The sequence below is a fragment of the Lactococcus sp. dk101 genome, from assembly GCF_009601055.1.
Classification (GTDB): domain Bacteria; phylum Bacillota; class Bacilli; order Lactobacillales; family Streptococcaceae; genus Lactococcus.
On sequence record NZ_WITI01000016.1, the window covers coordinates 1 to 47,882 of the forward strand.

Here is a 47,882-nt window from a genome sequence, read left to right on the forward strand (position 1 = left end):
AACAAAAACTTTGGGAAGTGTGCTATAATCGTTCATATCAGTCATGCCCTTTCTAAACTTAGTTGGTTAAGAATAGAATAGCATGGCTGGTTTTATTTTGCATTAAAATCAACTAGCAATTCGGGTATACAATTTAATATGTTATGATTTACGATGGTATTAAATATATTATTTACACTAAAAAAGAATAATTAGTCACTTAATTTACATTTTTTAGTATCTTTAAAAATTATACATTAAATAGGAGAACCATGTTTAAAAAAACAACAAAGAGATTTTCAATCTCACTGCTCGTCTTGATCTTATTCTTATCCCCTCTGGGATACTTTAAATCTGTCAAAGCCGACACTTTCAAACCGCAAACCGCAACAAGCGTTTATGATGACCTGACTGGAAATTACGGACTGCTTGGAATTGCATCACAGTTTCATATTTTTGCAAAAGGCAATACAACATTGAACACCCACACCAATGGGAACATTGCGACAGCAAACCTAATCGGAAATACCAACTTCGGTACCAATATCAAATCCGAAGAAACAGAACACGTTGCCGTTGAATATAGTTATATTCAAAACATCACTTCCATTAATGGCTCATCTGAAATCTCTGACCAAGCTGGTCGTAGCACAAAATTTGTCCTTGGGAATGCTGTAAAAACTGAACTTGTAGATAATGGGAACGCCGTTTCTGTAAATGGCACGAAACTGGACCACATTAAAGCCGCATCAATCTATCAAGACAGTGCAACGTCAACTTATATTGACTTCGCTTCTGAATTCAGTAAATTGAACGCTGCTTCTACAACTCTTGCATCACAAGTTGCATCACAAGTTGCATCACAAGTCGTTGAAAGTTCTGATTTCTCAGATATGAACAATCGTGTCATTGATTTTTCAAATGCAGCAGCTACAGATCAAATTTTTATCTCTATCGACGCTGATGTTCTTTCTGCATCAACGCCACTTAAAATTTCAAATCCGAACGGTGCCATGCTCGTCTTCAACGTTGTTGGTGCAAGTGATTCACTTAATATCAATTCTAAAATTGAATACGGAACTCGTGTCAATCACGAAACTGAAACATTTTCAGATGCAAAAATCATGTGGAATTTCGGCAATAGCTTAAAAACATTGAATGTTAATGCGCCATTCCAGGGAACTGTACTGGCGCCTGAAGCTGCCGTTACTGCATATCAAAACTTAGACGGAAGCATTATTGCTACTGATGTAACTATTAATGCAGAGTCTCACCGTTGGGACTTAGCACCTGTTTCAATTACAGCAGCATCAATCGTTGATCCATCAACTTCTGAATCAACTTCAAGTAGCTCATCACTCAGTACGAGTCAAGAATCATCTACTCCACAATCTTCTTCGTCTAGTTCTACTCAAGAATCTTCTACTCCACAATCTTCTTCATCTAGCTCAACCCAAGAATCATCTACTCCACAATCTTCTTCATCTAGCTCTACTCAAGAATCTTCAACTCCACAATCTTCTTCATCTAGCTCTACTCAAGAATCATCTACTCCATAATCTTCTTCATCTAGTTCTACTCAAGAATCTTCTACAACAGGATCTTCTTCAACAACAAGCCAAGATCCTGCAACTTCAACCTCTTCATCTAGCTCTAGTCAAGAATTAACAACAACTTCCTCTTCTACTAGCGAAGAACCAACTTCTACAACAGCTTCTTCTACTGAAACTTCAACAACAGTTTCAAGCGAAGACAATAAAAATGATAAACAAGATACAACTACAGAAACAAGTGATGCCGATAGTCTTCCTCAAACAGGTGACTCAGCAAATATCCTTCTTCCAATCGGCATTATTCTATTGAGTCTTGCAAGCCTTGCAGTTGTATTTAGAAAAAGAGCCTAATAAAAAAGCGGAATGATTTCCGCTTTTTTTAATACCCTGTATAAACTTTTCCAGCTTCAATTCCGCCTTCTTTAGCTTTGAGCAATTCAGAGACCGTTACAAAAGTGTATCCTTTTGCCTTGAGTTGTTGAATGATTTGTGGAACTGCATCGACAGACCAACTGTGAATATCATGCATTAAAATGATGGCACCGTCGTGTGCACTATTGACAGCATTTTGGACAACAATCGGTGTATTATTAACATATTTCCAGTCATTGGTATCAATTGACCAATCTACTGCAGCCAAATTAGTTTGGGCAAGAGTGGTTTGATTATATGACCCATACGGTGGTCTGAAGAAATTGGTGTTTTGTCCTGTTAAGCTATTGATATAGTCATGAGCAGATAGGATTTCTTCTTTTTGTTGAGCCGCTGTAAGTGTGACCAAATTTTTATGATCCCAGGTATGTGACGCAACTTCATTGCCATTTGCAGCTTCTGATTTGATAATGTCAGGATAAGCTTGTGCTTGTGAGCCTAATGCAAAGAAAGTTGCTTTTACGTCGTTGTCTGCTAAAATTTTAAGTAATTTTGGTGTCGTTACTGGACCAGGCCCGTCATCAAAACTGAGCGCAATCAATTTTTTATTGGCATATTTTGCTTTTTCAGCAGCCGCAGCAGCGGCCGCTTTTTCTTTATCAATTTCTTTTTTAGATGCTGCAAGTTGAGTCGTTAAGGTTGTTTTTTCATTTTTCTCATAACTCGAAGTCAACGCTTTGATTTTTTCATTTGCTAGCTTATAATCCGCATCTGTCGTAGATTTTTTATAGGCTGCGAGAGCTGCTTTAGCCTGCGTCATGTTATCAACATATTTTTTTAGCGTTTTAATCTTTTCAGTGATTTGTGCCTTGTCTTCTGGATTAAGATGATCCGCTAACTTCAACGTGCTGTCGATGTTAGCTGTTGTTGGACTTTCGTAGGCTAGGGCTTGAGCTTTCAGCGCGGTATCTTTTTCTTTCTGATAAGCAGCAACTTTCGCTTCCTCAACTTGCTTGTCGTGATAGAGCTTTGCTCCAACTCCTACACCAATCAATACAAGCCCAATTGTAACAATACTGAGAACAAATGTTGATTTTTTGTGTTTCTTACTTCGACTTTGTCTTGATCTACTCCCTTGTCCCATTTTTCTTCCTCTATCCTAATCCTCAAAACAAGTGATTTGAAGCCTTTGTTGGCGTTCTCATTTTTCACTCATTATTTAATTCTATTTTAGCATATTCAATTTAAAAAATCACGAAATAAGAAATGATTTTTTAATCTTTTTGGAATTTATGTCATTAAAAAGAAAAGATACCGCTACCGGTATCTTATGCTTTATTTTCTTCTTTTATTTCTTTTTCTTCTGCTTCTTTGTCAATTTTTTCCAATTTATTGATCCGATTTAAAAGTTGGCGTTCTCCAAGCAGGATAACCAAGAGCAAGATGCCCCAGCCTCCCATAATACTTGCTGTATGGATTAAGCCGTCACCATTTGGCGTCAAGAAAACGCGACTAGGATATCTATCAACGACGTAAACACTCACTTTGTCCCCACTATCTCCCAACTTACTAAAATAGACATCGAGCGGTCGACGTTCGATGGTTTTTCCATCCCACTCAAACTCAACTTCGTGAATAAAACGGAAATCGTCCCCTTGAATAATGGTGGCTGTCATTTTCGTCTTTTCTAAATTTTTATTGGCCATATGAACGCCAATTTGTGAAATTGCTGAAGCAATCAATGCAGCAGCAACAATGAGCATGATGAGTCTTACGATGCGTTCAATCAATGGAATAATTTTTTTCATTCAAATATCCTATAAAAGTCTTCTAGTTTCATTTGTGATTTAGTTGCCGAATTTATATCTTTAACTATTTTACCACTTTTCATGACTAAAAGTCGATTACCAAACCTTAAAGCATCTTCCATTTGATGCGTAATCATTAGACTGGTGAGTTGTTCGCTTTTAATGACATTATCTGTAAGTTCCATAATGGCTTTTGAGGTTTTCGGATCAAGTGCAGCTGTATGTTCATCTAATAGAAGTAACTCAGGTTTTTGCAAGGTAGCCATCAGTAATGACAGCACTTGTCGTTGGCCACCTGACAGGTTTCCTGTTGGACTCGTCAAGTGATTTTCTAAGCCATTGCCTATTTGCTCTGCCTTTTTTAGGAAGGTCTCTTGAATATTTTTTGTATTCGTGATTTTTAAGCCACGCTTCTTGCCTCGGAGCTGAGCAACTACCAAATTTTCAAGAACCGTCATCCGAGGTGCTGTTCCCATTTTCGGATCTTGAAAGACACGCGCCAGATATTTTGAACGTGCCTGCGGCGTTTTCTTGGTCATATCATGACCGAGTATAAAAATTTGCCCTTCTGTCAGCATGAGATTACCAGAGATAACATTAAAGAGGGTTGACTTTCCTGCCCCGTTCCCCCCAACAATCGTAATAAAGTCTTGCGGGAAGATACTTAATGAGACATTATCTAAAATAATTTTCTTTTCCGTACCGTTGTCAACGATGACAGTGGCATTTTTTAACTCAATGATGGCTTGCATTTAGTTTTACCCCCTTGAAAAATTTATCTCTAAAGGTCGGTATCATTAAACAAATGGCTAAAATAATGGCACTAAAGAGTTTTAGATAGCTGGTATCAAGTCCAATCGTAATCACACCTAAAATCAAGAATTGATAGAAGATTGACCCAATGACAATCGTAATCAAGCGTTCAAGCATTGAGACATTGGCAAAGAAAACTTCTCCAATGATAATTGCTGCAAGCCCAATAACAATGATGCCAATACCCTTTGAAACATCTGCGTAACCGTCATTTTGACAGACCAAAGCACCAGAGAGTGCGATAATCCCGTTTGATACAATCAATCCTAAAAGTTCCATTCGATTGGTATTGATGCCAAAGCTGGTGGCCATTTCAGGATTGTCTCCGGTTGCGATAAATGCTTGACCCAAGTCGGTTGTCAGAAAGAAAATCATTGCCCCAATGACCAAAATTACAGCAATCAAGCTGACCCAGATGGATTGTAATCTGGGATAGCCCAACATACCTAGATTTGCTTGCCCCATCACCATAAGCATGATTGAATTACTGGAGGTCATCACCAAAATTCCAGCAAGCAGGGTCGGAATTTTTCCATTGACATAGAGTAAGCCCGTCGCAAGACCAGCTAAACAACCCGCTAAAAATGCACACAGGGTAGCCAAAATCGGATTGACGCCGTGGACAATCAAGGTCACTGCCACTGCGCCACCGAGCGGAAAACTTCCCTCTGTCGTCATATCTGGGAAATTCAGAATGCGGAAAGTCATGAAAATTCCTAATCCTAAAATAGCCCACAACAAGCCTTGATTGATTGTTGAAATAATGGTCATTTGATGTCCTTTCTATTGAAGTAATTATTTAGTCGTTGCAACACTCAAAACGCTTTGAGGAATGGTAATGCCAAGTGCTTTGGCTGTTTTTGTATTGACAACTGGTGTTGTATGGTCGTAAAAATCAACAGGAATGCTACTTACTTTTTTACCTTTGAGAATTTCTGCAGCGATTTTACCTGTTTGAATGCCTAATTCACGTTGATTGATACTAACTGCGGCAAGTCCACCTTGTTCAACCATGGTATCAACGGATGGGAATACAGGAATTTTAGCTGCATTGGTAATTTGAAGCACGTTGTTAAAGGCTGAAGCAATGGTATTGTCATTACCGACATAGAATGCTTGAACTTCTTTGCTGGCAACTGTTACAGTATTTGTGATGTCGTTTGATGATGAAATCGCATAAGCTTTGACAGTCAAGCCGTTTTCTTTAGCGACTTTGGTAAATCCTTCAACTTGTGATTTTGAATTGGCTTCAGATGAAGTATAAAGGACACCTACCGTTTTCAAATTAGGCATGATTTCTTTCATCAATTTGATTTCTTTAGCAAATGGGAAGCGGTCAGAAACGCCTGTGATATTGCCTTCTGGTGTGTTGACATTCTTGATTAGATTAGCACCGACAGGATCGGTTACTGCACCCATGACAATCGGTGTCTTGCTTGTCGCATTGGCCAGCGCTTGAACTGCTGGAGTTGCTACACCAATCAAGACATCATTGTTTTCGGAGTTCAATTGTCCAGCCATGGTTTGAAGTTTTGACTGGTCTGCTTCACCATTGTAAAAATTGATTTGGGCATTTGAGAAGCCTTCTTTTTTCAATTCATCTTCGGCGCCTTTGGTAATGGCATCAAGAGCAGGATGCGTTACGAATTGTAAAATTCCGATTTTAACTTGTTTATTCTTTGTTGCACTTTGGCTGGTCTTTGGTATAAAGACGGCAACAAGGGCTACGACGACGATAAGAGCAATGACGATTAACATTTTTTTATTTTTCATAAGTGTGTTTTCCTTTTCAATTTCCAATAAAGGTATTCTTTAGATGGTTTATTTTCAAAAAGAAAGACCGAATAGTCTTTTTATCCTATCCGGTCCACTATTTTTAGAATCACCGGCATAGATACTTTTTGAAAGTACTTCAAAATTGTATCCATGCCTACTGCACAAATACAACTTCACAAACGCCAGCTTTGCCATGATTTGAAGTTCGATTTAAACATAATGATTCTCCTTTTGTAATTTTTTTATTTAGTATAAACCAATATTTGATAAAATGCAAGAGAAAAGTTGACAAATTTATGATAAAATTAAGATTAATGACTTTTGTCAGTACTGACAAATATGAAAAGAGGCAAATCCATGTCCTTTGATGGCATATTTTTACACCACATGACCAGCGAATTGGTTCAGTCCCTCGAAGGTGGCCGAATTCAAAAGGTCAATCAGGCTTTTGAGCAAGAACTCGTCTTGTCTGTCCGCAGTGAGCGTAAAACACAAAAACTTTTATTATCGGCACACCCGACTTTCGGCCGTGTCCAACGTACTCAAACGGAATTCCAAAATCCACAAAATCCGAGCAATTTTGTCATGATTTTAAGAAAATACTTGGCTGGTGCCTTGATTGAAAAAATTGAACAGGTCGGCAATGACCGTCAATTATGGTTCCATATTTCAAGTAAAGATGAAATCGGCGACACCATGAATATTGCATTGGTAGTTGAAATCATGGGCAAGCACAGCAATATTATTTTGCTTGATAAAACCAGCATGCGCATTATTGAGTCCATTAAACACGTTGGATTTTCACAAAACCAATATCGGACAATTTTACCAGGTTCTACTTATATTGCACCGCCATTATCAACCGAAAATAATCCCTTCACAGCTTCTGACGAAATGATTTTTGAAGCCTTACAACTTTCAAACTTACAAAAAACCTTTCAAGGGATTGGACGAGACAGTCTTAAAACTCTGTCAGAGCTGACAGTTCCTGAATTTAAAGCAGTTTTAAATACTTCTTTCCCATCCATCTATGCCAATGACAGCTTTTCAAGCTTGCATTTGAAAGACGAACTGAGTAAAAGCTTTGATAGCCTTTCAGAAATGCTTGATTTTTATTATGGTGACAAGGCTGAACGCGACCGGGTCAAACAAATTGGCTCTGAAGTGATCAAAAAAGTTCAGAATGAATTGAAGAAAAACCGTGATAAATTAAAGAAACAAGAAAAAGAATTAGCCGCCACAGAAAATGCTGAAATTTTCCGACAAAAAGGCGAGTTACTCAATACATTTTTGCACCTTGTCCCTAATGACAAGCCCACAGTGACACTGGATAATTATTATACCAATGAACCACTTGAAATAGCGCTTGATTTATCAAAAACACCCGCTCAAAATGCGCAACGTTACTTCCACCGCTACCAAAAATTAAAACAGGCAGTTAAATTTTTAGGTGACCAAATCAACAATACCAAGCAAACCATTCTTTATTTGGAATCTGTTGAGTCCAATTTGGAAAATGCTGATGTGCCAGAGATTGCCGATATTCGTGAAGAATTGATTCAAACGGGTTATATTAAACAAAAACATCGCAATAAAAAACAAAAATTGGCTGCTCCTGAAAAATACGAGGCGGAAGATGGCACCATTATTATTGTCGGTAAAAACAATTTGCAAAATGAACAAGTCAGTTTCAAACTAAGTAAAAAAGGCGATACCTGGTTCCACGTTAAAGATATTCCCGGTTCTCATGTTTTGATAACTGGAAATCCAAATCCTTCTGACGAGACCGTTACTTTCGCGGGTGAGTTGGCTGCTTATTTTTCAAAGGCAAGAAATTCAAATTTGATTCAAGTCGATGTTTTAGATGCGAAAAAGCTGCACAAACCAACTGGAACTCCTCCAGGATTTGTAACCTACAATCGTGAAAAAACCATTCGTGTGACGCCAGATGAAGAAAAGATTAAAAGTAGGAAAATCAAATGAGTGAAATGTTAAAATGTCCCGTTTGCCAGTTACCACTAGCGCAAGATGAGCGAACTTTTGTTTGTCAGCAAGGCCATTCCTTTGATTTGGCAAAAGAAGGCTACCTCAATCTCTTGTTGAACGCCAAGCCTACGGCTGGTGATTCGAAAGAAATGATGGCAGCCAGACGCAACTTTTTAGCGACAGGTTATTATCAACCTTTGTCAGATGCCGTTAATCAGGTACTTTTTGAAGCAAATCAGAAAAAACAGGCACAAAGTATCCTTGATATTGGCTGCGGAGAAGGCTATTATTTGTCCCGTTTTCAAAACTTAAATGCGGAAGCAATGGCTTATTTTGGCATGGACATCAGTAAACTTGGCATTCGGATGGCGGCTAAAAAGAATAAAAACATTCAATGGCTGGTTGGCAATTTTGCACATCTTCCTTTCCAAAATCGATCAATCGATTTGATTTTATCCATGTTTGCTGAATACTCCGTCGCTGAAATGACGCGTATTTTGGCTGATGACGGAAGTATCGTCATTGTCAGAGCTGGCAATCAGCATTTGATGGAATTAAAGCAAATCATCTATCCTGAAATTCATGAAAAAGCGAAAGCCGAAGTGATTAAACCCTTCCCAGATTTTAATGTTGATCGCAGACAAGTTACTTTTACAACTAAAATCAGGTCCAATGAAGACCTGATGAGCTTGCTCTTGATGACGCCACATTACTGGAAAATTAAGCCTGAAGGACTTGAAAATCTCAAGAACTATCAAACACTTACCGTGACAGTAAATATTGAAATTGATCTCTTAACAAGACAAAATGATTAATTCTCGTCCATTCTGACAAGAATTTTTCACATGATTGTAACAAAAAAAAGTGCTTTCATATTGGCTGGATTTTTGATATAATGAAGTGTATTTATTTCCGCTACAGCTTCGCAATAAAAGCCTTGACAACTTCTATTGCATTATGTTTTGTAGTCGGTACAACTCGATAAAATTCAAAATATTTTTTAAATTTTGTCATATTATTTTAGTAAGGAGCCAAAATGGCCAACGAAAATGTAATCGAAATGATTAACGTAACCAAAAGATTTGGTGATTTTGTTGCAAATGACAAAATCAATCTTGAGCTACGTAAGGGCGAAATTCATGCCCTGCTTGGTGAAAATGGTGCTGGAAAATCCACACTGATGAATATTTTATCAGGTTTGTTGGAACCAACTGAAGGTGAAGTGCATGTCAAAGGGAAACTCGAAAAAATCGATTCTCCTTCTAAAGCTGCTAGCCTAGGTATTGGGATGGTTCACCAGCACTTTATGCTGGTTGATGCCTTTAGTGTAACAGAAAACATCATCTTAGGGACAGAAACAACTAAAGGGATTGCACTTGATTTAAAAACTGCAAGACAAAAAATTGTTGATTTGTCTGAAAAATATGGTTTGTCTGTTGAACCAGACGCACTTGTCAGAGATATTTCAGTCGGACAACAACAGCGTGTTGAAATCCTCAAAACCCTCTATCGAGGGGCTGATATTCTTATTTTCGATGAGCCAACAGCTGTCCTTACTCCAGCTGAAATCCTCGAATTGATGGACATTATGCGCAATCTGATTAAAGAAGGAAAATCAATTCTTCTGATCACACATAAATTGGACGAAATCCGTGCGGTTGCTGACCGTATCACAGTCATTCGTCGAGGAAAATCAATCGAAACGGTTGATTTGGGCGATAAGACCAATAAAGAATTGGCTGAAATGATGGTCGGACGTTCCGTATCATTTATCACGCCAAAAGACCCTGCACAACCTAAAGATGTTGTCCTTGATGTCAAAGATCTTAAAATCAAAGACGCAAGCGGCCCATACGCAGTTAAAGGACTTTCTTTGCAAGTGCGTGCTGGTGAAATCGTCGGGATTGCTGGAATTGATGGCAATGGTCAAACAGAATTGATTAAAGGTTTGACTGGCTTGATGAAGATTGACGAAGGTGAAGTTATCCTTAAAGGTAAAAACATCACCAACCAACGCCCACGTAAAATTACAGAACAATCTGTCGGACACGTTCCAGAAGACCGTCATCGTGATGGTCTCGTCCTTCAAATGTCTGTGGCTGAGAATATGGCCTTGCAAACTTATTACAAAGCGCCTCTCAGCAAATATGGTTTCCTTGATTACAACAAAATCAACACCAAGGCCCGCGAATTGATGGAAGAATTCGACGTTCGTGGTGCAGGTGAATTGATTCCAGCCGCTTCTTTATCTGGTGGGAATCAACAAAAAGCAATTATTGCCCGTGAAATTGACCGTGATCCAGATTTATTGATCGTCAGTCAACCCACACGTGGTCTTGACGTCGGCGCCATTGAATACATTCACAAACGTTTGATTCAAGCGCGTGATGAAGGAAAAGCTGTCCTTGTCGTTTCATTCGAATTGGATGAAATTCTCAATGTTTCCGACCGTATTCTTGTTATTCACGATGGAAAAATCCAAGGTGAAGTAACACCTGAAACAACAAATAAACAAGAACTAGGAATTTTGATGGTTGGAGGTAATATTGATGAGCAGTAAAACGAAAAAGATTCTCGTTCCTATCATTGCAATCCTAGCAGGATTTGTTCTGGGTGCGATTATCATGTTAATTTTCGGATTTAATCCGATTTGGGGATATGAAGACCTCTTTATCTCAGCACTTGGTAATTCTCGTGCCATTGGTGAAACCATTCAGACTGCAGGGCCACTGATTTTAACTGCCCTAGCCTTTGCCGTGGCAATGAAAGCTGGTCTCTTTAATATCGGTATGTCTGGCCAAGCTTTATCTGGTTGGCTCTTCTCTATGTGGTTTGCCCTTTCATTCCCAGACATTCCACGAGTCTTGATGATTCCACTTGTTATCATCATTGGTATGGTATTTGGTGCCTTGATGGGCTTGATTCCTGGGGTTCTTCGAGCTTTACTCGGGACTTCTGAGGTTATCACGACCATCATGCTCAACTACGTCATCCTGTACTTCTCGACCTATGTGGTTCATAACATGATGGCTAAGAAAATCATCATGTCAACATCAATTGACCAAACCAATCCAGTTAGCGCAAATGCAACATTCAGAGCCTCTTGGTTGTCAAATTTGACAGATAATTCAACTTTAAATATTGGAATTTTCATTGCTTTGATTGCACTCGTAATTATGGCTGTTGTCTTCTCAAAAACAACTTTAGGATATGAAATCAATGCGGTTGGTCTCAATCCTGACGCTTCTGAGTATGCAGGGATTTCATCAAAACGTACCATTATCTTATCAATGGTTGTCGCTGGTGCCCTTGCTGGTCTTGGTGGTGTTGTTTACGGTTTTGGTTACATGCAAAACTTCGTTGTTCAATCAAGTTCTCTTGATATTGGTTTCAACGGGATGGCTGTTGCTTTGCTTGGCGGAAACAATCCAATCGGAATTCTCTTTGCCGGTCTTCTCTTCTCTGTCCTTCAAACAGGGGCACCTGGTATGATGACTGACCAAATTCCACCACAAATCATTCAAGTCGTTACTGCATCAATCATCTTCTTCATTGCCATCAAATTTGTCATTGAAGTTATTCTTCCTAAAACTAAGAAGAAAGGAGAAAAAGCATAATGAATATCGTTGATACCTTGCAAATCATTGTTGCAAATATGCTTATCTATTCAACACCTCTGATCTTCACTTCAATCGGTGGCGTATTTTCCGAACGTGGCGGTGTCGTCAACGTTGGTCTTGAAGGAATTATGACAATGGGAGCTTTTGGTTCTGTTGTCTTCAACTTGACCTTTGCCAATACTTTTGGCACAATGACGCCTTGGCTGGCCATCTTATTTGGTGCATTCATTGGCGCTCTCTTCTCATCTTTACACGCGGTTGCTACGGTTAACCTTCGTGCTGACCATATCATCTCAGGGACTGTATTAAACTTGATGGCTCCTTCACTTGGCGTTTTCTTGATTACTGTTATTTACAATCAAGGACAAGTCAATATCAATCAACAGATTGGTTACTGGAACTTCCCACTCTTAAACAAAATTCCAATCATTGGACAAATCTTCTTTACGCAAACCTCATTGCCAGCTTTCCTAGCAATCATCGTTGCATTCATTTCATGGTATGTCCTCTTCAAAACACGCTTTGGACTTCGCCTTCGCTCTGTTGGTGAAAATCCTCAAGCCGCTGATACATTAGGCATCAATGTCTATGCTTATCGTTGGGCTGGTGTCTTGATTTCTGGTGCTTTAGGTGGTGTTGGTGGTGCAATCTATGCTCAAGCCATTTCAGGTAACTTCTCTGTTTCAACCATTGTTGGTCAAGGGTTCATCGCGCTTGCCGCTATGATCTTTGGTAAATGGAATCCAATTGGTGCCATGTTGGCATCACTCCTCTTTGGACTTTCAACATCTCTTGCAGTTGTTGGTGGCCAAATTCCTGGAATTAAGGAAATCCCTTCTACCTTCCTTCAAATGTTACCATACGTTGTTACGATTGTTGTCTTGGCCCTCTTCCTTGGAAAAGCAGTTGCTCCAAAAGCAGACGGTACAAACTATATCAAATCTAAATAAGCAAACACAAAAGCTGTCAGTACTGACAGCTTTTTTTTAATACTCAAGCATGAAAAATCTTAAAAATGGGACTATAATAAGGGAGTGATTATTCTAAAGGAGAAAAATTATGTGGTTTATTTATGCCCTCTTATCTGCTGTTTTCGCAGCCATGACAGCCATTCTCGTCAAAATTGGGATCAATGGTGTCAGTTCAAATTTGGCAACCGCAATTCGAACGGTTGTCGTCTTAGCCATGTCTTGGTTAGTCGTTTTCATGGCAGGAAAGCCTGATTTTACAAGTCTGAACAAACGTAACATTATCTTCTTATGCCTGTCAGGGCTCGCTACAGGCGCTTCTTGGCTCACTTACAACAGGGCCTTACAACTTGGCCCAGCATCAAAAGTCATCCCAGTAGATAACTTATCTGTGGTCTTTGGTATGTTGCTTGCCTTTATCGTTTTACGTGAACGCGTGACCTTTCCAGTTGTCATTGGAGGCATATTGATTGCTGCAGGTGTTCTCTTAATTTCATTTAACAAATAATGTCAGAGCTGACAAAAAAACCAGATTCTATCTGGTTTTTATTATTCTCATTTAGTTTTTGACAGCTGAAGCAAATTCTTCTTTTGCGAATGCTTCATCGATGATATTTTTCAATTGTTCACCAGATGCTTGCATTTTTTGTTTTTCAGCATCGTTCAATGGGATGTGAATTGGATTGATAACCCCTTCAGCACCAACGACTGCAGGTTGTCCCAAATAGCAATCTGAAACGCCATAATAGCCATCTTGGAAAGTAGAAACTGGCAAGATTGCACGTTCATCATCAAGAATTGCTTTTGTAATACGCGCAAGCGCTACGGCAACACCATAGAAAGTGGCACCTTTTTTAGCAATAATTTCATATGCTGCATCACGAACACCTTCGAACAAACCAACGATTTCTTCTTCGTTCAAATATTTGTTTTCTTGGAACCATTGTTCCAATTTAACACCTGCCACATTGGCATGTGACCAAACTGCGAATTCTGAATCCCCATGTTCACCCATGATATAAGCATGGACCGAACGAGCATCAACATCAATTTTTTCTGCCAAAGCTTGACGGAAACGTGCAGTATCAAGTGATGTACCTGAACCAACGACACGATTTTTTGGAAGTCCTGAGAATTTCCATGTGGCGTAAGTCAAAATATCAACCGGATTTGCTGCAACGAGGAAAATACCATTAAAGCCGGATTTCATAATTTCAGTAACGACGCTCTTCGTGATACGAAGATTTTTTTCAACTAAATCAAGACGTGTTTCGCCTGGTTTTTGTGGAGCTCCTGAAGTCAGAACAACCAAGTCTGCGTCTTTTGCATCTGAATAATCTGCGGAATATATTTTCTTAGGTGAAGTAAATGCTAAGGCGTGTGATAAATCCATTGCATCCCCCTCAGTCTTGTCTTTAACAATATCAACAATTCCAAGTTCTTGTGCGATTCCTTGGTTAACAAGTGCGAACGCATAAGAGGAACCAACAGCTCCATCACCAACAAGAATTACTTTTTTACGTTGTTTCTCTGCCATAGTTTAAACTATCCTTTCATCTTTGTAAATTTATTTACAAGATATATTATAGCATGAATTGATTGGTTTGTCATGTATGTGATATGATGAACAAGTCTTTATACAATCTTTGTCAAAATTGTCTGAAGATAAAAAAACTCTCCGAAAAGAGTTCCTTTTTTCCGTTTAACGAACGGTACGGATACGACAAGTGTTGGTACGACCAGACCCGATAGGGACACCAGCAACGATAACAATATTATCGCCTGAAGCCACGAGACCAGAGCGTACAGCAGCGCGTTCAGCAACGTCAAACATATCATCAGTAGATGCAGGACGGTCTGTCAGCAAAGGAATAACGCCCCAGTTGATGAGCAAGGCACGTTCTACCTTTTCGTCAAAAGTGACAGCTAAAATATCCGTATTTGGACGGTACTTAGAAATCAAGCGCGCCGTATTTCCTGTTTCTGTCAAGGCAACGACAAGTTTAATGTCCATTGAACGCGTCGTATTCAAAACATTTGATGCCACAACTTCTGTCACACCATGACGAGTATAATTGTCAGGATTAAGACGTCCATATTCTTTGAGCATGTTTTGAGCTTCCATGTCAACTTCAGCCATTGTCTTAACGGCTTGTGCAGGGTAGCGTCCGTTTGCGGATTCACCAGACAACATGGTTGCATCTGTTCCATCAATAACGGCATTGAAGACATCTGAAATTTCAGAACGTGTGGCACGAGGATTGTAAGTCATTGATTCCAACATGTTTGTGGCAGTAATGACAGGTTTTCCTGCATGAGCACATTTTCTGATGATTGATTTTTGATAAACAGGAACACGTGTAAATGGTACTTCAATTCCCATATCCCCACGAGCAACCATGATACCATCAGCTGCTTTGATGATTTCATCAATGTTATCAATTCCTTCTTGATTTTCAATTTTAGGGAACAAGAGCACATGTTCATTTCCTGTTTCAATCAAAATATCACGAATGACTTGAACGTCTTTTGCAGTACGAACAAAGGAAATCGAAATGTAGTTGATGCCTTCAGTTAAACCGAAACGAATATCATCTTCATCACGTTCAGCAAGGGCTGGGAAAGGAATTTTAGTGTTTGGAATGTTGACACCTTTTTGTTTTGCAATGATGCCATCATTTTCAACTTCAACCACAAATTCGCGCGTTTCAGCATCTTTAGCTGTGATTGTCAGGCCAAGTTTTCCATCGTCAATCAAAATACGTTTGCCGACTTCAACTTCATCAAAAATATCAATTCCACCCGCAACATTGAGCGCAATTGTATTTCTATCTGATTGCAAGCCTTGTTTTGTCGCAATACGAAGGCTGTCACCAGTGACATAGCTGAAATAATTTCCTTCAGCGTCATAGCTAGGATCCGCTTTCGCTGCTGCAGAGAAAAGTTCCGTACGGATTTCTGGCCCTTTAGTATCCAAGAGGAAGCCAACTTTTTTTCCTGCAATTTCTTCGGAACGACGTACAGCAGTCATCAATTCACCTTGACTTTGGTGATCGCCATGAGAGAAATTAAAACGAAAGACATTAGCTCCATTTTTTATAAGTTCTGCAATGACCTTAGCAGATGCTTCAATATCAAGCGTTTCGTCCCAATATCCTTCTTCAAGGAAGGTTTTTCCGCCACGGATTTCGACCGCTGGCCCTAATGTTGAGACAATTTTTACACGTTTATTCATATGATTCACCCCATTGAAAACAGACCATCAGGATCTGTTTTTCATTATTTTTGACAGATTTACATTACAAAAGATAAACAGAAAGAGTCCTTGCACTCATGCAAAGACTCCTTCAAGTTCTTTATTTAACAGTGCGGATACGCATTGTGTTAGTGCGACCAGAACCAACTGGTACACCAGCAACGATAATGATGTTATCGCCTGATTCAACAAGGCCTGATTTAAGTGCTGCTTTTTCTGCAACTTCAAACATATCATCAGTTGATGATGGTTTAGAAGCCAACATTGGGATAACACCCCAAACAACAGTCAAGCTACGTTCGATTTTTTCGTCAAATGTAACAGCCAAGATGTCAGCATCTGGACGGTATTTAGAAATCAAACGTGCAGTTGCACCTGATTCAGTCAAAGCAACAATCAATTTAATATCCATTGCATTTGCGGCATCTTTAACAGCTGCTGCAACAACTTCTGTTACAGAAGTACGGTCGTAACGGTCTGGACGAAGACGGCCATATTCTGAAAGCATTGTTTGTGCATTCATTGCAGTCTTAGCCATTGTGTTAACTGATTCAGCTGGGTAGTGACCATTTGCTGATTCACCTGAAAGCATTGTTGCATCAGTTCCGTCGATAACAGCGTTGAAAACGTCAGAGATTTCAGCACGTGTCGCACGTGGGTTGTAAGTCATTGATTCAAGCATGTTAGTTGCAGTGATAACTGTCTTACCTGCTTTGTTAACTTTAGAGATAATCATTTTTTGGTAAACTGGAACCATTTCGAATGGTACTTCGATACCCATGTCACCACGGGCAATCATGATACCGTCAGCAACTTCGATGATTTCGTCAAGGTTATCAATCCCTTGTTGGTTTTCGATTTTTGGATAAAGTTTAACACCAGTGTGTCCAGTTTCTTCCAAGATACGACGTACAGCAAGAACGTCAGCTGCTTTACGAACGAATGAGATAGCGATAAAGTTGATGCCTTGTGAAAGACCAAAACGGATATCTGCATCATCACGGTCAGCAAGTGCTGGGAAGTTGATTTTAGTTCCAGGAATGTTAACACCCTTTTGTTTAGCGATAACGCCGTCATTTTCAACTTCAACTTCGAATTCACGAGTTGCTGTGTTTTTGCCGACAATCAAAAGACCCAATTTACCATCGTCAATAAGGATACGTTTTCCAACTTCAACATCATCAAAGATATCAAGACCACCAGCAACGTTCAATGCAAGCATGTCTTTTTCAGATTGGAGTCCTTGTTTTGTAGCAACACGGAGTTTGTCTCCCACTTTGTAATTAAACAAGTTGCCTTCGCCATCAAATTCTGAATCAGCTTTAGCTGTATCTGAGAAAACTTCAGTACGGATTTCAGGGCCTTTTGTATCAAGCAAGAATCCAACTTTACGTCCAGCAATTTCTTCTGCACGGTGAACAGCAGCCATACGGTTACCTTGTTCTTCGTGGTCACCATGTGAGAAGTTAAAGCGGAAAACGTTAGCTCCGTTTTCAATCAATTCAGCGATTTTTTTAGCTGTTGATTCAACATCAAGATCTCCAGCCCAAAAACCTTTATCAAAGAAAGTTTTTCCTTCGCGAACTTCAATTGCTGGTCCAAGTGTTGAGACGATTTTAACACGTTTATTCATTAGTGTTTTTCTCCTATGTAATATTTTTAATTCCTTCGCCGTCAAGGCTCAGGGTTGATTAACTGGGTTAATTAGTTAAGGTTAAGATTGTTCAAAGCAGAGTTAAGTTTATAAAGTTCTTCTCCTGCTTTATGTGGATTGTTAACTTTGATGCCACCATCTTCAGTCAAGCTGAACAAGGCGCCTTCTTCAGCTGTTCCAAGAATTGGACTTTCAACAAGTTCTTCGTTGTGAAGACCTACAGCAACACCACCGATACCATCGCGGAGTAATTCAACAGCGCGGGCACCCATACGTGAAGCGATAACACGGTCACGAACTGTTGGTGAACCACCACGTTGAATATGTCCAAGAACAGAAACACGGAGGTCAGAGTCATCACCTGCAGCTTTAAGCTTCATTGCAAATTCTTCACCTGACATGACACCTTCAGCAACGACGATGATGTGGTGGTTTTTACCTTTTTCATAGCCTTTTTTGATGTTGTTAACGATGTTTTCAAATTTGAATTCTTTTTCTGGGATACAGATATCATCTGCACCTGAGGCAATTCCTGCCCAAAGCGCGATATCACCTGCATTACGTCCCATTACTTCAACGATGAAAGTACGGTGGTGTGAAGATGATGTATCACGGATTTTGTCAATGGCATCAACAGCTGTTGTAACGGCTGTATCAAAACCAATGGTGTAGTCTGTTCCAACGATATCATTATCGATTGTTCCAGGCAATCCAACTGCTGGGAAGCCGTGTTCAGTCAAACGCATTGCGCCGTGATAAGAACCGTCCCCACCAATAACAACGACACCTTCGATGCCGAATTTTTTAAGTTGTTCGATACCTGCAAGTTGACCTTCAAGTTGCGCAAATTCAGGGAAACGAGCTGAGTAGAGGAAAGTTCCCCCACGTCCAACTTTGTCACCAACTGATGCTGAGTCAAGTTTGTGGATATCGCCGGCAACCATCCCTGCATAACCGTAGTTAATGCCGTAGACTTCCATGCCTTCAGAAATTGCTTTACGAACAACAGCACGGATAGCTGCGTTCATACCTGGTGCATCACCACCAGAAGTTAAAACTGCAATGCGTTTCATTAGAGAATTGTCCTCCGAAATATTTATCTTGTGTGAATTTCACTTCACTAAATGACCTCACTGCGTGAAATCATTCTTTATCTCTTATATTATAGCATGGATTTGAAAAAAAATCTCATGCAAAAGTGCTTTAAACGTTTACATTTTCACAAAAATTTATTTTCCTAGAATTTGTCTTATTATTTCAAACGTTTTATTAAAATATCTGAAAATTTTAATAAAAAAACTTGTCCTTTCGAACAAGTTTCACTTTTGTTATTTTAGGCCTGATAGCGTTTTTTACCATCAAGATAAGTTGCTGCAAGAGACATGTCCTGATTGAGAACAATAAAATCAGCTGCATAGTCTGTTTTAATTTGACCGCAGACATCATCCAATCCTACTGATTTAGCTGGTGTCAAAGAACCCATCATGACCGCTTCTGCAGGTGTTGCAATTCCCCAGTCAACTACGTTCTTGACTGCTGTACTAAGCGTTAAGATTGAGGCTGCAGGACGGCCAGTTGGTAACCAAGCAGCGCCATCACGCACTTCAACTTCAAATTCACCAAGCATATATGGGCCGTCTGGCAAACCAGCCGCACGCATCGAATCTGTAATCAAAACAACATGGTCTGCACCCTTCATTTTCATGACGATTTCCGCTGCTTCTGGACGAACGTGGTGCCCATCACAAATCAATTCAGCGTAGGTGTTTGGTGTGTTCAAAATAGCTCCAACCATTCCTGGTTCCTTATGTGTCAGCCCTGACATACCATTAAAGGTGTGAATCCAAATGGAAGCACCCGCTTCAATACCAGCAACAGCTTCTTTATAAGTTGCATTTGAGTGACCAAGCGCAATTTTAACGCCAGCTTGTGTCGCTTTGCGAATGAAATCTTCTGAACCGTCACGCTCTGGTGCAAGGCCAACTTTCTTAAGCATGCCATGCGCTGCCTTTTGCCAGTCATCGATTTCCCACATTTTAGCGTCACGCATGTATTTAGGATTTTGAGCGCCCTTATGTTCTTCGGTAAAGAATGGCCCTTCAAAGAAAATCCCTCGCACTTTTGCCCCACGTGCTTCAGCATAATGTTCTCCAATGACTTCACAGCACTTTAATAATCCTTCATGTGAATCCGTCAAAGGAGTTGGGAAAAAGCTGGTTACACCTGCTGAAAGCAAGCCTTCTGACATGGTTCCCATGATGCCTTCAACTTCTGCATCTTGCGAATCTGCCCCACCAAAGCCATGAATGTGTGTGTCCACAAGCCCCGGTGCAATCCATTGCCCTGAATAATCTACAACCTCTGCATTTTCAGGCACTTGAGCCATCCACTCGCCAAATTTGCCATCTTTGATTTCTAGATAGCCCCCTTTTTTAACATCATAGGGATAGAAAAATTGATCTGCTTTGATATAATACAACATTTAGTCCTTGCCTCCTTATATTTGTTTAAATTTTAGCAAAAATTGACGCTTTTGTCAATGAATTGGTATAAACCAATTTGCTTTTTTCTGTCAGCTCTGACAACAAAAAAAATCAACTTGATCAGCTGATTTTTTATTACTTATTATTTTTTATCTGAAAGCTGGAGCAGTTTTTGTTTGATCTCTTCTTCCATCTTGGCCAATTCTAATTCGCCTTGCTGACGTTTCTCACGTCCTTCAGATTGAATACGTAAGGTTTCTTGAATGGTATCCACCAGATTTTGTTGTGTTAATTTGAGTGTATCGACATCAATCAAGCCACGTTCGTTTTCGATAGCCGCTTCAATCGTTGAATTTTTAAGCATTTCTGAATTCTTCTTCAATAAATCATTGGTTGTTTCAGATACAATGCGTTGACTTGTCAAAGCGTCTTTTTGTTTCAACAAGGTCAGTGCAATAGCAACTTGGTTTTTCCAAAGCGGAATCGCCGTATTAATCGACGTTTGAATTTTTTCAGCCAATTCCTGATTTGTATTTTGAATCAAGCGGATTTGTGGTGCCTGTTGAATGGTCAACTGACGCGCCAAACGTAAATCGTGGGTACGTTTTTCCAAGCGGTTTTTATAGGCTTCCAAATCATTTACTTTTTGGACAGCCAATGAATTTTCTGCTGTTTCTTTGGCTTCTTGACGGGCTTGTGGAAGCACTTCTTGTTCCATTTGGTCAATTTTCAGCTCTGCCCCAGCAATGTAAACATTCAAGGCCTTGAAATAGTTCAAATTTTCATCATAAAGTTGATCAAGCGTTTCATTATCTTGGAGTAAGCCAGCTTGTTCATTGTTTAATTTGGCAGATATTTTATCAATCCCGGCACCAATTTTTTGGTATTTTTGCGTTACTTCAAAAATTGATTTTTTGACTTTTCCAAACATTTTACTGAAAACACCCTTGTTTTCAGAAACCAGTTCATTCGGATTGGCCTGTTGCAAATTGTACATCAAATCAGTCAAAGAGCCACCAACTTCGCCCAAATCTTGTGCTTGGACTTTGTTGAGGACGCTTTGAGAAAAGGCCGAAATCTTATCTTGCGCGTTAGCACCGTAAGCAATGACAGATTGTGATGTATTCTCATCAAGTTGCTCCGACAAGGCTTTTGCTTTTTCTAACTCTTCTTCTGATAAGGTGTCCACGGCACGTAAACTTGCATTCTTCTTCATTTTTACAAGTTCGGTTTGCTGATTTTCACTGAGTAGATCGACCGACTTTGTTCCTGTGTCTTGGTTAATTAAATCATCTAATACTGGATTTCCCATGTTTTTTTCCTTCTTCTTTTAAAAATAATTCTGTCAACCGTTATGACAGAATTATACACATTTTTGTCAGTGCTGACAAGTTTTAATGGCAAGCATTAGTCAAATTTGACTTCATGTTTGATGATGTTGACATCGTCCATCAAAATTTCGTGATAATTTTTTGAAATCTGAGTGGACAAGGTTTTAACCAAAAGTAAGGTTTCGTCAATATCACGCGAAATTTCTTCTGATTGAACGGATTGTTTCTTCATTGCCAAATATTTATCAGTAAGTTTGACCATATTTGGCAAGTTTTTATAGAGGAAATCATTTTGTTTAGTCAATTCTTGTGGGTTTTGAACAATGTATTTGAAGGTCAATTTGCTGGCTTCAAGTCCACCTGTTACGGACTCAACCACTTGCAAATCGTCGCTACGTTTCATGTTCTTTTCCCAAGTTTCAATGTTTGTTTTCGCTTCTGCCAAATTTTCACGGAAAATCTTAATATCGCTGTCTGATAAGCCAGCGTCATGGTAACGTTCCATGTTAACTTTTAAATTCATGGCTTTATCACGCGTTGGCCGTTCGCCTTTTCTTGAGAGGCTCACGCCGATGATTATTTTCACCATTAGAAAAATGATAATGATGAAAAGGATTGTGAAGAAAAGACTCATTCGTCCTCCACGCATTCCGTCCAACATGATTAAATTCTCTGCCATAGTACATTCTCCTCGTCTGTTATCTTATTTGCTTGCTTTTGCAAGTTTCATTTTCCTTTTCAATAACCCTTGGGCTATGATTCTATTTTACCATATTTTCTTAAACCAAAATCATACTTTGGTATGATTTTTAAATCAGAATGTGATAAAATAGGACTGGATAAATACTTATGAAATCGCTTATCAACTCGTGAGCGTTCTTCAAAATTTGATTTACATAGAATTTCGTGGAGGAACTCATCTAATGAATCACCAAAAAATTGCTGTCCTTGGCCCTGGCTCATGGGGAACAGCCCTTTCTCAAGTCCTAAATGACAACGGTCATGACGTTCGGATTTGGGGAAATAATATTGAACAAATGTCAGAAATCAATAGTAAGCATACAAATCAACGTTATTTTAAAGATGTCGTTTTAGATGAAAATATTAAAGCATATTCTGATTTGGAAGCGGCACTTGATGGCGTTGATGGCATTCTTTTCGTTGTTCCTACTAAAGTAACCCGCTTGGTTGCCAAGCAAGTGGCACAAGTACTCAAGCATAAGGTTCACATTTTCCATGCGTCAAAAGGACTTGAACAAGGGACGCACGAACGGATTTCGACTGTTCTTGAAGAAGAAATTCCTGAACAATATCGTGGTGAAATCGTTGTAGTCTCCGGTCCTTCTCATGCAGAAGAAACCATTGTCCGTGACATTACATTAATTTCTGCTGCTTCTTCAGATCTTAATGAAGCAAAATATGCTCAAGATATTTTCAGCAATGATTATTTCCGTCTCTATACGAATACAGACGTCATCGGTGTTGAAACTGCAGGGGCATTGAAAAATATCATCGCCGTTGGTGCTGGAGCACTTCATGGGCTTGGTTTTGGTGACAATGCGAAAGCAGCTATCATCACACGTGGACTTGCTGAAATCACACGTCTGGGTGTCGCAATGGGTGCTGAACCCCTCACTTATATCGGACTTTCTGGTGTCGGTGATTTAATTGTTACAGGAACGTCAATCCACTCAAGAAACTGGCGTGCAGGTGATGCAATTGGCCGTGGTGAAAAATTAGCGGATATTGAAAGCAACATGGGCATGGTTATTGAAGGTGTTTCAACAACGAAAGTGGCTTATGAATTGGCTCAAACGATGGGCATTGATATGCCGATTACCGAAACCATTTATCAAGTTCTATATGAAAATTTGGATCCCAAGACTGGAATTCTTGAAATCATGCGTCGCGAAACCCGCGCGGAAAATGAATTTTAAGTCATTTTTATTTGATATTCAAAATAAATTGATTTATTATTATAAAAACATTATAATTTAATTAAATAAATCGAATTTTCTTTTGTTTTCTCGAAAAAATTCATTTGTTTATGCTTCTGTATCATTAAATTAAATAAAATTAAGAAAACATAGAGGAGTTGCAATGACTGAACTAAAAAATCAAAATTACAAAGTGCGTAAAGCCGTAATCCCTGCCGCTGGCTTAGGAACTCGTTTTTTACCTGCCACGAAAGCCATCGCTAAAGAAATGCTTCCAATCGTTGATAAACCAACCATTCAGTTTATCGTTGAAGAAGCATTGAAATCTGGGATTGAAGATATTTTGATCGTAACAGGTAAAGCAAAGCGTCCAATCGAAGATCACTTTGATTCAAATGTTGAACTTGAAGAAAACCTCCGTGAAAAAGGAAAAACTGAATTACTCAAACTTGTTGAAGAAACAACAGACATCAACTTACACTTCATCCGCCAAAGTCATCCTAATGGCTTAGGTCATGCAGTCTTGCAAGCCAAGGCATTTGTTGGAGATGAACCATTTGTTGTCATGCTCGGTGATGATTTGATGAATATCATGGGTGAAGGAACTCCTTTGACCAAAGATTTGATTGATGATTATGGTAAAACTCACGCCTCAACAATCGCTGTTATGAAAGTGCCTCACGAAGAAGTTGATAAATACGGTGTTATTGCCCCTAGTGGAAAAGTTGCTAAAGACTTGTACAATGTTGACAAATTCGTTGAAAAGCCTTCCGTTGACCAAGCGCCATCAGACCTTGCTATCATCGGTCGCTACCTCTTGACACCAGAAATTTTCAATGTTTTGGAAAATCAAAAACCTGGTGCGGGTGGTGAAATTCAACTGACAGATGCCATTGAAACATTGAACAAAACACAACGCGTTTTCGCTCATGAATTTACAGGTAAACGCTATGACGTAGGGGACAAATTCGGTTTTGTTGAAACTTCTATCGAATATGGTCTGCAACACCCACAAATCAAAGATGCCTTGAAGGCTTATATCATCCAAAAAGGAATTGAACTTTCAGCACCTAAAAAATAAAGCAATCAAAACTAAGAAATCTTATTGATTTTCTTAGTTTTTTTCTAGTAAAAGCCGTCATTCTTTTTAACTTTTCGATGAAAATTTTGCAGTTTTGTGCTATGATTAAGAGTAATGAAATTTCTAAAAGAGATAAAAATTAAACCCCTTGATTTAGTCATCATTGTTTTTTTATTCTTGTCAAGTTTTTCTGTGCTTGCCTTTTTACCAAAAGCTGAGGCTGGTGCTACTGCTGAAGTCCGTGTCAATGGCTCAGTGGTTAAAACATTTGATTTGACGCAAAACACAACTTGGACTTATCGTGCTAAAAATGGGAATTGGAATATCATTGAGGTCAAAGACGGAAAAATTCGGGACAAGGCTGATAATTCACCTGACCAAATTGCCGTCCATAAGGGCTGGATATCCCAAGTCGGACAAACTGCCGTTTGTTTGCCCCATAGTCTCGTAATTGAAGTCATGAGTGGGTCTAAAAATGACGGGGTTGATTATACAACATGAACATTAAAGAATATGTCTACGTGTCATTGCTGACAGCTGTTGCCGTTGTCATGGGGATCGTCGAGTCTTGGTTTCCACCATTCTTCGCATTTGCACCTGGCTCAAAAATCGGCCTTGCCAACTTAGTCATGATGATTGCTATTTTCACACTCAACTGGCGAAAAGTATGGGCAATGGAAGTTTTACGCTTATTGATAACCGCTTTATTTACTGGTTTTTCTGTCTTTATTTATTCGGCAGCGGGGGGCGTTTTGTCATTGCTGATGATGTATGCCATGAAGCAATTTGGCCCTCGATTAGTCTCAAAAATTGGGATTTCCGTCGTGGGTGGTTTTTTCCATAATCTTGGACAAATAACCGTTGCCTCCTTACTGGCGCAAACTACTTCTGTCATGCTTTATTTGCCCTGGCTGGCTTTTTTTGGCATGCTAGCAGGCTTTGCAATCGGCATTGGTGGCAATCAACTGATGTCACGAATTAAACCCATACATGATTTATTAGCAAAAGAAAGTAAACAATGGACCTAAAAAATAACTATTGGAATGATTACCCCTTTATTGAACGTCAACTGGATCAAGTGACAGATTTGATGAAAAAGCAAATTAAAGTCAAAAATAAAGACATTCGTTCAGCTATTTTTGATTTGATTGATGCAGGCGGAAAAAGACTCCGTCCTGCTTATTTGCTCTTATTTGCTGGATTTACAAAGATGGAATTAGACAATCAACTGGCACTTGCAGCAAGTATTGAATTGCTCCACACGGCAACCCTCATTCATGATGATGTTATTGACCAGGCTGATGTCCGTCGTGGTGTTGCCACCTTATCTGCCAAGTATAATCCAGAAATTGCGGTTTATGCTGGTGATTATTTGTTTGTGGCAGTTTTCAAATTACTTGCGACACATACCTTTGAAACCGATCATCTGGTGCGACACATTGACTCAATGGATCGCCTTCTAGGTGGCGAACTTGGCCAACTCAAAAATCATTTTGATTTGACGCAAACGATTGACGATTATTTGGTCAATATTTCAGGTAAAACGGGCGAACTTTTTGCTTTGTCAGCTTGTGCTGCTCCTCTGGTCGAAAAGGACAATCGCCTCGCCAGTTTAGCCAATAAAATCGGCATGAACATTGGCATTGCCTTTCAAATCATGGACGATTATTTAGACTATGCTTCTGATGCCTCAACTTTGGGAAAACCAGTCCTTGAGGACATCAAGCAAGGGATTTATTCAGCACCTGTATTGTTTGCATTGGCTGAAAACCGAGCGCATGTGGAAATGCTCATCAAAAATCAAGCATATGAAGAACTTTATGCTTATATTCAAACATCTTCTGCCCTTGAAAAAACAAAAGCTTTGGCAAGTAATTACACCACTCTTGCCTTAAATTTAATCAAAAAATTGCCCAATCATGAAAATAAAGGCATCATTGCTAAAATCACAACCAAATTACTAGAAAGAGCCCTATGACACCTGACGAATTTTATGCTTTACTTGCCACTTTTGACATTGACCTGTCAGACCAACAAAAGACTCAATTTGAACACTATTTTGAACGCCTTGTTGAATGGAATGAAAAAATCAATTTGACTGCCATTACTGAGAAATCAGAAGTTTATTTAAAACATTTCTATGACTCAGTCGCACCCATTTTGTACGGATTGATTGAAAATCAACCTGTTAAAATTCTTGATATTGGTGCTGGTGCTGGTTTTCCTAGCTTACCCATGAAAATTATTTTCCCGCAACTTCAAGTTACGATTATTGACTCGCTCAACAAACGGATTAAGTTTTTAGAACTTCTCAGTCAAGAACTGGGACTTGAACAGGTTGAACTGCTTCACGGTCGTGCAGAAGATTTTGGACAAAATCCTGCTTATCGTGGCCAGTTTGATATTGTAACAGCCCGCGCGGTTGCCCGCTTATCTGTCCTGTCAGAGCTGACCATTCCATTTTTAAAGAAAAACGGGCATTTGCTTTCTTTGAAAGCTGCTCAATTTGAAGATGAATTGACGGAAGCCAAACACGCCATTGCCATTTTAGGAAGCAAATTTGAAAAAGAGATTGCTTACGAATTGCCAAACGGTGACGAACGCCACATCGCTATCATTGAAAAGAAAAAGGAAACGCCAAAGAAATACCCACGTAAAGCAGGAACACCAAATAAGAGTCCCATCAAATGAAAGTCATTTACAATAAAAAAAGAGCCTCGGCTCTTTTTTTTGTCAGCTCTGACAGCTTATACTGGCAGACGTTTTAGGACTTCATCACGAAAATCCCTAGTACTTATAGAGTTTGGAATAAAATCCAACTCATTTAATAATGCATTCAATTCTTTGTCAAAGGTACGGCCAAATTCAATTTGACTCTTGGTCTTGGTAAACAAGAGGCGCTCCATTTCAGTGATACGCGTGTCCAAAATCACACGATACATGATGTGAAGCAATTCTTGTTGATTTTTTGTTAATTTCATTTGAAGCCCTCACATTCTTTTGGAATACATTATTTATACACTATTTTGAATAGTTTTACAATTACTTCGACTTAGAAAAACTGATAAAGCTTAAAAAGCAGACAACTAGAGCAAAAAGTGTAATTCCAATCGGATTTGAGATGACTAAATTGTAAGCTATGACAAGTAAAATGACCAAGGTGATAAGACTGACAATCTTTTTCCAAACTGCCATTCCTTCACGGAAATAAAAGACGATTGAGGCCAAAAGGAGCATCATCCAAGTAATTAAAACCGTGTATGAAATTGAACCAGCCATAATGTCAAACAAAGCATTGCCAAAAATGTAAGATAAGACAACGCCAGCAAAGAGAACACCTGTACAAAAGGCAATGGCACGCACAGGTGCCTGACGTGTAGATAGCTGGCTCAAGTAGCGACCAAACCCATGCTTGCTGCCTTGAACACGTGCATAAAGTGAACGTGATGTCGCGTAAATCATAGAGTTGATGACCGAGAACAAAGCCAAGATAATGACTAAATTGATCAAATCTCCAGCAAATGGAATTCCGAATTTATCAAAAATCAAGACAAATGGACTTGCTTTTGTAGTACTCAAAAATTGCCATGAGAACAATTCAAGAAATAAGAACATAGGAATCACATAAAAGGCAACAATTCGACTCATCACGCCACGAATGGCCTTGGGAATAGCTTCTTTTGGATTTTCAACTTCAGAAACGGTGATGGCAATCAACTCAGAACCGCCATATGAGTAGATGACCATTAACATGGCATTGAAAATTCCTTTGTAACCATTTGGCATAAATCCACCATGTTGGTTCATCTGTGATAAGCCCGATTGGAAGCCGAGATGAAAGACTTGAACCATCAAAAACCAAAAGCCAATGACGATTAAAAGGATAACGACCAGCACCTTCAATAAAGCCAGCCAGTATTCTGTCTCCGCAAAGACACGAACGGAATAAAGATTGATTCCAAGCGTCAAGATTGCAACGCCCAAGACAAAGGCCCAGTTTGGCACTTGTGGCCACCAGACATGTAAAAATTGAGCAATTGCTGCCGCTTCTGCTACCATAACTGCCATCGAATCTGCCCAGTAAACCCAGTCAGTAAAATGACCAAAGCGTTCACCCAAATAAGGACTAACAATACCTGACATGCCAAGCGACTTGGTCTTTTGATGAAGGACAATCTGCCCCACACCGTAAATGACGACAAATAAAATCAGTCCCGCTAATAAATACGCTAATATAACCGATGGGCCGGCAGCCTGAATGGCACTCGATGAACCTGCGAATAGGCCCGCACCAATGGCACCACCTAAAGATAACATGACAACATGCCGTGTTTTCATTGAAGATTTCAATGTTTGTTGATTGTTTTCCAAAATTTTTTCCTTTTTATTTTTTTACTAAAGTAACAAAGTCTTGCAGAGAATTATGATGAATCAGTTCTCCGACTTTTGAGTAGCCTAACTTTTCATACAAATGAATATTGCGTTCCTCTTGCAAAATGGTCACCAGCTCAAAGCCGTCTTTCGGATGATGATTGCGTTCGATGTACTGAAACATTTCCTGCGCACGCCCTTGATTTTGGTAATCTGGATGAATACCGACAAGGCTAATATGATATTTATCTTGGCCAGCAAAGTCCCATGTAACATGAACGAGTCGTACCAATCCGATAATTATTTGATTCTCTTTTAGGACATAAAAATCTGAAAACTCATCATTCATTTTTTCAAACAATCTGTCTTTCGTCATTTTAGCAGGATTCACATCATCATCGCGATATTTTTCTAAGAATGGTGTAAACACCAGATTAATGAGCTGATAAATCTCGTCAATTTCTTCATTTTTTGCAATTAAAAAATCCATTGTATTCCTCCTTTTTTAAAATTTCCCAAAAAGAAAAACCGAATCGCAAGCGACTCGGTTTTAAGAGAATCACTGGCGTAGATACTTTTTGAGAAATCTCAAAAGTTGTATCTAGCCAACGCTACACACAACTATCTGCACCAGTAATAATATGATTGGTTAAATTGTAGTGTCGCCATTTGTGTTCTCCTCCTGTGTTTTGATAAGTTATATTATAGCACGCGCAAAAATAATTGCAAGTATTTGAACATTTTCTGAAAAACTAAACTTCCCTATTCCACGCCTCAAAGATTTCTCGATAGGCCTGCAAAGGATTTTCTGCCTGTGTAATGGGGCGTCCAACCACGATGAAGTCTGAGCCGATTGCTCGAGCTTCCTCTGGCGTCATGACGCGTTTTTGATCTGCTTGTTCTTTATTTTTGAGCCGGATACCTGGTGTCAAACAGACAAAGTTAGCGTTTGTGGCTTGTTTGATAAGGCCTACTTCTTGTGCCGAACAGACGACACCGTCAAGACCAGAAAATGCCACCCGCTCGGCATAGTGAACTACAGAGGCTTGAATACTGGTCTGGATATTTTGGTCTTTTTTCATGCCAGCTTCCGATGTTGACGTGAGTTGCGTCACAGCAATCAACTTAGGAACAGGTTGACCCATTGGCGTTCCTTCAATCAATCCATTCTTGGCTGCTTTCATCATTTCAGAACCGCCTGCCGCATGAACGTTGGTCATATCGACACCAAGCCCTGCTAACACTTTCATGGCTGATTCGACTGTATGGGGAATGTCATGCAATTTCAAATCCAGAAAAATTTGATGTCCTTGTACTTTTAGCTGTTTGACAATTTGTGGGCCTTCTGCGTAAAATAATTCCATCCCAATTTTAAGATAAAGTTTTTCTTCTCTAGGAAATTGAGCTAAAAACTCAGCAACTGCCTCGTGTGTTGGAAAATCAAGTGCGATGATTGGTCTTTTTTCTCTCATTGTTTTACCCTTTGTCACTTTCAATGACGTTCAATAAATCCGTTACCTTACTTGCAATTTTTGTTGCGCCTGCTGCCAGTAATTCAGCTTGGTTGCCGTAGCCATACAAGACACCGATACTGTCCAACTTCTGAGCATTGGCGCCCAAAATATCAAACTTGGTATCGCCAATCATCAGACAATCCGCCCGATTTTCAGCCGCTAAAATTGCCCCAATCACATCTGCCTTCGTCTTGTGTAAAGGACTTGAACCTACGATTTCTGTAAAATAGGGGGCAATGTCAAGCCTTTTGGCAATCTCTGTGGCAGCCAATGTTGGTTTTGAAGTGGCCACGTAAAGCCGATAGTCAAGCGCTTTTAAGTTCTTTAAGAGTGTTGGAATGCCCTCATAAAGATGATTTTGATAAATTCCGACTTCACGGTAATGGCTCCGGAACAAAGCTACTGCATTTTCTAATGCCTGCCCTCTCATCTGATAACCTTCTTCTAGACTTTGTTCAAGCGGTGGGCCTACAAAACGCATTAACTCAAAGTCAGGCGGTACCGGAAGTTTTAGTTGCTCAAACATATATTTGAGACTGTTCAAAATGCCAACATGGGACTCAATCAAGGTTCCGTCCATGTCGAATAAAAGTGTTTTTTTCATAAATCTTTCCTAAATACTAAACTACTTTGGGTCATGCCCATTTTTTCAAGGTAAAAACGATGTGCTTCTTTCCTTGCCAAACCTGAGGTCAAAACGAGCATTTGACAGCCCCTTGCTTTTCCCTCTTGTTCGATGGTCTCTACTAATAGTTTACCATATCCCAGATCGCGGTGCGCTTCATTTGTCAACAATTCGTAGATAAAAAGATGTTTTCCCTCATACATGTTGATTTGCTCAGCAAAACCGGCATAACTGATGATTTTACCTTGGTTGACGATAACAAGGGCACGATAGCCAGGAATTTTTTGAACAAAATCGAGATATACCGCTTGGCTAAGCGTCTGTCTTAACTGACGAACGAGCGGATAGGCTGCTTTAAATTCTGTCAGCTCTGACAGCTCTTGTATGACAAGCTTATCACTGATTTGCTTGATTATTTTCATTGTTTGCCTTCTTTTACCTCTTTAATGAGTTGCTCAAGGCTTTCAATCCCATACTCGTCCATCAAGCTTGGCAAGCGGTCAATTATTTTTGGACACACAAAGGGGTCTGTAAAATTAGCTGTTCCAACTGCGACTGCTGAAGCACCTGCAAGATACATCTCAAGGACATCTTGGGCATTCGTAACGCCTCCCATGCCAATGATAGGCAGGTCAACTGCTTGAGAAACTTGATGAATCAACTTTAATGCCACTGGTTTAATGGCTGCACCCGACAAGCCACCTGTCCCATTTGCCAAAACGGGCTTTCTTGTTTTAAGGTCAAAACGCATGCCCATCAAGGTATTAATCATGGTAATCCCATCTGCACCCGCTTTTTCTACCGCTTGAGCGATTGGCACGATGTCCGTCACATTTGGCGATAATTTGGGATAAATCGGCAAATCCGTAACGGCCTTGCAGGCTTTGACGAGGTCATAGGCTACTTTTGGATCTGTCCCAAAGGTCTGTCCGCCTTGTTTGACATTGGGACAAGAAATATTAAGTTCTATGGCTTTGACATTTTCTGCTTCATGAATTCTGGCACAGACCGCAACATAATCCTCTACCGTCGAGCCAGCTACGTTGGCAATAATAGGCAAATTTGGAAAATTGGTATTGAGAAAGGGTAATTTTTCTTCCAAAATGACTTCGAGACCGGGATTTTGAAGCCCAATCGCATTGAGCATGCCTGATGTTGTTTCGGCAACACGAGGCGTCGGATTTCCAAAACGGGGGCCAATCGTTGTGGCCTTGACCATGATTGATCCTAGCTTGTCGAGGTCGTAATATTTGGCATATTCTTCGCCAAAGCCGAAGCAACCAGACGCAGGAATGATTGGATTTTTCAGGTCTAAACCAGGCAATTTTACAGCTAAACGATTACTCATAAGACAATTTCTCCTCCTTTGAAAACTGGCCCATCTTCACAGACCTTCAATGTGTGACCAGACTTTCCATCTGGGTCATCTTTGGTGTGAATGACACAGGCGTAGCAAGCACCAACGCCACAAGCCATGCGCGCTTCTGTCGAAATGTACAGGCGGTCAAGCCCTTCGTATTTATGATAAACTGCCTTAAGCATGGCCGGCGCACCGCAAGAATAAACCGCATCAGGTTCAAAATCAAGCTGATTCATCAAAAGGCCGACATGACCTTTTTGACCATAAGTGCCGTCATCAGTGACAACTTTCACTTTGACATGTTGAAGTTTTGCAAATGCTTCTTCCAATATCTTGACATTTTCAGAAGCGAAACCTAGCAATACGGTAATGTCGTAAGCCTGCTGATTGAGCTGTTTAGCCAATTCATACAAAGGTGGGACGCCGATTCCGCCGCCGACCAACACGATTTTTTCGCCAGACTTAATCTCAGATACTGGAAAACCGTGTCCCAGAGGGCCTAAGACATCCAGCTTTTGCCCCGCTGTCAGCGTTGACAAAGCGTAAGTTCCTGTTGTTTCATCTCCTGCGCGATATAAAATGGTGCAGCTCGCTTTTTCTTTATCCCAAGAAGAAATCGAGATTGGTCGGCGGAGTAACATGCCTTCAACAGGGACTTTGAGGTGTAAAAATTGCCCAGCATCTCCAAGCTCATCGACCATTTTACCGGTCAAAACCATTTCAAAAATTGACTTTGCGACTTCTTTTTGGCTGACTATTGTCATCATTTCTTGCATCACGGACATTTTCTCTCCTTTTTCAAACAAAAATGCACTCACAAAGTAACTTGCAAGTGCACAAAAAATTTCTGTTTGCAGGATAGAGTTTCCCCGCAATGCCATTTTATTTTCCGGTTCCTTACAAGCCTCTCTGGACTCATTTAAAGGTTTTAAACATTATAACTTATTTTTTGAAATTCGTCAAAAAAAGAGTGGAAAATGGAGCTTTATTTTTTTACATTTCTATTAAATTTTCATTTTGTAATGAAATAAGTTTGACTTTTCTAACGACGGTATTTTTGCTATAATAGTAGCAATAAAACTTTATAAGGAGATGCAACAATGGGGATTATTAAAGCGGCTACAAGTGCTATGGGTGGCTCAATGGCGGACCAATGGCTTGAAGTCATTGAACCAAATGAAATGAGTGATCAAACTGTTTTTACAAAAGGGGTCAAAGTTCGCAAAAATGACAAACGTGGCTCAAACCGCAAGGGGACTGAGGATGTCATCACTGACGGCTCTGTTGTTCACGTCTATCCAAACATGATGATGCTTTTGGTTGACGGTGGTAAAATTATTGATTATACCGCTGAAGAAGGTTACTATACGGTCAAAAATGATACCTCGCCAAGCATGTTCAATGGAAATTTACGTGAGTCCATTCAAGAGAGCTTCTTCCGTTTCAAGTTTGGCGGAGTAACGCCGCAGAAACAACAGGTTTTCTACATCAATTTGCAGGAAATCAAAGGCATCAAATTTGGAACTGCGACACCATTACAGTATTTTGACAATTTCTATAATGCTGAACTTTTTGTCAGAACTTACGGAACTTATTCGATTAAAATTACGGATCCATTGGCTTTTTATGCCAATGCCATTCCTAAAAATAAAGACCGTGTCGAAATTCAGGACATCAACGAACAGTACGTTTCTGAATTCTTGACAGCATTAAATACAGCAATCAATCAGTATTCGGCACAAGGTGAACGGGTTTCCTTCTTGACTTCTAAGAGTATGGAATTGGCAAAATATATGTCAACCGTTCTTGATGAGGACTGGAAAAATCTTCGTGGCATGGAAATTGTCGCCGTTGCCCTTGCCAGCATCAGTTATACAGAAGACAGCCAAAAGCTGATCAACATGCGTAATCAAGGTGCCATGCTCGGTGACCCTACCATTCGTGAAGGCTACGTTCAAGGGGCTGTTGCTCGCGGTATGGAAAATGCGGGTTCAAACCCTGGCGGGAGCACTAATGCTTTCATGGGAATGAACATGGGCATGAACCAAGCAGGGAATTTTATCGGACAAGCGACTGCTGCCAATCAAGCACAACAGGCACAGCAACAAGCAAAACAAACTGATGAAAACACCTGGATGTGTTCATGTGGTAGCAAAAATACTGGTAAATTCTGTCAAAACTGTGGCAAAGCAAAACCTGTCAGCGCTGACAGTTGGACATGTTCATGTGGCACTGAAAACACTGGCAAATTCTGCCAAAACTGTGGCAAAGCAAAGCCTGCGACTGAAGCGCATTGTTCTGAATGTGGCGCATTGATCAGTCTGGCCAACGGACAACCAAAATTCTGTCCAGAATGTGGGAAAAATTTCGTTGCTAAGGCTTAATGGATTGAAAAAAAGAGCAAAAACTGCTCTTTTTTCGAGAAAATGAGACAAAGGAGAATATGATGAGCGAAAGCTCTGTTATCACAAATAAGTGTCCGAATTGCGGCGGTCCACTTTTTTTCGAGCCTAAAGATCAACAATTTCATTGTGAATATTGTGGCTCAACTTTTACTGAAACGCAAGTCAATGAAATCGCAAAAAAACAAGCTGACACTGGCATAAAAACTGAAGCTCCGATTGATGAGAAAGCTCTTGAAAACACGGCCACAGCCTCAACTGCTGATGCTGTCAGTACTGATGAAAAAGTTCAAACAGAAAAGCCGGATGAAAAGAGCCAAGTGGGGATTTTTCTTTGCCCTTCTTGTGGGGCTGAAATTGTCACTGACGCAACGACTGCTTCTACTTTCTGCTTTTACTGTCAAAATCCTGTCATCTTGACGGATCGTTTATCTGGCGAATTTCTTCCCGAAAAAGTCCTGCCATTTCAGATTGAGCGCCAAGAGGCCGAAGAAGAATTTTTAGACTGGGTTGGCAAGAAAAAATTTGTACCGAAAGCTTTCTTTAATAAAAAACAAATTGAAAAATTGTCGGGTGTCTATTTTCCATATTGGGCTGTTGATGCGGATTTGACTGGAGATTTGACGGCCCGTGGTCGAAACATTCGGGTCTGGGTTCAGGGGGACACGGAATTTACAGAAACGTCGGATTACCAAATCACGCGAGCAGGCGACAGTCATCTTTCAGACTTGGTCAAAAATGCCTTGCGAAAAAATCTGGCGGATAAAATGGTAGGTGCTGTTGAACCTTTTGATTTGACGCAAACCAAGCCCTTTAAAAATCAATATCTCTCTGGCTTTTTGACTGAAAAGCGCGACATTGAATTTCCTGAGATGAAATCAAAAGTTGAGCAAGAAGTCCAAAATTATGCGGCACAAATGATGCAAAATACCATTCACGGTTACACGACAGTCACGCGCGTTTCTGCAAATCAGACGCTCCAAGATATGAAAGAGGCTTATGTCTTACTTCCAATCTGGTTGGTCACATACAGACAAGCAGGGAGCGATAAACTTTTTTATTATGCCATGAACGGACAAACAGGGAAAGTAGCCGGAGTTTTGCCGATTGACAAATCCAAGTTGGCTTGGGTAACGGCACTTCTCTTTCTTTTAATCTTGGCGATTGGCTTAGGTGTGGGGTACTTTTTATCATGAGAAAAAAAATCATTGCGCTACTGCTACTTTTCATAGGTTTTTTCACTTTTAACCTCTCTGTCAGTGCTGACAGCACGACATTTCATGCTCAAATTGATGACCAAGCACAGCTTTTAACGAGTCAGGCGGCCAGTCTCGAAAAGGAGGCGACCAGCCTTGCCAATTCGATTAAGGCGAGTGTTTATGTTGTCACGACGGATACCAACACTGAAAAACCTTCTCTTTTTTCACGCAATTATCTAGCGGAAAAAATTGGCGCTGGTAACAATGGGATTGTCATGTTGATTGACATGAACCAGAGGGAAACTTACTTGTGGGCAACGGGAAACATGCAGTATTATATGACTTCAAGTCGGATTAACACTGCTCTGGATGACATTCAGCCTGAATTGACCGCACAAAATTATGACTTGGCAGTTAACATATTCTTTGATAAAACAAAGGCTGCTGTCGATGCCGGTATCTCTGGACGCAAATATTCGGTCAATCCTGAAACAGGGGACATTACCTTTTATCATTCTTTCCAAATGCTCAATGTTCTCGTAGCGCTCTTTGTCGCCTTGCTTCTGGCTGGACTCTTTGCTTGGAACATCTATCGCCGTTACGAAATGAAAGATGCCAATAGTTCTGTCCGCTACAACCTTAGTAAATACGGCAGACTCAAGCTGACCCAACAACAAGATATTCTCGTCAATCGCTTTGTAACCACGCGTCATATTCCCCGGAATAATAATTCTGGCGGTGGTGGCATGTCTGGTGGCGGCGGTTCAGGAGGCGGACGTAGTTTTTAATAAAAAAAAAGCTGTCAATCGACAGTTTTTTTAACGCCAATAATCTGGCAAAAGTTGGCTCAAACGTTTGGTTTCGTAACCCTCTAATTTGACCAACACTTCCATGTCCTTATTTCTTTCATCGAGTTGCATCAAGAGTTCTCGACAAACACCGCAAGGTAAAATCACTTGGCCATTTCTGACAGCCACCAATTTGCTAATCTGACTTTCCCCTGCGGTTACCATGCTTCCAATCGCATTGCGCTCGGCACAAAAGCCAATCGAACAAGCCGTGTCAAGATTGACCCCCTTATAGATGTTTCCCTCCTCAGTCACCAAGGCAGCCCCAACAGAAGCTGCAAATACTGTATCTGACAGGTCTCGTGGCTGACAAATATCATCTGCCTTATTAAAAAGAACATTCCATACTGCTTTTTCCATCTTTACTCTTTATCTCCTCCTTGCACGTTCTGTCAGCACTGACAGGGCTTATTTTTGAATAATTTTATAATGTCCGCTGGCAAGATCGGCCAATTTGTAATCACCGATTTGCGTTCTTATCAACCGCAAGGTTGGAAAACCAACGTTTGCTGTCATTCGCCGAACTTGTCGATTTTTACCTTCCTTAATCGAGAGTTCAACCCAACTGGTTGGAATGCTCTTACGCTCGCGAATGGCGGGCTGTCGCTCCCAAAGCCATTTTGGCTCTTCCACCATCTTAACTTTGGCAGGCAAGGTTTTTCCATCTTTAAGAACGACACCCTGCCTTAATTTTTCAGCCGCTTCTGCTATAAACTCGCCTTCTACCTGAACCAAATAAGTCTTGTAGGACTTGGTTTTAGGATCCGTCAAACGATGATTGAGCTTGCCGTCATCTGTCAGCAATAACAAACCTTCGCTGTCTTTATCCAAGCGTCCCGCCGCATAAATATTTGGTAAATCAATATAATCAGCCAAAGTTTTTCGCCCATTTTCGTCCGTGAATTTGGTCAAAACATCAAACGGCTTATTAAATAAAACAATCATGATCTGTCCTTTAATGTCCTTTTTTCTTTTCTTTATTATATCAAAAATTGAACATTCTAGGCTTCTGTAAAGACTTTACCAGCAGTCATCCCCTAGACATTCAAAAAAAGCTTTGCATCTGCAAAGCCTTTTGATTAGAAATTACTAATTGTTGTTAAATCATAAAGCGTACCACTACTTGTAGCTCCCATACCTCCACCAAAACCGCTTGCTGACTTGCTTGATGCGCCTGTGGTCGTTTGGCTACTTGTTTCAGTACTGTCCGTGCTGACAGAGGTTACTTTTTTAGCATTGGCTTCAATCCATTTGACAATGCTCTCAATCTCACCTGTTGCGCCAGTCGAATTTTCACTGTTGCCGCCCATTCCTTTACTGCCTGAGTAGAAGTATTTAATTTTTCCTTCTTTGACTAAGGTCTTGAATTGTGCCAAAGTGATGGACGGGTCTGTGCCATTAAATCCACCAAGTGCCATGACTGATTTACCAGAAGAAATGATGTAAGGTGCTGCTGTTGAAGCATCTGTCGTCGCAAAAAGATAAGTGGCAGAACCTTGGTTTTTCTCAACATAGTCTAAAACTTTTTGATTGGTTGAACCTGAGATATCCGTATTGGCTTGTTGAGAAGTCAACAGACTTGGCCCAACGGTAGGGATTTGTGCAGATTCATGCGCCAAAGTTGGCGTCAATGCCCACCAGCCTGTCAGCAATGACAAGACAACAACCGTCAGCCCTGCTTTATACCTGATGTCGCCTTTCGGTATGAACCACCAGCCAGCTGCACCAATCGCCACAAGACCAATCATGACGACAGCAACCGGATAATATGACCAGGCATAATAAGCTTGCAAGGCAACCGTTGACAAAATCATCACTGCCAAGCTATAATGCGCCCAGTTGTATTTTGTGTCTGAAACGTGAACTTTTTTGATGGCTTCAACCAACCCAATGGCTGCCAAAGCAGCAATGGCAGGTGCCAGCATAATCAAATAATAAGGGTGGAAAAAGCCTGCAATAGAGAAGAAACCTGCGACTGGAATAAGCCAACCTGCCCACAAAATCGTTTCTTGTTGTTTTTCGTTAAAGACATACCATTTTTGTTTGCGTCTGCGACTCGCAAAGAAGCCTACAAATAAACCAATGATTGCCGTTGGTAAGAGCCATGAAGCCATTGTCCCAAGGGCAGATTCAAAGATACGTAATGGGCCTGCTGTACCGATATTAAAGGCACCGCCTGCGCCACCTGCGCCCATTTGGCCTCCTGCTTTTGGCGTACCGCCTTGCATTTGACCATTGCTCGTGTTTCCTGACGGTGGATTTCCAGTTGTGCCACTTGGCTTGGCCGGCATACTTCCATTGCTTGCTGCATTTCCTGTTGGCGCGTTTCCTGTTGGTGCATTTCCAGATGCGCCATTTGGGCCACCGTTTGCAGTTTTGCTGGTTGCTCCTGTTGTGGCATTGGTTTTATTAGACGAACTACCTGACATTCCGGGGAATGCTCCGCCAGTTCCTGTCGTTTGTCCAAGCAAACGTTCGGAACCATTGTAACCAAAGGCCAAATCAAGTAATGAATTGTCTTGAGTCGAGCCGATATAAGGGCGTGAACTTGCAGGTGTAGCGTCAACAATAGCCGTATAACTAAAAGTGACAAGTCCTCCAATCGCAAGGCTGGCAACGAAGCCCGTCAGCAATTTTTTCCAAGGGAGTTTGACCGCAATAAAATAATAGACGAGCATGGCAGGTAAAATCATGAAGGCCTGCAACATTTTAACGTTGTAGGCGACACAGACCAAGGCAAAACTCAGAATGACATAACGGATTAACTTTTTCTCCGCCCCTTTTTGCAAAAAGTAAATGGCTAAAAGCAAGAAGAAAATCAGCGTCGTGTCCATGTTATTGGTTCGATTATCGGCGACAGCGATTGGCGTAATGGTCATAAAGAAGGCGGCCAGACGTCCCGCCCACAAGCCAAATTCCTTTCTTAGTAAAACATACATTAAATATGAATTGGCCACACCAAATAAAACAGATGGAAGAACGACCGACCAGCCGTGCAGACCAAATATTTTTGCCGACAAAGCCATGAACCATAAGGCAACTGGTGGTTTATCCACTGTGATAAATGAGGCTGGATCTAGTGAGGCATACCAAAAGGCTTTCCAGCTTTCCGTCATTGATTTGACGGCGGCTGTATAATAAGCGTTGGCATTGCCAGCGTCCCAAATTCCCCATGCATTTAAAAATAAGGCCAGAAGGAGAATGGCAAGCAGCCAATAGTCCATTCTTTGATACCATTGTTTATTGATTGTTCGTTTTTCCATCTTTGCGAACCAACTTCCTATTTCGATGGCTTTATTTTACTGCTGTAAGATTGAGTTGGACTTAAATGAAAATATAATGAAGCTTAAATGATAAAATTCTTTCATTTTTTTCATTTAAAATGATAATCCGATGATATTTTCAAACGATCGACAGATTTTATGAGAATAAAAAAAGCGATTGTTCATCACTTTTTTATCTTTATCAAATGTTAGAGGTTGCGAAACTTCTGCTTTGCATAACTTTCAAGATAGCGGCCACCGTATCAAGCGCCGTAAACAATGGAATACCACGTGCAATTGCTTCTTGACGAATACGGAAGCCATCAGTCTCAGCAGTCAATGAAGCCCGATTGGCCCCCATAGTATTGACGACTGCTTGAACACGACCTTGTCTGATTTCCTCAACAATGGTACCTTCTTCGTCTGCATTTCCTGCCAATTTATCCACTTCGCGCACGTATAGGCCTTGAGCTTTAAAATAATCTGCCGTACCGCTCGTTGCTACCAAACTGTAGCAGATTTCGGCGAAACTTTTGGCGAGCGCGAGACTTTCTTCTTTGTCTTCGTCAGCGACAGTAAAGAGAATTGAGCCAAAGTCTTCCATGTGCAATTTTGCTGCTTCAAAAGCTTTGTACAAGGCTTTTTCAAGTGTAATATCTGAACCCATTGCTTCGCCTGTCGATTTCATTTCTGGGCCTAAGAGACTATCCACTTTTGCCAGCTTAGTGAATGAAAAGACTGGAATTTTGACATGAACCATATCTGGCGTTTCTAATAAACCAGTAGGATAGCCCAATTCTTTTAAGGTCTTTCCTAAAATCATCTTGGTGGCTAGTTGTGCCATTGGCACGTTGGTTACTTTTGATAAGAAAGGAACCGTACGAGACGCACGTGGATTGACCTCAATCACATAAACTTCTTCTTCAAAGACAACGAATTGAACGTTCATCATACCGATACAATTCAAGCCCAGAGCCATGCGTTTGGTATAGTCAACAATAGTATCAATAATCTTATCAGAAAAAGTTTGTGGAGGATAAACGGCCATCGAATCGCCTGAGTGAACGCCTGCACGTTCGATATGCTCCATAATTCCTGGCAATAAGACATCTTGGCCATCGCAAATGGCATCTACTTCACACTCTTGACCTTGCAAATAGCGATCGACAAGGACAGGATGTTCAGGACTTGCTTTAACCGCACGGTTCATGTAATCCCGTAAATCATGCTCGTTGTTTATGATTTCCATGGCACGTCCACCAAGGACAAAACTTGGGCGGACAAGAACAGGGTAGCCAATCCGATTGGCATTCAAAACCGCTTCTTCTTCGTTAGTCGCCGTCGCCCCTTTAGGCATTGGAATGCCCATCTCAACCAAAGCTTTTTCAAACAAGTCCCGGTCTTCTGCGCGGTCAAGATCTTCGACTTGTGTGCCTAATATTTTGACACGCGCTTTAGTCAATGGCTCTGCCAAATTGATGGCGGTTTGTCCACCAAACTGCACAATTACGCCTTCTGGTTGTTCCAAATCAACCACATTCATGACATCTTCAAAAGTCAATGGTTCAAAGTAAAGTTTGTCTGAAATCGAGAAGTCAGTCGATACCGTTTCTGGATTTGAATTGATGACAATGGCTTCATAGCCTTCGCTCTGAACAGCTTTTACAGCATGTACCGTGGCGTAGTCAAACTCCACACCTTGCCCAATACGAATAGGGCCTGAGCCAAGGACAATGACAGAAGGTTTGTCCGATCTGACAGACTCGGTCATTTGTTCATAAGTCGAATAGAAATAAGGCGTTTCACTTTCAAATTCGCCCGCGCAGGTATCCACCATTTTGTAGACTGGAACGATGCCGTTAGACAGACGGAGCTGGCGGATTTTGTCAGCGCTGACAGCCCATAGTTTTGCAATTTCGCGGTCTGAAAATCCATTTCTTTTGGCTTCTTTCAAAAGCGCTAGGTCGAGCGGGTGCGCGGCCAATTCAAGCTCAAGCTCGATAATATGGAGGAGTTTATCTAGGAAAAACAGGTCAATCTTGGTCAACTCATGAATTTCTTCAATCTCAATCCCTCTGCGAATGGCCTCAGACACATAGAACAAACGGTCATCTTGTACTTTGACCATCTTTTCATAAAGGACTTCGTCAGAGGCTTTTTCTGCTTCTTCAAGACGATTATGGAAAACGCCAATTTCAAGACTTCTGACAGCCTTTAAAAAGCTTTCTTCAATATTTCGCCCGACTGCCATCACTTCACCAGTAGCCTTCATTTGAGTACCCAAGTGACGGTCGCCATGTTCAAATTTGTCAAAAGGAAAGCGAGCAATTTTTGCGACCACATAATCAAGAGCTGGTTCAAACATGGCATAAGTTTTATTGGTAACGGGATTAATGATTTCATCAAGCGTCATGCCGATAGCGATTTTGGCAGACATTTTGGCAATCGGATAGCCTGTTGCTTTTGATGCCAGCGCTGACGAGCGAGACACACGCGGATTGACTTCGATGACACGGTATTGATAAGAATTTGGATCAAGTGCCAACTGAACGTTACAGCCGCCTTCGATTTTGAGTGCCCGAATGATATTCAATGACGCATCACGCATCATTTGAACTTCTTTGTCAGACAGGGTCTGGATTGGCGCAAAGACAATCGAGTCTCCTGTATGGACACCGACAGGATCGAAATTTTCCATGTTACAAACGACTATGGCATTGTCCGCTGAGTCACGCATGACTTCATATTCGATCTCTTTGTAGCCGGCGATGGACTCTTCAATCAGACATTGGGTTACAGGACTTAATTTCAAGCCATTGGCGACGATTTCGCGTAAGCTTTCTTCGGTATCGCAGATACCACCACCTGTGCCACCCATGGTAAAGGCAGGACGAACGATGATAGGATAACCAATCTTGTCAGCAATGACAACCGCTTCTTCAACAGTTGTAGCAATATCAGATTTACAAAGTGGCTCACCAATTTCTTCACATAATTCTTTAAATAATTCACGGTCTTCTGCACGGTCAATGGCTGAGAGTTTGGTTCCCAAAAGCTCAACCCCAAGCTCATCTAAAATTCCAGTTTTGGATAAATCCATGGCCATATTAAGACCTGTTTGTCCGCCAAGCGATGGCAACAATGCGTCTGGACGCTCCTTACGCAAAATTTTAGAAACGAATTCGACTGTGATTGGCTCGATATAGACCGTATCCGCAATTTCCCGGTCTGTCATAATGGTGGCAGGATTTGAATTGACCAAAACCACTTGGTAGCCTTCTTCTTTGAGGGCTAAACAGGCTTGGGTACCCGCGTAGTCAAACTCAGCAGCTTGACCGATAATGATTGGACCTGACCCGATAATCATGATTTTCTTGATGTCATTACGTTTTGGCATTTGTTTTCTCCTTTTTGGTGTCTATCAAACGGCGTGTCCTTTAGACCTAATTTCAACAAAAAACATCTGCCAGAAACCTAGCAGATGTGTACCAAAATGTAGCCTGTCAGTACTGACAAACGATTTGTCAGCAATTTCAGCCTCTTTTTTCCTGTTCACAACCTTGCTAGCCTCTCTGGACTAGATTAAAAGTTTATTTATCTTAATGAGTTTAACAAAAACTTGACAAAAATTCAAGTCTTAATGTTATCCCTTTTATTTATTCAATTCAAGTTCAAGGTCAGAAACCATGTCTTTAGGCTCTGTTGCTGAAGCGAAACGTTTCACAACAGTTCCGTCACGGCCAATCAAAAATTTTGTGAAATTCCATTTGATGGTTGAACCGAGACTGCTTTTCGCCTCATTTTTCAAATATTTATAGAGCGGATGTGCTTCTTTACCATTGACTTTGATTTTTTCAAACATGGTAAAAGTCACGCCATAATTAACCTGACAAAATTCGGAGATTTCAGAATTCGATCCCGCATCTTGTCCAGCAAACTGATTGCAAGGGAAGCCTAAGATTTCCAAGCCTTGATCTTTATATGTTTTGTAGAGTGTTTCAAGCCCCTCAAATTGAGGCGTGAAGCCACATTTACTTGCAGTGTTGACCACAAGAACAACTTTGCCCTCGTAATCACGCATTGAAACGGTTTGACCGTTCATTTTTGTTGCTTCAAAATCGTAAAATCCCATGCTTTTCTCCTTTTCTTTCTTGCATTTATTATATCAAAAATTTGTTTTTTTCGCTCTAGCTTTCGAAAACTAAAAAGAGTCTGCCCAATCACCGTCAGGACACGCTCTCTTCTTTTCTTTTATCTGCCTAGAATATATCAAAAATTTCTTAAATCAAGCTAAAAATATACTGAATTTTTATCAGCAGAATAAAGTTATTTCATCTTTTTTTATAAAAAAAATATGTTAAACTAAAGTATGCAAAAAAGAAGAAAGAAAAATCGAGGGTCAAAAAACAAAGTTGGGAGTTTTATTGGCAAACTCCTGCTGGTTTGTCTGGTCTTAGGAGGCATTTACAAATTTAGCAGCGATCAGGCCAATGGCAGCCCTGACAGTAGCCAACTTAATCAACAAGTTGAAGCCATGTCACAATACAATTTCATTCGTACCATTGCCCCGCTTGCTCAAAACGCTTATCAGAACTATCAGATTTTACCATCCATTACGCTAGCTCAAGCCTGTCTAGAGTCTGATTTTGGTGCTTCTACATTGGCCAGCAAATATCACAACCTCTTTGGTATCAAGGCTTATGGCAATGTTCCAACCGTGAATCTGGATACAAAAGAATATGTCTCTGGCAAATGGATTACCATTTCTGGCTCATTTCGTGTGTATGAGTCTGACGCTGACTCTGTCAATGGACATTCCCGCTTGATTGCCAATGGCACAACTTGGAACAGTAAACAATATGCAAGTGTGCTTGCCGCAAAAGATTATAAGACCGCTGCACACGCGCTTTATAAGTCTGGCTATGCGACCGATCCTACTTATCCTGAAAAATTGATTGAAATGATTGAGTTGTATCATTTGGATCAATATGACAAGATCTAAAAAAGTGTGGTACAATAGATAAGATAACTGTCACAGAGGAGCCCTATGGAAATCGAAAAAACCAACCGAATGAACACCTTGTTCGAATTTTATGCGACACTGCTCACTGACAAACAGATGAATTATATCGAACTTTATTATGCCGATGACTACAGCCTTGCTGAAATTGCCGAACAATTTGGAGTGAGTCGCCAAGCCGTTTACGACAATATCAAACGGACAGAAAAAGTCCTTGAAGGCTACGAAGAAAAGCTTCATCTTTTTTCAAACTATGTCGTGAGAAACCAGCTTTTAGATCAATTACTCGAAAAATATGCCGATAATCAAGATTTGGTTGACCAACTTCGAGCCATTCAACACATTGATGAAGAAGAATTTTAAAGCAAAAAGAGCGGCAAGCCGTTCTTTTTTTATTTTATTCTGTTTTAGAATGTGTCTTTCCTTTGGCAACTGCTTGTGCTTCTGTCATTTGGACGACATTAGACAAAATGGTAGATTTTGGCATATCCTTTTTATAATACCAATAGACTTTTGAAGTTCCATGACTGGCAACGAAAACAACCCTTTTACTCTTTGAGGGACTTAGAACCACCGGTTTTTTGACTACTGGTTTAGCAACTGGTTTTTTGACTACTGGCTTCGCTGCTGGTTTGGCAACGGTTTTACTTGCTGCTTTTCCGACAATCGTTGCAAGACCATTGGCATAATTAATTTTAACCCCTGGTTCTACATTTGGGACGAAAACATGAAAATACATATTGTAACCAATTCCCTGTGCTTCGATTTCTGTCCCAACAGGAACCGCATTTGTTCCCGCATATATTGGACGAACCAAATATTTCACCGTATGATGAGCGCGTAAGGCGTTTCTGACCAATCCTTCATAATAGTTTTGTCCGTACCCCTCAGTTCCGCCGTTCGCTTGATTTGCCCAAGAGGTTTGTGCCGTGATATTATTTTTATTTGCTTCAGATGCATCGAAACCAGCTAAATTTCCAACCAAAGCATAGCCAATAGAATGACCACGATTGTACAGATAAGGATGTTTCCCACCAGGAAGCGTTAATTGGTGCCAACCCGCAGGATTGATGGTTTTTGAAGTTCTTGTTTTTGTCGTATACGTATTAAAACTCAAGACTGCAATGGCAGTACTTGCTTGCCCGTAACGATTGAGTGGTCCTTCACTGACATAGGCAGATGATTTCATGATTGAAATACTTGGATAATTATTATTAATAATAAAAGCCCCATGACCGTTGTAAGTAATCTTTGCCCCCAACTTGGCTTTGACTGTGCTTGTCAGCACTGACGAGGAAAGGCTCTGAGTCGGTTGTGCATCAGAAATACGACCATAATTAACGGTAGCCGCACTTGCAGCGACTGTTCCAAAACCTAAGCCAACCAGAGCTGAAGTGAGCAGTGTCCCTTTGAGAACAAATTGCTTTAATGTTTTCATATGAATTCCTTATTTTAAGTTTTATTTAATATTATATAATAAATCATACAAAAAACAAGTTGTTTTTAAATTTTTTTATCTTTTTTTTTGCCAACATTTAAACTTTTCATTTTCTGATAAATCGATTATTTTATGCTATAATAGGAGTAGTCTTGGGGCTGTTACGGATTCGACAGGCATTGTCGCACATGAACTGCAACTGCTGCTGGCATCAGGATAATCTGCCGCAGAAATATAACTGCAAAAAATAACACACAAAATTACGCTTTCGCTGCCTAAACCACAGCTAGCGTGCCAGATTTTAATTCGCTGATGATTATTTGACGGTCTAAACTTTTAGTCAGATACGATTTTACGGCTTGTTTCCCGTAAAATAAGAGCCTTTGAAACATCGCAATACACTGCTGTTTGAGACTTACTTTGGTGCTTTGTTAAATTTGAGAAAGTCCTATGGTTGTAGACGTTGATGCAGCAAGATGTTTGGACAGGGGTTCAATTCCCCTCAGCTCCATTATATATTTTATATCATTTGATATATCGATTAAAACCGCATTCGAGTGCGGTTTTTCTTTTTCTAACATTGATGAATATTGATAAAGGAAGGGGAAAAGGAGGGGAATGACTTTCTCATAAACCTTTCACTTTATAAACTCATTTGGAAAATTGACAGCCTCGTCAAATAAATGATAAAAAGTGAGACCCAAATTGAGACCCAAAAACAAAAAAATGCACTCCTCAAGGGGAGTGCTAGGCTATTTGTCGGAGTGTTTTATAAAAACCGCCCGTGTGCCAAGCGATTCTCTTCTTCTATTGTATCATAACTTTTACAAAATGCAAGCCTTATTTTAAAATGTTCAAAATCATCTTATCAAATGAAAAAGACCGTATCAAGATACGGTCTAAAGAAAGGATATAAAAATATGGGTATGACTTCATTCTATCAGATGCCATTTTTAAATCAAGTTAATTGCCCTTACCCTACTAAAAAATAAAAAACACTCCATGCAGAGCAAAGAGCGCTAAAAATTATAGTAACCTTCTAGGAAAAAGGTTTGCATGATTATTATATCATAAAAGTATTATTTGGTATAGATATTTAAAATGGTAAATTGTAAAATTAGTTTAGCCACCTTGAAGTAAGCAAAACGCATCTGAATTTCTTATACTTGAATTGGGAAACACAAGTAGGAAGAGGATTCAGATGCAAGACCATTATAACACACGA

44 protein-coding genes, 1 other RNA gene and 1 pseudogene are annotated in these 47,882 nt (G+C 40.3%); 20 read left to right on the forward strand and 26 right to left on the reverse strand.

Annotation, left to right across the window (positions count from 1 at the left end; genetic code table 11):
- Positions 1-251 precede the first annotated feature (251 nt).
- Together GHI45_RS09745 and GHI45_RS11585 are read left to right on the forward strand one after the other, a co-directional pair.
- Positions 252-1,538 carry a collagen-binding domain-containing protein gene (locus tag GHI45_RS09745; protein ID WP_147780642.1) on the forward strand — a complete coding sequence of 429 codons (1,287 nt, stop codon included), beginning with the start codon at positions 252-254 and terminating at the stop codon, positions 1,536-1,538.
- Between the two features lie 237 nt (positions 1,539-1,775).
- A pseudogene (locus tag GHI45_RS11585) lies at positions 1,776-1,883 on the forward strand (LPXTG cell wall anchor domain-containing protein); the annotation flags it as partial.
- Between the two features lie 28 nt (positions 1,884-1,911).
- Here GHI45_RS11585 and GHI45_RS09755 read toward each other — a convergent pair.
- The 5 genes from GHI45_RS09755 to trpX all read right to left on the reverse strand — a co-directional run bounded on the left by GHI45_RS09755 (position 1,912) and on the right by trpX (position 6,298).
- The gene (locus GHI45_RS09755) at positions 1,912-3,048 is read right to left on the reverse strand and encodes a polysaccharide deacetylase family protein (RefSeq protein WP_147780641.1); all 1,137 of its coding nucleotides are present in this window, start codon (positions 3,046-3,048) and stop codon (positions 1,912-1,914) included.
- A 184-nt stretch (positions 3,049-3,232) separates the two neighbouring features.
- Positions 3,233-3,712, reverse strand: a complete 480-nt coding sequence (locus tag GHI45_RS09760; protein WP_147780640.1) for a hypothetical protein — start codon at positions 3,710-3,712, stop codon at positions 3,233-3,235.
- Complete coding sequence (locus GHI45_RS09765; protein WP_147780639.1) at positions 3,709-4,464, reverse strand: ABC transporter ATP-binding protein; 756 nt, start codon at positions 4,462-4,464, stop codon at positions 3,709-3,711. Before GHI45_RS09765 ends, GHI45_RS09760 begins: the two co-directional genes overlap by 4 nt.
- Entirely contained in the window at positions 4,448-5,296 is an 849-nt protein-coding gene (locus tag GHI45_RS09770; protein WP_147780638.1) for an ABC transporter permease, read from the reverse strand. Before GHI45_RS09770 ends, GHI45_RS09765 begins: the two co-directional genes overlap by 17 nt.
- 24 nt (positions 5,297-5,320) lie before the next feature.
- Entirely contained in the window at positions 5,321-6,298 is a 978-nt protein-coding gene (gene trpX, locus GHI45_RS09775) for a tryptophan ABC transporter substrate-binding protein (protein WP_147780637.1), read from the reverse strand.
- Between the two features lie 360 nt (positions 6,299-6,658).
- On the opposite strand from trpX, the gene GHI45_RS09780 reads away from it, so the two are divergent.
- From GHI45_RS09780 to GHI45_RS09805, 6 genes are all read left to right on the forward strand, one after another.
- The gene (locus tag GHI45_RS09780; RefSeq protein ID WP_147780636.1) at positions 6,659-8,284 is read left to right on the forward strand and encodes an NFACT family protein; all 1,626 of its coding nucleotides are present in this window, start codon (positions 6,659-6,661) and stop codon (positions 8,282-8,284) included.
- Complete coding sequence (locus GHI45_RS09785; RefSeq protein ID WP_147780635.1) at positions 8,281-9,102, forward strand: putative RNA methyltransferase; 822 nt, start codon at positions 8,281-8,283, stop codon at positions 9,100-9,102. The genes GHI45_RS09780 and GHI45_RS09785 overlap by 4 nt, the downstream gene beginning before the upstream one ends.
- A gap of 221 nt (positions 9,103-9,323) precedes the next feature.
- On the forward strand, positions 9,324-10,847 hold the full coding sequence (locus GHI45_RS09790) for an ABC transporter ATP-binding protein (protein WP_147780634.1): 1,524 nt from the start codon (positions 9,324-9,326) through the stop codon (positions 10,845-10,847).
- Positions 10,837-11,904, forward strand: coding sequence for an ABC transporter permease (locus GHI45_RS09795; protein WP_147780633.1), 1,068 nt, complete (start codon positions 10,837-10,839; stop codon positions 11,902-11,904). The genes GHI45_RS09790 and GHI45_RS09795 overlap by 11 nt, the downstream gene beginning before the upstream one ends.
- Positions 11,904-12,857, forward strand: a complete 954-nt coding sequence (locus tag GHI45_RS09800; RefSeq protein WP_147780632.1) for an ABC transporter permease — start codon at positions 11,904-11,906, stop codon at positions 12,855-12,857. The genes GHI45_RS09795 and GHI45_RS09800 overlap by 1 nt, the downstream gene beginning before the upstream one ends.
- Positions 12,858-12,966: 109 nt before the next feature.
- Positions 12,967-13,383, forward strand: coding sequence for an EamA family transporter (locus tag GHI45_RS09805; protein WP_147780631.1), 417 nt, complete (start codon positions 12,967-12,969; stop codon positions 13,381-13,383).
- 51 nt (positions 13,384-13,434) lie between these two features.
- Here GHI45_RS09805 and GHI45_RS09810 read toward each other — a convergent pair whose 3' ends face one another.
- The 7 genes from GHI45_RS09810 to GHI45_RS09840 all read right to left on the reverse strand — a co-directional run bounded on the left by GHI45_RS09810 (position 13,435) and on the right by GHI45_RS09840 (position 22,278).
- On the reverse strand, positions 13,435-14,412 hold the full coding sequence (locus tag GHI45_RS09810; protein ID WP_147780630.1) for an L-lactate dehydrogenase: 978 nt from the start codon (positions 14,410-14,412) through the stop codon (positions 13,435-13,437).
- A gap of 165 nt (positions 14,413-14,577) precedes the next feature.
- Positions 14,578-16,110, reverse strand: coding sequence for a pyruvate kinase (gene pyk, locus GHI45_RS09815; protein WP_147780629.1), 1,533 nt, complete (start codon positions 16,108-16,110; stop codon positions 14,578-14,580).
- Positions 16,111-16,231: 121 nt separating this feature from the next.
- Complete coding sequence (pyk, locus tag GHI45_RS09820; protein ID WP_147780628.1) at positions 16,232-17,764, reverse strand: pyruvate kinase; 1,533 nt, start codon at positions 17,762-17,764, stop codon at positions 16,232-16,234.
- A gap of 71 nt (positions 17,765-17,835) precedes the next feature.
- A complete protein-coding gene (gene pfkA, locus GHI45_RS09825; protein ID WP_147780627.1) occupies positions 17,836-18,858 on the reverse strand; it encodes a 6-phosphofructokinase in 1,023 nt (340 codons plus the stop codon).
- A 260-nt stretch (positions 18,859-19,118) separates the two neighbouring features.
- The gene (nagA, locus tag GHI45_RS09830; RefSeq protein WP_147780626.1) at positions 19,119-20,267 is read right to left on the reverse strand and encodes an N-acetylglucosamine-6-phosphate deacetylase; all 1,149 of its coding nucleotides are present in this window, start codon (positions 20,265-20,267) and stop codon (positions 19,119-19,121) included.
- A 143-nt stretch (positions 20,268-20,410) separates the two neighbouring features.
- Entirely contained in the window at positions 20,411-21,580 is a 1,170-nt protein-coding gene (locus tag GHI45_RS09835) for a toxic anion resistance protein (RefSeq protein WP_147780625.1), read from the reverse strand.
- A gap of 95 nt (positions 21,581-21,675) precedes the next feature.
- Positions 21,676-22,278: a 5-bromo-4-chloroindolyl phosphate hydrolysis family protein gene (locus GHI45_RS09840; protein WP_228386063.1), complete on the reverse strand. Its 603-nt coding sequence runs from the start codon at positions 22,276-22,278 to the stop codon at positions 21,676-21,678.
- Positions 22,279-22,522: 244 nt separating this feature from the next.
- Here GHI45_RS09840 and GHI45_RS09845 point away from each other — a divergent pair, with 244 nt between their 5' ends.
- From GHI45_RS09845 to rsmG, 6 genes are all read left to right on the forward strand, one after another.
- Positions 22,523-23,536, forward strand: coding sequence for an NAD(P)H-dependent glycerol-3-phosphate dehydrogenase (locus tag GHI45_RS09845; RefSeq protein WP_147780624.1), 1,014 nt, complete (start codon positions 22,523-22,525; stop codon positions 23,534-23,536).
- 163 nt (positions 23,537-23,699) lie between these two features.
- Complete coding sequence (galU, locus tag GHI45_RS09850) at positions 23,700-24,617, forward strand: UTP--glucose-1-phosphate uridylyltransferase GalU (protein WP_147780623.1); 918 nt, start codon at positions 23,700-23,702, stop codon at positions 24,615-24,617.
- Positions 24,618-24,731: 114 nt separating this feature from the next.
- Positions 24,732-25,118 carry a NusG domain II-containing protein gene (locus GHI45_RS09855; RefSeq protein WP_147780622.1) on the forward strand — a complete coding sequence of 129 codons (387 nt, stop codon included), beginning with the start codon at positions 24,732-24,734 and terminating at the stop codon, positions 25,116-25,118.
- Positions 25,115-25,645 carry a Gx transporter family protein gene (locus tag GHI45_RS09860; protein ID WP_147780621.1) on the forward strand — a complete coding sequence of 177 codons (531 nt, stop codon included), beginning with the start codon at positions 25,115-25,117 and terminating at the stop codon, positions 25,643-25,645. Before GHI45_RS09855 ends, GHI45_RS09860 begins: the two co-directional genes overlap by 4 nt.
- Entirely contained in the window at positions 25,636-26,595 is a 960-nt protein-coding gene (locus GHI45_RS09865) for a polyprenyl synthetase family protein (RefSeq protein WP_147780620.1), read from the forward strand. The genes GHI45_RS09860 and GHI45_RS09865 overlap by 10 nt, the downstream gene beginning before the upstream one ends.
- Positions 26,592-27,308 (forward strand): 16S rRNA (guanine(527)-N(7))-methyltransferase RsmG, encoded by a 717-nt coding sequence (rsmG, locus tag GHI45_RS09870; RefSeq protein WP_147780619.1) that lies wholly within the window; start codon positions 26,592-26,594, stop codon positions 27,306-27,308. The genes GHI45_RS09865 and rsmG overlap by 4 nt, the downstream gene beginning before the upstream one ends.
- 56 nt (positions 27,309-27,364) lie before the next feature.
- On the opposite strand, the gene GHI45_RS09875 is transcribed toward rsmG, so the two are convergent.
- The 8 genes from GHI45_RS09875 to GHI45_RS09910 form a co-directional block, all read right to left on the reverse strand.
- Entirely contained in the window at positions 27,365-27,598 is a 234-nt protein-coding gene (locus GHI45_RS09875; RefSeq protein WP_147780618.1) for a serine hydroxymethyltransferase, read from the reverse strand.
- Between the two features lie 61 nt (positions 27,599-27,659).
- Positions 27,660-28,988: an amino acid permease gene (locus tag GHI45_RS09880; RefSeq protein ID WP_147780617.1), complete on the reverse strand. Its 1,329-nt coding sequence runs from the start codon at positions 28,986-28,988 to the stop codon at positions 27,660-27,662.
- A 13-nt stretch (positions 28,989-29,001) separates the two neighbouring features.
- Positions 29,002-29,478, reverse strand: a complete 477-nt coding sequence (locus tag GHI45_RS09885; protein WP_147780616.1) for a GNAT family N-acetyltransferase — start codon at positions 29,476-29,478, stop codon at positions 29,002-29,004.
- Positions 29,479-29,740: 262 nt separating this feature from the next.
- Positions 29,741-30,460, reverse strand: coding sequence for an orotidine-5'-phosphate decarboxylase (gene pyrF / locus GHI45_RS09890; protein WP_147780615.1), 720 nt, complete (start codon positions 30,458-30,460; stop codon positions 29,741-29,743).
- A gap of 4 nt (positions 30,461-30,464) precedes the next feature.
- Positions 30,465-31,106, reverse strand: coding sequence for an HAD-IA family hydrolase (locus GHI45_RS09895; protein WP_147780614.1), 642 nt, complete (start codon positions 31,104-31,106; stop codon positions 30,465-30,467).
- The gene (locus tag GHI45_RS09900; protein ID WP_147780613.1) at positions 31,103-31,549 is read right to left on the reverse strand and encodes a GNAT family N-acetyltransferase; all 447 of its coding nucleotides are present in this window, start codon (positions 31,547-31,549) and stop codon (positions 31,103-31,105) included. The genes GHI45_RS09895 and GHI45_RS09900 overlap by 4 nt, the downstream gene beginning before the upstream one ends.
- On the reverse strand, positions 31,546-32,475 hold the full coding sequence (locus GHI45_RS09905) for a dihydroorotate dehydrogenase (protein WP_147780612.1): 930 nt from the start codon (positions 32,473-32,475) through the stop codon (positions 31,546-31,548). The genes GHI45_RS09900 and GHI45_RS09905 overlap by 4 nt, the downstream gene beginning before the upstream one ends.
- Entirely contained in the window at positions 32,472-33,272 is an 801-nt protein-coding gene (locus GHI45_RS09910; protein WP_147780643.1) for a dihydroorotate dehydrogenase electron transfer subunit, read from the reverse strand. The genes GHI45_RS09905 and GHI45_RS09910 overlap by 4 nt, the downstream gene beginning before the upstream one ends.
- 315 nt (positions 33,273-33,587) lie before the next feature.
- Here GHI45_RS09910 and GHI45_RS09915 point away from each other — a divergent pair, with 315 nt between their 5' ends.
- The 3 genes from GHI45_RS09915 (at position 33,588) to GHI45_RS09925 (ending at position 36,876) form a co-directional block, all read left to right on the forward strand.
- Positions 33,588-34,871, forward strand: a complete 1,284-nt coding sequence (locus GHI45_RS09915) for an SPFH domain-containing protein (protein ID WP_147780611.1) — start codon at positions 33,588-33,590, stop codon at positions 34,869-34,871.
- A 62-nt stretch (positions 34,872-34,933) separates the two neighbouring features.
- Entirely contained in the window at positions 34,934-36,085 is a 1,152-nt protein-coding gene (locus GHI45_RS09920; protein ID WP_147780610.1) for a TFIIB-type zinc ribbon-containing protein, read from the forward strand.
- On the forward strand, positions 36,082-36,876 hold the full coding sequence (locus GHI45_RS09925; protein ID WP_147780609.1) for a YgcG family protein: 795 nt from the start codon (positions 36,082-36,084) through the stop codon (positions 36,874-36,876). The genes GHI45_RS09920 and GHI45_RS09925 overlap by 4 nt, the downstream gene beginning before the upstream one ends.
- Positions 36,877-36,906: 30 nt before the next feature.
- On the opposite strand, the gene GHI45_RS09930 is transcribed toward GHI45_RS09925, so the two are convergent.
- From GHI45_RS09930 to GHI45_RS09950, 5 genes are all read right to left on the reverse strand, one after another.
- Positions 36,907-37,296 (reverse strand): cytidine deaminase, encoded by a 390-nt coding sequence (locus GHI45_RS09930; RefSeq protein ID WP_147780608.1) that lies wholly within the window; start codon positions 37,294-37,296, stop codon positions 36,907-36,909.
- Positions 37,297-37,344: 48 nt separating this feature from the next.
- Positions 37,345-37,881 carry an rRNA large subunit pseudouridine synthase E gene (locus GHI45_RS09935; RefSeq protein WP_147780607.1) on the reverse strand — a complete coding sequence of 179 codons (537 nt, stop codon included), beginning with the start codon at positions 37,879-37,881 and terminating at the stop codon, positions 37,345-37,347.
- A 134-nt stretch (positions 37,882-38,015) separates the two neighbouring features.
- A complete protein-coding gene (locus GHI45_RS09940) occupies positions 38,016-40,199 on the reverse strand; it encodes a glycosyltransferase family 39 protein (protein WP_147780606.1) in 2,184 nt (727 codons plus the stop codon).
- Between the two features lie 202 nt (positions 40,200-40,401).
- Positions 40,402-43,596 (reverse strand): carbamoyl-phosphate synthase large subunit, encoded by a 3,195-nt coding sequence (carB, locus tag GHI45_RS09945; RefSeq protein WP_147780605.1) that lies wholly within the window; start codon positions 43,594-43,596, stop codon positions 40,402-40,404.
- 255 nt (positions 43,597-43,851) lie between these two features.
- Positions 43,852-44,331 (reverse strand): glutathione peroxidase, encoded by a 480-nt coding sequence (locus tag GHI45_RS09950; RefSeq protein ID WP_147780604.1) that lies wholly within the window; start codon positions 44,329-44,331, stop codon positions 43,852-43,854.
- Positions 44,332-44,568: 237 nt separating this feature from the next.
- On the opposite strand from GHI45_RS09950, the gene GHI45_RS09955 reads away from it, so the two are divergent.
- Both GHI45_RS09955 and GHI45_RS09960 read left to right on the forward strand, forming a co-directional pair.
- Positions 44,569-45,201 (forward strand): glycoside hydrolase family 73 protein, encoded by a 633-nt coding sequence (locus tag GHI45_RS09955; RefSeq protein WP_147780603.1) that lies wholly within the window; start codon positions 44,569-44,571, stop codon positions 45,199-45,201.
- A 45-nt stretch (positions 45,202-45,246) separates the two neighbouring features.
- Positions 45,247-45,582: a putative DNA-binding protein gene (locus GHI45_RS09960; protein ID WP_147780602.1), complete on the forward strand. Its 336-nt coding sequence runs from the start codon at positions 45,247-45,249 to the stop codon at positions 45,580-45,582.
- A gap of 34 nt (positions 45,583-45,616) precedes the next feature.
- Here GHI45_RS09960 and GHI45_RS09965 read toward each other — a convergent pair whose 3' ends face one another.
- Positions 45,617-46,657, reverse strand: coding sequence for a DNA/RNA non-specific endonuclease (locus GHI45_RS09965; protein WP_147780601.1), 1,041 nt, complete (start codon positions 46,655-46,657; stop codon positions 45,617-45,619).
- A 154-nt stretch (positions 46,658-46,811) separates the two neighbouring features.
- Here GHI45_RS09965 and ssrA point away from each other — a divergent pair.
- Positions 46,812-47,171: a transfer-messenger RNA gene (ssrA, locus tag GHI45_RS09970) on the forward strand.
- Positions 47,172-47,882 lie beyond the last annotated feature (711 nt).

What these genes read in the sequence shown, in the direction of transcription:
- GHI45_RS09745 (WP_147780642.1), top strand. Translation starts at nt 252, where the DNA reads ATGTTTAAAAAAACAACAAAGAGATTTTCAATCTCACTGCTCGTCTTG.
- GHI45_RS09755 (WP_147780641.1), bottom strand. Translation starts at nt 3,048, where the DNA reads ATGGGACAAGGGAGTAGATCAAGACAAAGTCGAAGTAAGAAACACAAA.
- GHI45_RS09760 (WP_147780640.1), bottom strand. Translation starts at nt 3,712, where the DNA reads ATGAAAAAAATTATTCCATTGATTGAACGCATCGTAAGACTCATCATG.
- GHI45_RS09765 (WP_147780639.1), bottom strand. Translation starts at nt 4,464, where the DNA reads ATGCAAGCCATCATTGAGTTAAAAAATGCCACTGTCATCGTTGACAAC.
- GHI45_RS09770 (WP_147780638.1), bottom strand. Translation starts at nt 5,296, where the DNA reads ATGACCATTATTTCAACAATCAATCAAGGCTTGTTGTGGGCTATTTTA.
- trpX (WP_147780637.1), bottom strand. Translation starts at nt 6,298, where the DNA reads ATGAAAAATAAAAAAATGTTAATCGTCATTGCTCTTATCGTCGTCGTA.
- GHI45_RS09780 (WP_147780636.1), top strand. Translation starts at nt 6,659, where the DNA reads ATGTCCTTTGATGGCATATTTTTACACCACATGACCAGCGAATTGGTT.
- GHI45_RS09785 (WP_147780635.1), top strand. Translation starts at nt 8,281, where the DNA reads ATGAGTGAAATGTTAAAATGTCCCGTTTGCCAGTTACCACTAGCGCAA.
- GHI45_RS09790 (WP_147780634.1), top strand. Translation starts at nt 9,324, where the DNA reads ATGGCCAACGAAAATGTAATCGAAATGATTAACGTAACCAAAAGATTT.
- GHI45_RS09795 (WP_147780633.1), top strand. Translation starts at nt 10,837, where the DNA reads ATGAGCAGTAAAACGAAAAAGATTCTCGTTCCTATCATTGCAATCCTA.
- GHI45_RS09800 (WP_147780632.1), top strand. Translation starts at nt 11,904, where the DNA reads ATGAATATCGTTGATACCTTGCAAATCATTGTTGCAAATATGCTTATC.
- GHI45_RS09805 (WP_147780631.1), top strand. Translation starts at nt 12,967, where the DNA reads ATGTGGTTTATTTATGCCCTCTTATCTGCTGTTTTCGCAGCCATGACA.
- GHI45_RS09810 (WP_147780630.1), bottom strand. Translation starts at nt 14,412, where the DNA reads ATGGCAGAGAAACAACGTAAAAAAGTAATTCTTGTTGGTGATGGAGCT.
- pyk (WP_147780629.1), bottom strand. Translation starts at nt 16,110, where the DNA reads ATGAATAAACGTGTAAAAATTGTCTCAACATTAGGGCCAGCGGTCGAA.
- pyk (WP_147780628.1), bottom strand. Translation starts at nt 17,764, where the DNA reads ATGAATAAACGTGTTAAAATCGTCTCAACACTTGGACCAGCAATTGAA.
- pfkA (WP_147780627.1), bottom strand. Translation starts at nt 18,858, where the DNA reads ATGAAACGCATTGCAGTTTTAACTTCTGGTGGTGATGCACCAGGTATG.
- nagA (WP_147780626.1), bottom strand. Translation starts at nt 20,267, where the DNA reads ATGTTGTATTATATCAAAGCAGATCAATTTTTCTATCCCTATGATGTT.
- GHI45_RS09835 (WP_147780625.1), bottom strand. Translation starts at nt 21,580, where the DNA reads ATGGGAAATCCAGTATTAGATGATTTAATTAACCAAGACACAGGAACA.
- GHI45_RS09840 (WP_228386063.1), bottom strand. Translation starts at nt 22,278, where the DNA reads ATGGCAGAGAATTTAATCATGTTGGACGGAATGCGTGGAGGACGAATG.
- GHI45_RS09845 (WP_147780624.1), top strand. Translation starts at nt 22,523, where the DNA reads ATGAATCACCAAAAAATTGCTGTCCTTGGCCCTGGCTCATGGGGAACA.
- galU (WP_147780623.1), top strand. Translation starts at nt 23,700, where the DNA reads ATGACTGAACTAAAAAATCAAAATTACAAAGTGCGTAAAGCCGTAATC.
- GHI45_RS09855 (WP_147780622.1), top strand. Translation starts at nt 24,732, where the DNA reads ATGAAATTTCTAAAAGAGATAAAAATTAAACCCCTTGATTTAGTCATC.
- GHI45_RS09860 (WP_147780621.1), top strand. Translation starts at nt 25,115, where the DNA reads ATGAACATTAAAGAATATGTCTACGTGTCATTGCTGACAGCTGTTGCC.
- GHI45_RS09865 (WP_147780620.1), top strand. Translation starts at nt 25,636, where the DNA reads ATGGACCTAAAAAATAACTATTGGAATGATTACCCCTTTATTGAACGT.
- rsmG (WP_147780619.1), top strand. Translation starts at nt 26,592, where the DNA reads ATGACACCTGACGAATTTTATGCTTTACTTGCCACTTTTGACATTGAC.
- GHI45_RS09875 (WP_147780618.1), bottom strand. Translation starts at nt 27,598, where the DNA reads ATGAAATTAACAAAAAATCAACAAGAATTGCTTCACATCATGTATCGT.
- GHI45_RS09885 (WP_147780616.1), bottom strand. Translation starts at nt 29,478, where the DNA reads ATGGATTTTTTAATTGCAAAAAATGAAGAAATTGACGAGATTTATCAG.
- pyrF (WP_147780615.1), bottom strand. Translation starts at nt 30,460, where the DNA reads ATGAGAGAAAAAAGACCAATCATCGCACTTGATTTTCCAACACACGAG.
- GHI45_RS09895 (WP_147780614.1), bottom strand. Translation starts at nt 31,106, where the DNA reads ATGAAAAAAACACTTTTATTCGACATGGACGGAACCTTGATTGAGTCC.
- GHI45_RS09900 (WP_147780613.1), bottom strand. Translation starts at nt 31,549, where the DNA reads ATGAAAATAATCAAGCAAATCAGTGATAAGCTTGTCATACAAGAGCTG.
- GHI45_RS09905 (WP_147780612.1), bottom strand. Translation starts at nt 32,475, where the DNA reads ATGAGTAATCGTTTAGCTGTAAAATTGCCTGGTTTAGACCTGAAAAAT.
- GHI45_RS09910 (WP_147780643.1), bottom strand. Translation starts at nt 33,272, where the DNA reads ATGTCCGTGATGCAAGAAATGATGACAATAGTCAGCCAAAAAGAAGTC.
- GHI45_RS09915 (WP_147780611.1), top strand. Translation starts at nt 33,588, where the DNA reads ATGGGGATTATTAAAGCGGCTACAAGTGCTATGGGTGGCTCAATGGCG.
- GHI45_RS09920 (WP_147780610.1), top strand. Translation starts at nt 34,934, where the DNA reads ATGAGCGAAAGCTCTGTTATCACAAATAAGTGTCCGAATTGCGGCGGT.
- GHI45_RS09925 (WP_147780609.1), top strand. Translation starts at nt 36,082, where the DNA reads ATGAGAAAAAAAATCATTGCGCTACTGCTACTTTTCATAGGTTTTTTC.
- GHI45_RS09930 (WP_147780608.1), bottom strand. Translation starts at nt 37,296, where the DNA reads ATGGAAAAAGCAGTATGGAATGTTCTTTTTAATAAGGCAGATGATATT.
- GHI45_RS09935 (WP_147780607.1), bottom strand. Translation starts at nt 37,881, where the DNA reads ATGATTGTTTTATTTAATAAGCCGTTTGATGTTTTGACCAAATTCACG.
- GHI45_RS09940 (WP_147780606.1), bottom strand. Translation starts at nt 40,199, where the DNA reads ATGGAAAAACGAACAATCAATAAACAATGGTATCAAAGAATGGACTAT.
- carB (WP_147780605.1), bottom strand. Translation starts at nt 43,596, where the DNA reads ATGCCAAAACGTAATGACATCAAGAAAATCATGATTATCGGGTCAGGT.
- GHI45_RS09950 (WP_147780604.1), bottom strand. Translation starts at nt 44,331, where the DNA reads ATGGGATTTTACGATTTTGAAGCAACAAAAATGAACGGTCAAACCGTT.
- GHI45_RS09955 (WP_147780603.1), top strand. Translation starts at nt 44,569, where the DNA reads ATGCAAAAAAGAAGAAAGAAAAATCGAGGGTCAAAAAACAAAGTTGGG.
- GHI45_RS09960 (WP_147780602.1), top strand. Translation starts at nt 45,247, where the DNA reads ATGGAAATCGAAAAAACCAACCGAATGAACACCTTGTTCGAATTTTAT.
- GHI45_RS09965 (WP_147780601.1), bottom strand. Translation starts at nt 46,657, where the DNA reads ATGAAAACATTAAAGCAATTTGTTCTCAAAGGGACACTGCTCACTTCA.